Genomic DNA, 55,627 nt, shown 5'->3' with positions numbered 1-55,627 from the left:
GGCGGACGGCGACGGCCTGCGCCGGGCCGTCCCCTCCCCCGCACCCGTGCGCGTCCTCGAACTCCCGGTGGTGCGGACGCTGCTGGCCGCCGGGGACGTGGTGGTCTGCGCGGGTGGCGGCGGCGTCCCGCTACTGCGCGACCCGGCCACGGACCGGCTGCGCGGCGCGGAGGCGGTCGTCGACAAGGACCTGACGGCCGCCCTGCTCGCCGAACTCCTCGACGCGGACGCCCTGCTGATCCTCACCGACGTCACCCACGTCTACCGCCGCTTCGGCAGCGGCGACCCGGGCCCGCTCACCCGCGCCACCCCCGCCGATCTGCGCTCACTCGACCTACCCGAGGGCTCGATGGGTCCCAAGGCCGAGGCTGCCGCACGCTTCGTGGAACGCACCGGCGGCCTCGCGGGCATCGGCCCGCTGGACGACGCGCTCGGCGTCCTGCTCGGCACAGTCGGCACCCTGGTCCGCGCGAACGATCCGGTTCCGGTCATGGACGCTTGAGGAACCTCAGGTAGAACGCCGCGAACACCAGGACGATCCCGACGTTCGCCATCAACCGCTCCCAGAACTGGTGCCGGAAGACCAGGACGTCGACGGCGACCACGACAGCAACCATCACGAGCACGTAGAGCGCGGCGACCGCCTGTCTTCCCATGCTTCCTTTGTACTCCGTGCGGCCGCCCGAGACACGGGCCGCCGCAGGCCGGTCGGTCCCGCTTCGGGGACCGACCGGCCTCTTCGCGCGCCCGCGCACCAGCGACACGCTGGGCGACGTCCCGCTCTCCCAGTGCAACGGCCGGCGCTGGACTGGTCGCTGCGGGGGCCGGGCGCGGACCCCGACGACCCGAACGCCGTGGCGGCCTGCCTTGACGCCACGCAGCGGGCGATGCAGGCCGAGCTGGACCGCCTGCGCGCCGCCTCCCCGCACCCGGTGGCCGAGGGCATCACCCGCCTGCTGCCGGTCCGCGGCCTGACCGCGCGGTTCGGGCCGACCGGCCCTGCGGCGCGGCCCGGTCAGCCCTGCGCGTGAGCCGGAGACGGTGTCAGTCTGGAGATGACACCGTCGGCGGGGCCGCAGCGCCTCCCCGACACCCAGGCTGGAGGCACTGATGAACAGCTCGCCGACCGGGGCCGTGGTGGTGGGCCTCGATACTTCCGAGAACGCCCGGGTGGCCCTGGAATGGGCCGCCGACGAGGCGCAGCTGCGCGGCGCGGTGCTGCGCATCGGCCACGCGTGGAGCATGCAGGCCTATCGCCTGCCCGAGGCCTACAAGGCGGACATGAGGGAGGACGCGCGCAACGCCGCCTGGAGTTTCATGGAGAGCGCGGCCGAGGACATGCGAAAGCGCCACCCCGGCCTCCAGGTGGAACCGGAGCTGATCGACGAGGCCGCGGTCGAGGGCCTCCTGCGGATGGCGGCCAACGGCACCGCCCTGCTGGTGACCGGGCGTCGCGGGCTCAACCCCTTCATGACCTTCCTGCTCGGGTCGATCAGCATGGGTGTCGCGGCGCACACGCCGATCCCCGCCGTGCTGGTCCCCGTCGAGGGCGCACCGGACCCCGGTGGGCCCGTCGTTCTCGCCGTCGCCCCTGGTGAACCCGAACCGGTCGAGTTCGCCTTCGCCGAGGCCGAACGGCGCGGCGTCCCGCTGAAGGTCGTCCGCACCTGGACGTACCCGCAGGCCTTCCCCGGCTACATCTCCGTCCCGCCGCAGGACCAGGCACAGCGCACGGCCGACGAGACGGCCGAGCTGGAGGAGCTGCTGGCCCCGGCCCGCGCCGCCCACCCCGGCGTCCAGGTGACGGTCGAGGTCGAACTGGGGCTCGCCGAGGAGGCCATCGTGAACGCCTCGAAGGACGCGTCGCTGGTGGTCGTCGGCGCGCACCGCAAGCACACCCAGCACTTCGGCCTGCCGATCGGGCGGGTTCCGCACCGGGTGCTGCACCTGGCCCACGCCCCGGTCGCAGTGGTGCCTCACTGAACAACCGAACTGGCGCCGCCATGCAGGCAACGGCCGCGGTCCCCGTCCCAGGACGGGGACCGCGGCCGGTCTGGCGCGCCGAGCCAGGTCAGGCGGCCGACACCGTGTCGACCACGACGTCCACGACCCCGGGCACGCCCCCCACCAGCCGGGTCAGCACGGCGGAGCCAGGTTCGCGCGGGATGCGGCCGGACAGGTGCACGTGGCCTTCGGCCACGGCCACGTCGATCCCGGCCTCCGTCCGCGGGTCGAGGGCGGCCAGCAGTTCGAAGCGGATGTGGCGGGCCACGTCGTCGTCGCCGCGGAGGAAGATCTTCAGCACGTCGGACCGGCTCACGATGCCGCGAAGGCGGTCCTCGGCGTCGACCACCGGCAGCCGCTTGACCTTGCGGGTGAGCATCGTGCGTGCCGCCTCGGCCAGCGGGGCCTCCGGGTGCACGGTCACCGCCGGGGTGCTCATCAGGCGTCCGGCCGTCGCTTCGGGCCCGGGGGCGCCGGCGAGCTCCGCCGCGATGACGTCGGACTCCGAGACGACCCCCACCACCCGGCCGTCGCCGGCCAGGACCGGCACGGCGCTGACGCGGCGGGCGTGCAACGTCTCCACGATCTCCTCGATCCCCGCGTCACGGCCGACTGCCGCGACCACATGGGTCATCACGTCGGCGACGGTGTCGCCGCTCCAGGGAATCTGCCTGGTCATGACGGCTACCTCCTGCAAGGTCGTGATCCGCGTGGCGAGGGTCCCTCCTCGCATGACACCACTGTCGGTCGCCCAAGGCCCGAACGGCCTGAACCGGGCGGGGCCGAGTGTCCGGCCGCTCGGCCCGTGCCGCCGGGCGTGGATCGCGCGATGATGGGACCGTTCGGCCCTATCGAAGGTCCCGGGGCGCGCGGGACGATCCAGTGGATCACCGGCACGCACGGCGAAGACATGGAGCAGAGGGATGACGGGCGACACCTCCGACACGCAGGCCGACACCGGGACGATCAAGGTCTTCCTGCTGGACGACCACGAGGTCGTCCGCCGCGGGGTGCGCGACATGCTCGACGCCGAACCGGGCCTGGAGGTCGTCGGGGAGGCGTCGAACTGCGCGCAGGCGCTCGCACGGGTGCCCGCGCTGCGCCCCGACGTGGCGGTGCTGGACGTGCGCCTGCCCGACGGCGACGGCATCACCGTCTGCCGCGAGCTGCGCGACCAGCTCCCCGAGCTGGCCTGCCTGATGCTCACCTCGTTCGACGACGAGGACGCACTCCTCGACGCGATCATGGCCGGCGCGTCGGGCTACGTGCTCAAGCAGATCAGCGGCACCGACCTGATCTCCGCCGTCCACACGGTCGGCTCCGGCCAGTCGATGCTGGACCCCGGCGCGGCCACCCGCCTGATGGCGCGACTGCGCGGCCAGGGCACGCAGGCTCCGCAGCAGCCCGACGCGCTGGCCGAGCTGACGGACCGCGAGCGCGACATCCTGGCCCTGATCGGCGAGGGGCTGACCAACCGCGAGATCGGGCAGCGCCTCTACCTGGCCGAGAAGACGGTGAAGAACCACATCTCCCGCATGCTGGCGAAGCTCGGCGTGGAGCGCAGGGTCCAGGCCGCGGTGATCGCCTCGCAGGCGGCCGAGCACGCCGCCGCTCACCCGGGCGGCTCCGGCGCCGCAGGCGGCGGCACACGGTTCGCCCGGCGGTGACCGGTCCGCACAGTGGGGCCGGTCGGCGGGGGTGCCCGGGTCGTTGGCCCCTCCCCCCGGCGGACTGGTTTCGGCCACGATCGAAGGCATGACGACCTTGCGAGCAGACGACCTCGACCGCGGCAGCGCGCTGGACCTCCTGGCCGACGCGCGGACCGGCCGCGTCATCTACACGGTCGCCGCGATGCCGGCCGTCTGGCCCGCTCCGTTCCGCGTCGCCCCGGACGGTGGCGTGCTGCTGCGCACCGCCACCGACTCCGGTCTCGCCCAGGCCATCGGCGGCACGCTCGTGGCCTTCGAGGCTGACGAGCTCCACGACGGCGACGGCACCGGCTGGTGCGTCACCCTGCTCGGCCGCGCGGTGGTCGGCGCCGAGGACTCCGTCACGGGCACCACGGAGATCCACATCCTGCCCGAGGCCGTCCACGGCCGCCGCTTCCCGGAGCCCACCGAGCACACCTGACCACGGTCCTGATCATCGGCCCTGCGGCTGTTCCGGCGACCCCGGTCCGCGTCGGCGCGGCGTGACGAGTGTGCTGACGCTCTCGCGCAGTTCCGTCCGGGCGGCTGCTCGTTCGAACCACCGTCCATAGCGGGCGGCGAGGACCGCCGCCGACGCCCCGTGGAGCAGCACGCTGAGCCCGACAGTGATCGCGACCACCCGGCTGATCAGCTCGACACCGTGGACGTGCTCCTCGGCGACCAGGAGCCCGAACACGACAGAGGCGAGGCCGCGCGGGCCGAACCAGCCGACGTAGGCCACCGTCGGCCGCTTGAGCCCGCTCCCGAGCAGGGCCACGGCGACCGGCAGCATTCTCACCACGGTGAGGCTGAGCAGCGCATAGCCGACGATCCGCCAGGTCAGGTGCTGCAGAGCGGGACCGAGCAGCACCGCGCCGAAGAACAGCAGACTCAGCATCGCCAGCAGGCTGCCGAGGTACTCGGCCAGCTCGGTCGTGTGGGCCACGTCGTGCTCCGGGCGCGCGCCGCCGCGCTGGGTGAAGGCGAAGGCGAATCCCGCCACCCACGCCCCGATGAAGCCGCTGCCCTGGGTGACCACGGCCAGTTCGTACGCTGCGGCGGCGACGGCGAGCACGTAGATCTGACGCCAGTCCTCGGTGACCCAGCGGTGGTCGCGGGACCAGCCGAGGAGCTTTCCCCCGATCCCGCCGACGGCGAGGCCGAGTGCGGGGCTGAGTAGCAGGGCACGCCAGAACGTACCACCCTCCCCCTCCTGCGCGTACGACGTGCCCGGGACGGCTGCCAGGAAGAGCACGAAGAACGGCAGCACGAGACCGTCGTTGAGCCCGCTCTCGACGTTGAGTGTCTGCCGGACCAGGCTCGGCACGCGGGAGTCGGAGATCGCGGTCTTGCCGAGGGCCGCGTCGGTGGGTGCCAGGACTGCGGCCACCAGCGCCAGCTCCCAGACGCCCAGGCCCGGCAGGAGCGGCCAGGCGAGCAACCAGCCGGCTCCAAGGGTGAGGACCAGCCCGACCGAGAGCAGCCGCCCGGACAGCGCACCCTCGCTGCGCAGGTCCGCCGGGCGCACGGTCGTCGCGTCGGTGAAGAGCACCAGCGTCAGCGCGGCCTCGACCAGGCTGCGCAACTGTGCGCTGTCCTGTTGCAGGCTCACCAGGTGCAGGCCGACGGGCCCGATCAGGATGCCGAAGCCGACGAACACGATCGGGGCGGTCACCGGCGTCCCACCCAGTCGCCGTGACGCGAGCGCGTACGCGGCCGCGATCCCCGCCACGGCCGCTCCCGTCCAGGCGGTGTCGCTCACCAGGTGGCGCCCCAATCACACGGCAGGGATGTCGTCCTCGGCCAACTCTGGGGCAGCGGCCCGCGCGGTCCCGGGAGCGACACGAGCACAGTCCGCGTGGTCGCCGCTCAGGCGGCCAGGACGTGGTCCTTCGCGCGCTGGTACTCCTCGTCGGTGATGTCGCCGTGCTGGCGCAGCTCCGCAAGCTTGGTCAGCTCACCGGCCGCGCTCGACGGCGCGGAGGTGCCCGCGGTCTCCTGCACGTACGCGCGGAAGCTCGCCTCGGCCTGCTCGGACTGCTTGCGTTCGCGCCTGCCCATGCCCTTGCCGCGCGCGATCAGGTACACGAACACGCCCAGGAACGGCAGGACCAGGACGAAGACGCACCAGCCGGCCTTGCCCCAGCCGCTGACGGAGTCGTCCCGGAACAGGTCCGCGAAGACCCGGAAGAGCAGGAAGAACCACATGACCCACAGGAAGACCCACATGGTGGTGAAGAAGACGTTCAGCAGCGGATAGTTCATGGCTTCCTCCTCGACGTCCGCCCTCCCTCCTCCATTGCCGCACGCCGGGCCGGGCTACGCACGCCCGAACGGGTGACCCACCGCGAGGCGCCCCGCCCCGCGAGGGGGACGAGCCGTCCACCCGCCCGGGTCAGCCCGGTCGCCGTCCCGTCGGATCACGGGCTTTGCTGGGACCTGGTCATCCCCACGGCCAGGACGGAGGCGCGACGTGGAAGCCCCGCCGATCGGACCGTTCGGCCCACGGCAGCCGGCCGAGCGCGTGGTCCGGCCGCGGCGTCGGCTGCGGGCCGGGGTCACCCAGGGCTTCGGCCTGGTCGTCGGCGTGACCCTGGGACTGACCCTGCCCCGGATCGACGGCGGGGCGCGGGTCTCCGCGTCCCGCACGGTCGAGGTGCTGGGCGTCGTCGGCATCGCCGTGCTCGGTGTGACCAGTCTGATCTTCTCCCTGCTCTTCCTGGTGGCGCAGTGGGTCGCAGGCAACTTCAGCCCCCGGCTGAGCCTGTTCCGCAGCGATCCGGTGGTGTGGCGGGTCTTCGCTTTCGTGATCGGCCTCCTGGCCTTCGCCGTCAGCGCAACGCTGACGATCGGCTCGCGGGCCACGGTGCCGCTCGTCGTTCCCCTGCTCACCGGCGTCGGCACGGTCGTCGCCCTGGCACTGGTGCGCACCCTGCAACTGCGCGCCTTCGGCGCGATCCAGCTCGCCCAGGTGCTGGCAGGCACGGCAGCGCGCGGACACGCCGTACTCGACGCGTTCTATCCGCGTTCCGACGCGGACGTGCGCCCGGCGCCCGGCCCGCTGCCCCCGGTGCGGTCCACGGTCGCCTGGCCCGTCGCCACCCGCGTCATCGAACAGGTGGACGTGCGGGCAATGGTCGCCTCGGCACGCGGCGCGGGCGCGACCGTGGTGCTGCGGGTCCCGGTCGGCGGCACCGTGCACCGCGGCGATCCCGTGGCGGACGTTCGCGGCGGCGCCATGACGGACGACCAGGTGCTGCGTAATCTCATCCCCGGACCCGAGCGGAGCTTCCACCAGGATCCGCTCCACGCGTTCCGCCTCCTCGCCGACATCGGCCTGCGCGCGCTGTCACCCGCCGTGAACGATCCCGCCACCGCGGTCCAGGCCCTGGACGGCATCGACAGCCTGCTGCGCCGCCTGGTCGGCGCGCGACTGGACGCCGCGTCCGTCCCGGACGAGAGCGGTGAGGTCCGGGTGGTGCTGCTCCTGCCCGCCTGGAGCGACTTCCTGCGCACGGGGCTCGACGACATGTGCCGTGCGGCCCTGGACAGCCCCATGGTCCTGGCCCACGCCACCCGGGTGTTGCGCGGCCTGTTGACGTCGGCCCCGCCGGAGCGGCGCGAGCCGCTGCGGGAACGCCTGGCCTGGGTCGAGCAGGAGTTGCGGGTCCGGCATCCACCCTTCATGTCCCTCGGTCCAGGCTGAGGGCGGCCGGGCTGCACCGGTCACCCGTTCGGCCCTCCTCGGCCGCGCCCTGCCCGCTCACCGGGAAGCTCAAGCCTAGATTCGGGACATCCGTAGCCGCTCGTCCGAAGGGCAGGGCATGACCACTCGCCCCAACATCCTGCTGATCATCACCGACGAGGAGCGTGTCTCCCTGCCCCGCCCCGACGGGTTCTCCCTGCCTGCGCGGGAGCGGATCGCGGCCCGCGGGACCACGTTCGAGCACTATTACACCGCCTCGGCGATGTGCAGCTCCGCACGGTCGGTGATCTACACCGGACAGCACCTGCCGATCACCGAGATCTACGACAACGACAACATGCCCTACATCCGCCCGCTCGACCCCGCGCTCGGCACGATCGGGACGATGCTGCGGTCGGCCGGCTACTACACCACCTACCAGGGCAAGTGGCACCTCTCCAACGCCTACGTCACCCCTGACAAGCCGGGCCCCACCACGGACGCCCTCGAACCCTACGGGTTCAGCGAGTTCAACGACTGGGGGGACATCGACGGCGGCGCCTGGGCCGGCCTCAAGATCGACCCAGTGATCGCCGGCCAGGCCGTCAAATGGCTGCGCGGCCGGGCACCGGTGGTCAGCGAGGACCAGCCCTGGTTCATGGCCGTCAACTTCGTGAACCCGCACGACATCATGAGCTTCGACTACGGCGGCCGCCCCCAGGTCCAGCTCCCCTTCGGGCTCGCGCACGCGGTCGTGGCCCGCGCGGCGGCGCAGATCCCCCTCTACCAGCGCCGCTGGGACTTCGAGCTGCCCGCCTCGCTGCACGACGACCTCTCCGGCGCGGCCCCGGCCGTGGCGGAGTACGCGCGGATGCTCGACACGGTCTTCGGTCCGGTCGCCGACGACGGGCACTGGTACGACGGTCTGAACTTCTACCTCAACGCCATCCGCGACGTGGACCGCAGCGTCGAGTTCGTGCTCGACGCCCTGGAGGCCTCCGGCCAGGCGGACCGGACCGTCGTCGTCTTCACCTCCGACCACGGCGAGATGGCGGGCTCCCACGGCCTGCGCCAGAAGGGCAACCTCGTCTACGACGAGAACTTCCACGTGCCGTTCATCCTCACCCACCCGGACGTCCAGGGCGGCGCCCGCACCGAGGCGCTCGGCTCCGCCGTCGACCTGGCGCCGACGCTGCTGGAGATCGCCGGCCTGGACGCGAGCGTCACGGCCACCCGCCACCCGGCGCTCAAGGGCCGCTCGCTCGTGCCGACCCTGCACGGCCAGAGCGTGCGCGAGGGCGTCCTGACGGCCGTGGAGTCCATCACGACGCTCGACGCGTCCTTCTGGTTCGAGTTCGCCGACCCCGAGGCGCCGAAGCGCATCGCCTCCGGCGACCTGCGGCCCGACTGGGACAAGCGTGGCTTCCTGCGCGGCTACACCGACGCCCGCTACACCTTCGGCCGATACTTCTCCCCGCTGCGGCCCAACCGCCCCGCCGACACCGGCGCGCTCCTGGCCGACAACGACGTCGTCCTGTACGACCGGGCACAGGACCCGGCCGAGACGCGCAACCTGGCCGCCGACCCCGCCCACCGCGATCTGGTCGAGCGGTACCGGGCGTTGTTGGAGGGCCTCATCGACACCGAGATCGGAGCCGACACCCGCGCCTGGGTGACCGAACGCCCCCGTCTGCTCGGCTGGCCCACCTGGCACGGTGACACCGACCGCCCGGAGGCCATGGCCGGTTCGACGAAGCGTCCCTGACCCCTGGCAGGAGGACCCGGGCCCTCGCCCTCAGCCGACCGGCAGGCCCACGAGGGCGGCGACGACACCGAGGCCACCGGCGGCGAGCAGCGCGGTCACGACGCCGCGCCGCAGGACGACCAGCCAGAGCGCGGCGGCGGCGAGGACGGCGAACTGCCAGCCGTGGCCCAGGGCGAGCGCGAGCGGGACCGCCGATCCCGCGATGGCGCCGGTGACGGCGGGCCCTGCGCCGGTGAGGAACGCCTGGACATGGGCGTTGGACCGGAGCCGGTCGAAGTGGCGGCCTCCGAGCAGCACGAACAGGAACGAGGGCGCGAAGGCGACGGCGGCGGCCAGCAGTCCGCCGCCGACTCCCGCGGCGGCGTAGCCGACCACCGCGACGGTCTGGACGACCGGACCGGGGGTGATCTGGCCCAGAGCGACCGCGTTCAGGAACTGCCCGGCGGTCATCCAGTGGTAGTGGTTCACCGCGTCGGACTGCATCAGCGGAATGATCACGAAACCGCCGCCGTAGGAGAGAGCGCCGACCTTGAACGCGACCCAGGCGAGGGAGAGCAGCCCGCCCGCCGCGGGCGCGACCGCCGCGAGCGGCAGCGGCCATGCTCCGCGGCGTCCGCCCGTGGAGTCGGTCCCGCTCCGGACGGCGACCTCCACCAGTCCAGCAGCAATGAGCAGCAGCAGCAGCCAGGGCCCGACGGTCGCGGCGGCGACGCCGCCGGCCAGGGCGTACGCGATCCAGCGGGCCCGCGCCGCACGCGCCGTCCCGGCGCGCTGCCAACTGCCCGGGACCAGCCCCCAGGCCGCGTGCACCGCGACCGCCGCCACCGCGGCCCCCGCGCCCGCGGCGGCACCGCGCACCCACACCGGGGTTCCGGCCGCCAGGAAGAGCGCGGCCAGCGCGAGGATCAGCAAGAGCCCCGGCACGATGAAGCAGACACCGCCGACCAGGGCCCCGGCGACCCCGCGCAGACGCCAGGCGGTGTAGATGGCCAGCTGGGTGGAGGCGGGGCCGGGCAGCAGGTTGGTGGCGGCGATGCCGTCCTCGAACTCAGCGGCGGAGATCCACCCGCGCCGCTCGACGCACAGCTGCCGCAACAGGGCGATGTGCGCGGGCGGCCCGCCGAAGCCGACGCAGCCGATCCGGCCCCACTCACGCGCGATGACGGCCAACGTGACCTCGGAGCCCGCGCCCGGGCCCGGCCCTTGCTCCGCGTGCGCCTGGTGCTCCGCTCCACCGGTCACGCAGCTGCCCCGCCTCGTGCTCGTTTCTCGTCTCCCGACCGCGCACCACCCTAGTGCTGCAACGGTGATTGCCGTGACGAGGCTTCCCCCCGGGGGCTGGAGGCCTCCTCGTCACCGGGCCCGTGGCGCGTCAGCGCGAGCCGGGGTCGAGTCGCAGGGCGAGGACGGGACAGGCGGCGACGGCGCGGCGGGCGTGGGCCGTCAGGTCCGCCGGGACAGTCGCGCTGTGGACGACGGGGTAACCCCATTCGTCCAGGGTGAGCAGCTCTGGGAGGAGTTCGGCGCAGGCGCCGTGGCCCTCGCAGGCGATGCGGTCGATGCGGAGGGTGAGTTCGCGGGACCGGGGGAACTGGAGGATGCTCATCGCCACTCCTGTGGGCCGGGGACGGTGCTGCGCGGGACGTGGATCACGGTCGGCTGGTGGGCTGCCGCGCAGGGCCCGTAGCGCAGGTGGTGGGCGACGTCGTGGGCGAAGGTGCGCAGCGCGGTGGCCGCGAGGCGTGAGGCGCCGTCGGGGTGACGGCAGGCGCCACGCCCCGCGAGGAGGCCCGCACGCTGTTCGAGCCGGGTCAGGGAGCGCTGGTCGAGGCGGCCGTGGGCCAGGGCGGCGAAGTCCTCGGCGACGGCGGGCAGGCCGAACCGGCACGGTCCGCACTGCTGTGCGCTGTTGTCGGCCAGGTAGCCCAGCACGGCGGCGGTCTCGGCCAGTCCGCAGGCGTGCTCGGGCAGTGCGACGAGGACGCCCGCGCCGGGCCCGGCCCCGACGGCGGCGAGGTCGTCCTTGGTGAACCGGGTCGCCGGCGCCGTGGTGGCCGGGAGCCAGCTGCCAAAGAAGCCACCGACCAGCACGGCGGACAGCGGCTCGCTGGGACCGCCGCCGTGGTCGAGGAGGTGGCCGAGGGTGGAGCCCATCGGGGCCTCGTAGACGCCGGGGTGCTCCACCGCCCCGGTCAGGGTGACCAGGGTGGTGCCGGGCGCGTCGGATGCGCCCGCCTGGCGGTACCAGGCGGGGCCGTAGCGGGCGATCAGTGCGAGGTGGGCCAGGGTCTCGACGTTGTCGATCAGGGTGGGGCGTTTGCCGATGCCCTTCTCGAACGGGCGCGGCGGGGTGGCCATCGGGCGGGCGTCGCCACCGTTGATCCAGTTGACCAGGGCGGTCTCCTCGCTGGAGACGTAGTGGTGCGGCAGCTCGTGCAGGTGGACCGGCACGGGGTCCAGGCGGTGCCGGGCGCGGTCGGCAAGGGCCGCACGCAGGTCGCGGACCTGCTGGGTGCGGGTGCGGGCGACGCACAGATGGGCCTCGCTCGCGCCGACGTAGCGGGCGGCGAGTGCGATGCCGTCCAGGACCAGGTGCGGGGCGAGGTGGAGCAGGGTGGCGTCCTTGCTGCTGGCGGGCTCGCTCTCCATGCCGTTGGCGACCACGACGGCGGGTCCGCGTCCGGACGCGACGCTGTTCAGCTTGATCGCGGTGGGGAACGCGGCACCGCCACGACCGGTCAACCCGGCTTCTTCGACGGCGCGCTGGAACGTGCTGCCGCCGGCCTTCAGGGTGGCGCGCTCCAGCGGTGGGGGGCCGTAGCGGTCCAGGTGGTCGGCGAGGTCGGCGGGCCGGCCGGTGGTGAACCAGCCGGACAGCAGCCTGGAGCCGTGGGGTCCCGGCGCGGAGCCGTCCGCCACGGGCAGCGCACGCGTGGTCTCGGTGGTCATCACGCGGCTCCTTGCGTCGACGTGGTGGGGGCGGGTGCCGTCGCGGACACGGCGACGGGCGCGGGTCCCTGGGCGCGGTGGGACCAGCCGGGGGCGAGCGGGCCGGAGTGCAGGAAGGCGACCAGGACGACCGGGACGGCCAGCGTCGCCGCGCCCGCGGACAGGCGTACGGCGGCGTGGCCGGGGCCCGCACGGAAGAGGCGCCACCACACGGCGACCACGACCGCACCCACGCAGAGGGCGTAGAGGAGGAGTTGCAGTGACGACTTGGTGTCGGTGCCGGTGCCCGCGGCGTGGAAGACCGCCACGGGGAAGGAGGCGTAGGCGAGCCAGTGCACGGCCTTCCACCGCCGCTGGCCCAGCCGCAGCCGGATGCGACTGGTGGCGCTGGTGATCGCGACGGCGAGGAGCAGGTCGAAGGCGACCGTGCCGAGCCCGAGCCACAGGGTGCGGTAACCGGCGGTGAACGGGATCACGGTGATCCACCAGCCGAGGTGGACGAAGGGGTCCAGGATCGCCGTGACGATGTGCAGGACCAGGAAGACCAGGGTCAGCACGGCCAGGTTGCGGTGCAGTGAGGTGACTTCGAAGCGGGCGACGGTGCGCGGCTCGTGGCGTCCGCCCACCGCGATGCCGAACACGGTCGTGGCGGTGAGCAGCACGAGCGCGACGGTGCCGCCGGCGCGGGTGGCGTACCACAAGGGGCTCGGCGCGGATCCGGATGCGGCGAGCAGCACCGAGTGCAGGACCGGGGTCATGCCGCACCCACCCACGGAGCCGGGACGTCGACCGGCCAGCCGCCGATGCGGACGACCTCGCCGCTCTCGTGCGCCAGCCGTGCGGGCAGACCGGCCTGACGCAGCATCCGGGACGCGTCCGGCCCGAGGACGAGCGCCGCCGTGGCGGCGGTGTTCGCCTCCAGGCACGACCGGGCGGCGACGGTGACGGTACGCCAGTACGCCTGCGGGTTGCGGCCGGTGCGCGGGTCGACGATGTGGTGCGCCCGGTGGCCGTCGCGCGTCCAGGTGCGGACGGCGGTGCCGGAGGTGGCCAGTCCACCGCTGTGGACGGCGACGACCGGGGAGTCGGGCTGCGGGGTGCGGTGGTCGTCGGCGACAGCAACCCGCCAGCCACCCTCGGGCGGGGCGCCCGCTGCGGCCAGGTCCCCGCCGAGGTTGACCAGGACGCCGCACCCGGTGGCCTCGGCGATCCGGTGCGCGGCGCGGTCGGCGGCCCAGGCCTTCGCGGTGGCGCCCAGGTCGAGTGCGACCCCGGCGGGCATGCGCAGACGACGGGCGTGCGGGTCCCACTCCACGATCCGCAGACCAGGCGCGGGCGCGGTCACCGGTGTGCCGACCTGTTCGGGGCGCAGCGAGGCAAAGGTGCGGTCGTAGCCGAGGCCGACCACGGCGGCGCCGACGGTGGGGTCGACCAGTCCCCCGCTGTTCTCGGCTGCCTTCCAGGCCGCGTCCAGGGCTTCGGAGAGCAGCGGGCCGACGATGACCGGGGTGCCGGTTCCGGCGGCGGCGTTGGCGCGTGACAGTTCGGACGCCGGACGGAACCGGCTGCAGGCGGCGTCGATCGCGGCGAGGTCGGCCCGCAGCAGTTCGAGCGCCCACCTCAGGGCCTTTGGGTCGGTGACGAGCAGGTGGGCCGTCGTGCCGAAGACAGGGAAGGAGCTGTGAGCGGGTTCCGGGGTGGTGGTCATGATCCCCCCGTGGTCGTGTGCGAGGGCTGCGGTGCGGGTGCCGGTGGCTGGACGGCCGCGGTCGGTGCCGGTGCGGCGGTCGTCGGCGCGGACACACCGGTCCGGTGCCTGGTCGGGGAGCCGGTGTGCGTGCTGGGCTTGCGGGACTGCGTGCCGGCGCTCGTGTGCGTCCTCGACGCGGTGGGGCTGGTCGAGGCGTGCGGTTCGGCGGTGGGGGCGGTCGGCGACGAACCAGTGGCGGGCTCCGCCGTGCCGGTGGCGGACGCCTGGGCGTAACCGGTGGCCAGGGCTATGGATCCGGCGGCGGCAGCGAGGGTCACCCAGCGCGTGGCACCGCCGACCCGGCGGACCGAGCGGTCCCGGCTGCGGGCGCGGGCGCGGGCGGCGGCGTGCTGCTCGGACGAGTCCATCCTGACTCCTTGTCGGAACGCTTGGACAGGCGTGTTCACGGTGCGTGTCCCCAGCCTGCCCGTACTGGCGTCGGGTTCCTGTTCAGGAGTTCCTAAGAAGTGTCAAGCATCGAGGTCATCGCAGGTCAGGGCCTTGGAAGATCAGTCTTTCGGGTGCTCGCGCAGAGGACGCCAAGCAGGACCGCGGGACGGACGGCGGCCTCGTCGTGCCTCGGGCTGCGGTGCGCGACCGGCGGGCAGCCAGAGCCGGACGGACAGGCCGCCCCCCGGCGTGGGTTCCAGTGCGACGCGGCCTCCGCTCGCGGTGACGAGCCGGTGCACGATGGCCAGCCCCAGTCCGGTGCCGCTCTCCCGCCCGGTGTCGAACCGCCGGAACGCCCGCTCCCGCGCCTCCGCGTCCATGCCGGGACCGTTGTCGACGACGGACAGCATCACCTCGCCGGCCTCAGCACAGCGTCCGGCGCGGATCTGCACCCGTCCGCCGGGCGGCACGATGTCCAGGGCGTTGGCGATCAGGTTGTCCAGCACCTGCTCCAGATCCCCCGGCCCGACCCACGCCGCCAGTCCGGCTGGTCCGCCGGGAGACAGAACAACGTCGCGGTCCTGGGCGACCGGCTGCCAGGCGGTGATCCGGTCGGCGACCACCTCGTCCACCTGGACGGACGTCTGCCTCGGCGTCGAGTTCTCCGCCCGGGCGACGGCCAGCAGCCCGTCGACCAGGCGGGACAGCCGGGCGATCTCCTCCTGCGCCCCGGCCAGCTCCTGCGCCGCGTCGTCGTCGCTGTCTCCCGCGAGCAGGTCCAGCCGCAGCCGCAGGGCGGTGAGCGGGGTGCGCAGTTGGTGCGAGACGTCCGCGATGACCGCGCGGTGGCCGTGGATCAGGTTCTCGGTGCGGGCGGCCATCGTGTTGAAGGTGACCGCGAGGCGGCGCACCTCGGGCGGACCCTGCCCGACGACAGCACGCGCCGCGAGATCGCCGTCCCCCAGCCGGGCCGCGGCACCGTCCAGTTCCCGCAGGGGCCGCGCGACCCAGCGGGCGAGCCGGACCGCCACGAGCATGGACGCGCCGAGGGCTCCGAGCGCGCACAGGCCCAGCCAGCCCCACACCGCCAGGAGCTGACGGTCCAGACCGGCCGTGGGACGGGAGTAGACCAGGACGCCGGAGAGCGGGACGCCGTCCCCGATCGGCTCGGCCACGGTCAGCCAGCCACCTGACTGGGCCGTCCTGCCACTGCCGTCCACGAGGACTTCGGTGACAGTCGACGAGGTCAGGCTGGTGTCCCCCGCACAGGGCGTGGCCAGAATTCTCGTCCCGCCCCCGTCGTAGACCTGGGCGCAGTCACCGTGGTCCGCGGCCTCGCCGATCTGCGCACGCGCGTCGGCGTCCGACTGGTGATCGACCAGGTGCTCCTCCGCGGCTGCGGCCACCGATCGCGCGCGGGCGGCAGTCTCCTCCCAGAACGCGTCGTGCTGCCGGTCGGTGATCGAGATGCCGAGTGGCACCACCGCGAGCGCCAGGAGCGCGAGCACCAGCGCGAGGATGCTCAGGGCGATGCGGCGGGTCATCTCAACGGCCCGTCCCCGGTCACCGCGTCCTGCGGGTCGCCGAGGCGGAAGCCGCGTCCGTAGACGGTCTCCACCAGGCCCGGCACGCCCAGCTTGCGGCGCAGCGCGGCGATGTGGACGTCCAGCACCTTGGTGGGCCCGTACCAGTGGGCGTCCCAGGCGCGCTCCAGGATCTCCTGGCGGGTCACCACGCGGCCGGGATCGGTGACCAGTACCCGCAGGATGTCGAACTCCTTCGGCGTCAGCGCGATCTCCTGCCCGCCGACGGTGACCCGCTGCGTGCGCGGGTCCACGGTCAGCGGGCCGTGGACGACCGGCTCGCCGCCGCTGGGCCGGGTGCGGCGCAGCACCGCGCGCAGCCGGGCCAGCAACTCGGCCAGGCCGAACGGCTTGACCAGGTAGTCGTCGGCGCCCTCGTCCAGCGCCGCGACCCGGTCGGCCTCCTCGCCGCGCGCGGTGACCACGATGATCGCCGCGTCGGACTGACGGCGCAGTCGGCGGCAGACCTCCACGCCGTCCAGGTCCGGCAGGCCGAGGTCGAGCAGCACCACGTCCGGAACCGGCCTGACGGCGAGCGCGTCACCACCGGTGGTGACGCGGTGCACCGCGTATCCCGCCCGCGTCAGGCCGCGTTCCAACGACTCGCCGATGCCCTGGTCGTCCTCGACGACCAGCACCGACAACTGCGTACCCGACAACTGCGTACCCGCTGAGGCGGCCTCGCTGACCTGTCCCATCGCCCCAGCCTAGAGCCGGCGCACGGCCCGGAGGCGGCCCTCGCGGCGCGTGCGCTTGATCTTTACGGGAACTGAAGCAGATCCGAACCGCTCCCCGACAAGTCCCGCTCGCACACTGGATTCACCACCCGGAGCCGTGGCCGGCTCCGGCAAGGAGGCAGCCATGACCGCCGCACATCTGCCCCATCCGTCTCGCCCGTCCGGACCGCTGCCCGGCACGGATCGGCTCCGTCGCCGCAGCGCCGGCCTGCGGCACGTCCACGGTGTCACCCGGTGGACCCTCATCGGCTCGGCCGCCTCCACCCTGCTCCTCGGCCTGGGCTACGCCCACGCCCTCCCTGACCTCGCGACCCTGCTGCCCGCCCACCTCACCGGCGATCGGGGCCACGGAACGGGCGGCACCACCGGGACCGGCGGCTTCACCGGCGGAGGTGGCGCGCAGGCCCCTACCTTGCCCGGCACCGGCGGCGGAGGTCAGACCGCCACCGGCGCCTCGTGACCGTCAGGCCACGGGGTGGCGCAGCCGGGGCAGCAGCGACAGCTCGCCGGCGATCTGGTCGGCGTAGGCGTCGATCTGGGCGCGGTCGCGGAAGTCGCCGCCGTGGCCGCCCTCGACCATGGCGTGGGCGAGCCAGCCGCGCGAGTCCGGGGCCAGGCGGCCACCGAAGGTGACGTGGTCGCGGGCGAGGACGCGCCGGGAGGCGCGGTCGGCGCTGTGGGTGATCAGCACCTCGTGCGTCGCGGCGGAGTCGTCGAGCGGACCGGTGCTGAAGGTCCAGACCCAGGCGTGTTCCAGTTCGTGGCGGTGACGGCGGGCGAAGTGCGCGGCGGAGCGCATCCAGCGGCCTTCGTAGAGCGCGGAGCCGAGAATGACGGCGTCGTAGCCGCGGGGATCGAGGTCGTCGGAGACCTCGACGACGGTGACGTCGAAAGCGTCCTCCTCGCCACGCAGCCGCTCGGCCAGCCACTGGGCGATCTCCGCGGTGGCGCCGCTGCGGCTGGCGTAGGCGACCAGGACGCGCCGGGCAGGGTGAGGGGTGTCGGGGGTGGTCATCGCAGGCTCTCCTTCGGAGGTCAGGCTTTCGGGGCGCCGGGGCGCAGCGAGTCGTCGATATCCCAGCGCACGGTCTCGGCGAGGTCGACCACGCCCTCGACGGTGCGGACCCGGCCGACCAGGTGTTCGGCCTGGCTGCGCAGAGAAGTCCTGGCGTCGAGCAGCACCCGGCCGCGTTCGCAGGTGACGTGCAGCGTGGCGGCCTTGACGCCGAACTCGTAGCCGAGCGCCACGACGCGCACCTCGGCCTCGATCTCCGCGTCGGTGCGACGCAGGGCGGCCAGCAGGTCGTTCAGCGTCACCAGGCCCACCAGGCGGTGGTGTTCGTCGACGACGGGCAGGTGGTGGATCCGGTGCCGCAGCGCCAGCAGGGCCGCCTCGGCGGCGGTGTCCTGCGCGGTGACGGTGCAGACCGGCGTGGACATCAGCTCGGAGACGGCGACCGCGCCGGCCCGGCGGCGGATCTCGCGGGTGCGGCGGGTCTCGAAGACGGATGCCTCGGGCAGCGCGGTCGCGGCGAGCTTGGCGAGCAGGTCGGACGCGCAGACGATGCCCATCGGGCGGCCCTGGCGGTCGACGACGGGCAGGTCCTCGTGACCGGTCTCGCGCAGCGCCGCGAGCGCGGCCGCGAAGTCGGCGTCGGGCTCGATCGCGTACACCTGGTGGGTCATCAGCTCGGCGACCCGGCGGTGCCTCGGCACGGACGTCCGGGGCAACGGCGTGCCGTCGCCGACAGGCCGGTTGACGGTCCTGGTCATGGCCTCGTTCCTCCTTCCGGGAGGGTTCCTGTCCTCACTGTGCGCCGGGGCCGGCCGCCGGGTCGTGGGCCGCGAGGGCCGTTCCCGGGGGCCGACCGGCCCCGAAAGGCGCGACGGCCTCAGTTCAGCGGATCAGAACCCGTTCGCCGGAACGTGGCACCACGGCGTTCCAGCCCAGCTCGCCGTGGATCCGGTCGCGCAACCGCTCGGAACCCTCGGGCTCGCCGTGGACCACGTAGACGGCGTGCGGCGGCTGCGGGGCACCGCGCAGCCAGGCGATGACCTCGTCGGAGTCCGCGTGGGCGGAGAAGCCCGGCACGTCCACGACCTCGGCGCGCACCGGTACGTAGGTGCCGAACATCTTGATCGACCGGGCGCCCTCGACCAGGTCACGGGCGCGGGTGCCCTGCGCGGCGAAGCCGACGACCAGGACGGTGTTGCGCGGGTCCGGCAGCATGCGGCGCAGGTGGTGGACGACGCGCCCGCCGGTCGCCATGCCCGAGGCCGAGACGATGACGCTCGGCACGGGGCTGTGCTGGATCGCCGCCGACTCCTGGGGCGTGCGGGCGGCGGTGAACGGCTCGGGGTCGAGCGCACGCTGCGCGTCGTCCAGCAGCTCCGGGCGCAGCTGGGGCGAACGGCGGTTGAAGGCGTCCTGATAGACCTTCAGCGCGCGCAGCGCCATCGGGCTGTCGACGTAGACGGGAACGGCGGCGGGCAGGACCCCCGTGCGCCGCAGTTCGGCGAGTTCGTGCAGGACGACCTCGGTCCGGTCCACGGCGAAGGAGGGGATCAGGACGTTGCCGCCGCGCGCGAGGGTGCGGGTGAGGGCGGCGGCGAACACGTCCCGGGAGATGGCGTCGTCGTGGTGGCGGTTGCCGTAGGTCGACTCGACGAGCAGCACGTCGGCGCCGGAGAACGGCTCGGGCGGCAGCAGCAGCGGGTGCACCTGGCGGCCGAGGTCACCACTGAAGGCGATCGTGCCGCCGTCCTCCAGGGTCAGGTGGGCCCAGCTGGAGCCGAGGATGTGGCCGGCGTGGTGCAGTCGCAGCACGGTACCGGTCGTGATCTCGGTGTCCGCTCCGATCTCGACGGGGCGGATCCGGGCGAGGACCTGCTCCGCGTCCTTCTCGGTGTAGAGGGGCTCGGCGGGGTGGTGCTTGCTCCACCCCTCCCGGTTGGCGTGCAGCGCCTCCTCCTCCATCAGGTGGGCGCTGTCGCGCAGGATCAGCTCGGCGAGGCGCGCGGTGTCGGGCGTGCAGTAGACCGGCCCGCGGAAGCCGTCGCGGACCAGGCGGGGCAGGTAGCCGGTGTGGTCCAGGTGGGCGTGGGTGACCACGACGGCCTCCACGTCGCGTGGGTCCAGCGGCAGCGGACGCCAGTTGCGGCGCCGCAGTTCCGCCTGGCCCTGGAAGAGGCCGCAGTCGACGAGAACCCGGGCGTGGTCGGTCTCGACCATGTACTTGCTGCCGGTGACGGTACCGACGCCGCCGAGGAAGGTGAGCAGCCCCGGCCGCGGCCGGGGGGTGGTGACAGCTGGGGTGTCGGGGAGTTCGCCGCTCATGAGAAACACCTGCTTCCCGGGCCCCTGGGGCCGCGTCGGTTGGTGCTCCCACCCTCCTCGCGCGCGGGCGCCCCGGCTTGGGCCGGGGCGCCCCTCCCACAGGGCCGATCGGCCCCGCTCACGCGCCGCGCCGTGTCCACAGCGGCTCGTAGACCTGCCACTCCGCGTCCCATGCCGTCTCGTCGTGACGGTCCAGGCGGAAGCGGGCGACGCTGCCGGCCGAGAGCACGAGGCCCCAGGCGCCCAGCACGCACAACGTGCCGGTCAGCACCGCGGTGCCGATGACGTCCTGCGAGGAGGCGGGCGCGGGCGCGGGGTTGCCGCTCGAGTCGAGCCAGATGCCGACGTTGTCGCCGACGCCGCTGCTCGCGGGCACGCCCGCGACCCCCTGGTGGGCCTTCCCGTCGGTGCCGGTCCAGTGGATCTCGGCCACCTCACCGCCGACACCGGCGGCGTAGGGCCGGCCGAGGACCTTCGCCTGGACCGGGCGCAGGCGCTGTACCTGCTGGACGGCGTGCGCGTGGCCCTGCTGGTAGGTCGAGAGCCCGATCAGGGCGCAGAGCGCCGCGGCGGCGACAGCCGCCAGCACCTGGAGCTGCACCAGGGCCGTCCGCCACCGGTCGGTGCGACGGCGGAGCAGGCTGCGGTGCCGTGCCCGGGCCAGGGCGAGACGGGACCGTCTCGGGGCGGGGACGGACGGACGGGGTGCGGCTGCGGGCGTTGCCATGGGTCTCGCCTCCTCGGTGGTGCCAGGTGTCCCGGGACGGGCTCGGGCACGGCGGTGGTCGCCGGTGGTGCCAGCTTTCCGCTCCGGCCTTGCGTCGGGGCAGGTCCGGGCGGGCCCCCTTCGGGGCGCCGAACGGCCCCGTGCCGCGGGGACTGTGGGCCGGTCGGCCCTGTCCCACCGGCGCGGGGGCACGCCACGGTGGACGGTGAGAGGGACGACACCGTCGCCCGCACTCCCGGAGGGGGAGCCGACCCATGAGCGCACCGCTGCCCGACGCCGCCGCACTGACCGCTGACCGCTTGACCGAGGGCGAACTGGCCGAGCTGGACGCGCACTGGCGCGCCGCGAACTACCTCGCCGTCGGACAGATCTACCTGATGGACAACCCGCTGCTGCGAGAGCCGCTGCGCCCGGAGCACATCAAGCCCCGGCTGCTCGGCCACTGGGGCACCTCCCCGGGGCTCAACCTCGTGCACACCCACCTGAACCGGGTGATCCGCGACCGCGACCTGGACGCCCTGTGCGTGTGGGGCCCGGGCCACGGCGGGCCGGCCGTGCTGGCCTGCTCCTGGCTGGACGGCAGCTACACCGAGCACTACCCGAGCGTCACCCGCGACGGGGCCGGGATGGCACGGCTGTTCCGTCAGTTCTCCTTCCCCGGCGGCGTCCCGTCCCACGTCGCGCCGGAGACGCCGGGGTCGATCCACGAGGGCGGCGAGCTGGGCTACGCCCTCGCGCACGCCTACGGCGCCGCGTTCGACAACCCGGGTGTGGTCGTCGCGTGCGTCGTCGGTGACGGCGAGGCGGAGACCGGCCCGCTGGCCGCCTCCTGGCACGGCAACAAGTTCCTCGACCCCGTCCACGACGGTGCCGTCCTGCCGATCCTGCACCTGAACGGCTACAAGATCGCCAATCCCACGGTCCTGTCCCGCGTTCCGGAGGCCGAGCTCGACGCGCTGCTGCGCGGCTACGGCCACACCCCCATCCACGTCACCGGCGACGACCCCGCGACCGTGCACCGTGCGATGGCCGCCGCCCTCGACCAGGCTCTGGACGCGATCGCCGCCGCGCAGCGCGCCGCCCGTGTCGAGGGCTCGACCGAGCGGCCCCGCTGGCCGATGATCGTGCTGCGCACGCCCAAGGGATGGACCGGCCCGGCAGTGGTGGACGGGCTACCCGTCGAGGGGACCTGGCGTGCCCACCAGGTGCCGCTGGACCAGGTCCGTGAGAACCCGGAGCACCTGCGGCAGTTGGAGGCGTGGCTGCGCTCCTACCGCCCGGAGGAGCTTTTCGACGCCGAGGGCCGGCCGTCGCCGGCCGTCCTCGCGCGCGTCCCCGCCGGGGAGCGACGTCTGGGGGCCAACCCCCGCGCCAACGGCGGCCTGCTCCGGCGTGACCTGCCGCTGCGGGAGCTGGAGCGGTTCGCCGTCCCGGTCGACAAGCCCGGCGCGAGCATGCACGAGCCGACACGCGTGCTGGGCGAGTACCTCGCCCAGGTGATGGCGGACACCGCCCAGCGCCGCGACTTCCGCCTCGTCGGCCCGGACGAGACCGCGTCCAACCGCCTCCAGGCCGTCTACCAGGCGACCGGCAAGGCCTGGCAGGCGGAGGTCCTGCCGGTGGACGAGCACCTGGCCCGCGACGGCCGGGTGATGGAGGTGCTCTCCGAGCACCTGTGCCAGGGCTGGCTGGAGGGCTATCTTCTGACGGGCCGTCATGGCCTGTTCTCCTGCTACGAGGCGTTCGTCCACATCATCGACTCCATGGTCAACCAGCACATCAAGTGGCTGCGGACGACTCGCGAGATCCCCTGGCGGGCGCCGATCGCGTCGCTCAACTATGTGCTCACCTCACACGTGTGGCGCCAGGACCACAACGGCTTCTCGCACCAGGACCCGGGTTTCGTGGACCACGTCCTGAACAAGAGCCCCGAGGCGGTCCGCGTCTACTTCCCGCCGGACGCCAACACGCTGCTGAGTGTGGCGGAGCACGTCCTGGAGAGCCGTGACTACGTCAACGTGGTGGTGGCGGGCAAGCAGCCCTGCTTCGACTGGCTGGGGCTGGACGAGGCCCGCGCCCACTGCGCACGTGGTCTGGGCATCTGGGAGTGGGCGGGCACCGAGCGTGGCGACCGCGAGCCGGACGTGGTGCTGGGCTGCGCGGGCGATGTCCCGACCCAGGAGGTGCTGGCCGCCGCGCAGCTGCTGCGCCGGGAACTGCCGGAGCTGGCCGTGCGGGTGGTCAACGTCGTCGACCTGGCCCGGCTGATGCCGGCCGAGGAGCACCCGCACGGGCTGACGGACGCCGAGTTCGACGCGGTCTTCACCCGCAACAAGCCGGTGATCTTCGGCTACCACGGCTACCCCTGGCTGATCCACCGGCTGGCCTACCGCCGCGCGGTCCACGCGCAGGTGCACGTACGCGGCTACAAGGAGTCGGGAACGACGACCACCCCGTTCGACATGGTGGTCCGCAACGACCTGGACCGCTACCGGCTCGTCATGGACGTCATCGACCGCGTCCCGGGTCTGGCCGCCCGCGCGGCCGTGGTGCGCCAGCGCATGGCGGATGCCCGTACCCGCCACACCGCCTGGATCCAGGCCCACGGCACGGACCTCCCGGAGGTCGCGGACTGGAGCTGGACCGGCTGAGCTCCGCGCCCCTACGGGGTTGCAACCGCAGGTAGGGCCGTTCGGCGAGCCGTGAGGCGCCGGGCGGCCCTCCACCTCGCGCGCGGGCGGGCTCAGGCTCGGAGGAAAGGCGGAGTCCCCGCCGCCCTCCACCCCGCAGGAGCGCGTCATGACCACGATCGCCGCCCTCGACGCCGCCGTCCTGGAAGAGCTCGTCTCCGCCGCCGTCGCCGCGCCGTCCATGCACAACACCCAGCCCTGGCGCTTCCGACTGAACGCGCCCACCCACACGGTCGAGATCCGCGCCGCGCTCGACCGCGAGCTGCGGGCCGAGGACCCCGAAGGGCGGGGCCTGCACGTGTCCGTCGGCGCCGCCGCGTTCAACCTGCGGCTGGCCGTGGCCCACCGGGGCTGGGAGCCGGTGCTGCGGCTGCTGCCGGACCGGCGCGAGCCGCAGCTGCTGGCCTCCGTGCGGCTGGCCGGACGCTCGCCGACCGCCGGCGACATCCGCGGCGCGGACCTGTACGAGCAGATCTGGCGCCGCCACACCAGCCGCCGGCCGTTCTCACCGCAGTCCATCCCGCGCGCGCTGCGCACCGAGCTGGTGGAAGCCGCCCGCGCCGAGGGCGCGGTGCTGCACCTGCCGGACGCCGGCGAGGCCCGGCGTCTGCTCGTGCTCACGCGTGAGGCGGAGGTCCGCTCCCTGACCGACCAGGCCCGGCGCGACGAGAGCCGCGACTGGATCCGTCCGGGCGCGGCGACCGGCTTCGGCATCCCGCCCGAGGCGCTCGGGCCTCAGGACACGACCGGCCACCTGCCGATGCGGGACTTCTCCGGCCTGCGGCCCCCGACGCACCTGCCCTCACAGCCCTTCGAGCCGCATCCGCAGCTGGCCGTCCTGGCCACCGCGCACGACCGTCCGGCCGACTGGCTGCGCACCGGCCTCGCGCTGCAGCACGTGCTGCTGCTGGCCACCCGCGAGCAGGTGCGGACGTCGATGCTGCACCAGGCCGTCGAGTGGCCCGACCTGCGCTGGATGCTGCGCGACCCGCACAACGGGCCCGAGCACGTCCAGATGATCGTCCGCCTGGGCTACGGCCCGGACGGCGCGCCCACCCCGAGAGCGGCGGCCTCCAGCGCGCTCGACTGAGCCTGATCGGCCCCCGTGAGAGGGCCGAACGGCCCTCCAAGGCAGCGCTCGCCACGGAGCAGAGTGCTGTCGTCCCCGGGCACCGGCCACACCGGACCCCAGCCCCGATCCCAAGGCGGAGCACGATGGTCACATCACCCGAAACCCCGCGCACCGCCGAGGCGTTGCTCGCCGACGGCACCGTCGTCTCGATCCGTCCGCTGGCCCGGGGCGACCACGACGCGGTCGCCGAGCTGCACGCGCGCCGGATGTCGCCGGAGAACCAGCGGCTGCGCTTCTTCGGCATCAGCCGCCGCGCCCCGGAGCTGACCGCCGACCGGCTCTGCGCCGGCCCGCGTCCCGGCTTCGTCGCACTCGGCGCGTTCGAGCCGGACGCCGGACAGCTCATCGGCGTCGTCGAGTGCGAGGCCGAGACCGCGGACCCGAGCCGGGCGGAGCTCGCCGTCGCCGTCGCCGACGACTGGCACCACCGGGGCGTCGCCACCCTGCTCATCGAGCACCTCGTGCACGCCGCCCGCTCCCAGGACGTCCGCGTCCTGGTCGCCGACGCGCTCGCCGACAACCACGCGATGCACAAGGTCTTCACCGACCTGGGCCTGGCCACCAACCGCCACTGGGCGGACGCCCAGGTGCGGATCGAGGCCGTCCTGGACGAGACCGCGACGCCCTACCTCGACGCCGTCGAGGCGCGCGGCAGCCGCGCGGACATCGCGAGCCTGCGTCCCCTGCTGCGGCCCCGCTCCGTCGCCCTCGTCGGCGTCTCGCGCCGACCAGGAACGGTCGGGCACAGCCTGATGCTGAAGATCCGCCAGGGCGGCTTCACCGGCTCGCTCTGGCCGGTCAACCCGCACGCCGGGCAGATCGACGGTCTGCTCTGCTTCCCCACCCTCGACGCCCTGCCCGGCACCCCCGACCTCGCGGTCCTGGCCGTGCCCGCCAACGCGGTCGCCGCCGTGGCCGAGGAGTGCGGGCAACGCGGGGTGCGGTCCCTGGTGGTCCTCACCTCCGGCCTGTCGCGCACCCAGTCCGCGCGCCTGCTGCGCGCCTGCCGCCGCCACAGCATGCGGCTGGTCGGGCCCAACTGCCTCGGGCTGGCGATCACCGACCCGGAGATCAGCCTCGACGCCGAGTTCGGGCGGGCCACGCCCAAGCCCGGCGGCGCGGGCGTGGCCGTCCAGTCCGGCGGCGTCGGCATCGCACTGATGGAACAGCTCGACACGCTGGGCATCGGCGTCTCCGACTTCGTCTCCCTCGGCGACAAGTACGACGTCAGCGGCAACGACCTGCTGCAGTGGTGGGAGCAGGACGGCCGCACCCGGCTGGCGCTGCTGCACCTGGAGTCCTTCGGCAGCCCGCGCGCCTTCTCCCGCACCGCGCGCCGGGTGGCCCGTACGCTGCCGATCCTCACCGTCGACGCGGGCCGCTCCCTCGCGGGCCGGCGCGGTGCCGCCTCGCACACCGCCGCGGCAGCCACCCCGACCGTCACCAGGCAGGCGCTGTTCACCCAGGCCGGGATCACGGCGACGCACTCGATCGCGGAACTCGTGGAGACCGCCGCCCTGCTGGACTGCCAGCCGCTGCCGGGCATCACGGGCAGTGTCGCGGTCATCTCCAACGCGGGCGGCATCGGCGTGCTGGCCGCCGACGCCTGTGTCGACCACGGGCTCACCGTCCCCGAACTCCCGGCGCCACTGGCGCTCCAGCTCAAGGAGCTGCTGCCGGACGGTGCCGCCACGGCCAACCCGGTCGACGCCACCGCCGCCGCGCCCGCACAGACCCTGGTCGCGGCCGTCGACGCGCTCGCCGAGAGCGGCGCTGTCGAGGCGGTCCTGCTGTGCCTGGCACCCACCGCGCTCGGCACCGCGCAGACCGCCGAGGAGGCGCTGGCTCCCCTGCTCGCGCTGCCCGGACGGCGCACCCGCCCCGTCGCGGCCGTACTGCTGGACCAGCGTGAGCCCGTCCGCTTCCTCACCTGCGCGGACGGCAGCCGCATCCCGGCCTACGCCGACGCCCAGTCCGCCGCCCGCGCGCTCTCCCGGGCGCTGTCCCGCTCCCGCTGGCTCGCCCAGCCGCTGTCGACCGAGCGGGAGACACCCGGGTGCCGACCGACCGACGCCGCCGCCCTCGTGGAGCGCCACCTGGCCCACCACCCGGACGGAGGCTGGCTCGAACCCCCGCTCGTGGCCAAGCTGCTGGCCTGCTACGGCCTGCCGCTCGCCGACGCGATCTGGTGCGACGGCGAGGAGTCGGTGACCCAGGCCGCGGCGGTCCTGGCCCGCACCGGCGAGGGCGGCGAGGTGGTGCTCAAGGCCCACTGGCCCGGCCAGATCCACAAGAGCGACCTCGGCGCGGTCCGGATCACCTCGGCCGAGGAGCACCAGGTCCGCACCGCCTACCGCGAGTTCGTCGACCGCTTCGGCGAGCGCATGGACGGCGTGCTGGTCCAGCCCCGCCAGGCGGCCGGAACGGAACTGCTGGCCGGTGTCGTGCAGGACCCGGTCTTCGGGCCCCTGGTCGTCTTCGGCGCGGGCGGCACCGCCGCCGACCTGCTGGACGACCGCACCGCCCGGCTGGCCCCGCTCACCGAGGCCGACACGGGCGCGATGATCACCTCGCTGCGCACCACCCCGCTGCTCTTCGGCTACCGCGGCCGCGCGGCCGTCGACCTGGAGCGCGTGGAGGACGTGCTCGCCCGGCTGGGCCGGATGGCCGCGGACCTCCCCCAGCTGGCCGAGGCCGACCTCAACCCCCTGATCTGCGGGCCGGACGGCGTCGTGTGCGTCGACGCCCGGGTGCGCCTGGAGCCGCGACGCGTGCCGGACCCGTACCTGCGCCGGCTGCGCCGCCTCCCGGACGCCCCGGGCGAGCCGGCCTGAGACCGCACCGCCTCTCCCCCCAACCCCTTCCCCCACAAAATCGAAAGGAAGCAACCGCCATGACCCTCCCCCTGATCGTCGGCTTCGACGGCTCCAAGCCGAGTCTGGCCGCCGCCGAATGGGCCGCGACCGAGGCGACGCTCACCGGCCAGCCGGTGCGGCTCGTGCTCGCCCACTGGCCGCACCGCGAGGGCACGCCTGTCCCGGACGCCTACGTGCGGCTCCAGTCGGAGGCCCTCGAGCTGCTCACCCGCACGGTCGAGGAGCTGCGCACCCGGCACCTGGGCCTCCAGGTCGACTACGAGCTGCTCACGGGCGAGGCCCCCACCCAGCTGCTGCACGCCGCAGAGCGCGGCAACACCCTCGTCCTCGGCTCACGCGGCACCGGCGGGTTCACCGGACTGCTGCTCGGCTCGACCGCCCTGGAGACGGCGGCCCGCGCCGAGAACCCCGTGATCCTGGTCCGCGACCACGCCGATCCCCGCCTGCCGCGCCACGAGGTCGTCCTCGGCCTCGAACTGGGCGAGGGCCGGGCACCGGTGATCGAGTTCGCCCTGGCCGAGGCGGAGCGCCGCAGCACCGCACTGCGGGTCGTGCACGCCTGGCTGCCGTCCATCTGGTGGGCCGTCGGCACGATCCCGCCCGGTGCGGCCGAGCGCTCCGCGCTCCAGGAGGACGCCGAGGAGAAGCTCCGGGAGACGGTCCGGCCGCTCGCGGAGAAGTACCCGCGCGTCGCGGTGCACTACGAGGTCCGCACCGGCAGCGCCGCCCACGTGCTGGTCGACGAGGCCGACCACACCGGCCTGCTCGTGCTGGGCCGACGTCGCCACCGCGCGGTCTCCGCGCTCGGCCCCGCCGCCCACGCGGCGATCCACTACGGCCACAGCGCCGTCGCCGTCGTCCCGCACGCCTGACAGCCGCCCCGGCTCACGAAGAGGTGACCCGATGCTCCCCCTCCCCGCACTCCCCGCGCGGCTGCTGGCCGCGCCCATCGACCTGAACGGCCCCGGGCACTACCTGCACTGGGGTGTGATCCAGATATCGGTGGCCAACCTGGTCGTCATCGGCCTGATGCTGCTGGCGTTCGTCGCGGCGATCCTGCTGCCGTTCCCGCGCTTCCCCCGGAAGCGAGGCCGCAGATGAGCGCCAGCCAGCCCGTGGAGCCGCGCAACTGGACCGGCGCGCTGCGCCGCAGGCTGCTGCGCGAGCTCCCGCCGGAGAAGCTGCTGCCGGACAGCCAGCCCGCCTACATGGCCTCGTGGATCTACCTCTTCGGCGTGCTGACCGTCGCCGCGCTCGCCGTCGTGGTCGGCACCGGCTGCGTGCTCGCCCTCAAGGGCCCCTCCTGGTGGCACCTGTCCTCGCTCGGGCACTACGTCAACAGCATGCACCTGTGGAGTGTCGAGCTGTTCCTCTCCTTCATGGTGATCCACCTGTGGGGCAAGTTCTTCATGGCCGCCTGGCGCGGCAGGCGGGCGATGACCTGGATCACCGGTTGCGTCGCCTTCTTCGCCTCGATCGGCACCGCCTTCACCGGCTACCTGGCTCAGCAGAACCTCGACTCGCAGTGGATCTCCACCCAGGCCAAGGACGGCCTCAACTCGGTCGGCATCGGTGCCTACTTCAACGTCATGGACTTCGGCCAGATGCTGATGTGGCACATCGTGCTGCTGCCCGCCGCCATCGGCGTGCTGACGGTCTGGCACCTGGTCCTGGTGCGCAGGCGCGGCATCGTCCCACCCATCGGAGCCGTCACCCCCGAGTCCGAGACGCCGACCGAGCAGAGGACGGAGAAGCAGCCGTGAACCGCAAGCGTCCCCGTCAGGAGACCCCTGACAGCCACGCCTTCCCGACCCGGCCCTACGACCTGGTCAAGGAAGCCCTGATCGCCCTGCTCGCGGTCACCCTGCTCACCTTCGGCCTCGCCGCGCTCTTCTCCTCCCCCGACGAGAAGCCGGCCACCATCTCCGCCTGGACCCAGGCCGACCCGGCCGACTTCACCGCCACCGCGGTCGGCGAGCTCGGCGGCACCAGTGCCACCGCGCAGTACGGGCCCCCGTACAACACCGCCGCCGACGGACAGAAGCTCGGCCCGCTGTCGCTGCAGAAGTGGGCCGGGGTCAAGCACCCCATCGACACCGCGAACGACTTGGTCCTTCAGCCGCTGCGGCAGACCCCGGAGCCGGCCGCCGTGACCGCCGCCCTGGCGCAGTGGAGCGCCGCCACGACGGACCAGCAGGCGAAGTGGACAAGCGCCTACACCGACGCGCTCGGCAAGGCCCCGAACGGCGATCCCGCCAAGGTCACCTCCGGCGACTACGGCCCCGTCCCGGCGCTCACTGCTCGCCTGCTCCAGCTCGGCCGGTCCGGCACCCTGGACGCCCAACTGCTCGCCGAAGGGCACTACTTCCAGACGGACTACACCCGCGCCCTGCTCTTCCTGGCCGACGGCTCCTACCTCCAGGACCAGGCCCGCGCCCAGCACCTGGGCGGGGACCAGTGGGGCATGATGAACGAGACGGGCAACTACCCGGGACAGGCGTGGCTCTGGCTCTACACCTTCTGGTACCAGGTGCAGCCCTACAAGAGCTCCGCCAACGCCGACGCCCTGGTCTGGGGCACCATGGCGCTGCTCAGCGCACTGCTCCTGCTGCTCCCGTTCATCCCGGGCCTGCGGGACATCCCGCGCCTGACGCGGGTCTACCGCCTGATCTGGCGCGACTGGTACCGCGACCACCCGACACCTCGAGGCGATGCGGCGCGCACCTGACGACAGCCCGACCCGCCAGCAGCACACCGAGGAACAACGCCCCCGTCCCGGCAACGCCTGCGATCGCCCCGAGGACCGCCCGACCGCACGGGTGTGTCACTCCCGTCGCAGCCGGCTCCGCGCCGCGTGGCAGGCCTGGAATGAGCCCGGAACGGGCGAATTCCGCTACTGCCGGTCCTGGCTCTCGACACCGGTGAAATGGGCGTACACAACGACGTTCCCGTCGTATCCGCCCTTCTTCGAGTAGCCGCCACCGCACGTGATCAGTCGCAGTTGCGGCGTGCTGGTCGGGCCGTAGACGGCCTTGGTCGGAAAGCCGGTCTTGCTGACCACGGTGACCTGATCGACAGAGAAGTCCGCGACCGACCCGTCCGCCCGGGCGACGCGCACGACGTCACCCGGCCGCGTCGCACCCAACGCGTAGAAGGCGGCCTGGCCCAGCGGCAGCTTCCACGAATCGACGTGGGCCAGGATGACCGACGGGCCGATCTGACCCGGGGTCGCACTGCCGTCGAACCAGACGGCCTGTTTGGCGTGGTCCTCGTCCGGGACAGCGACGCTGCCGTCCCTGGCAGTCCCGGTCGGACTGACCGGTGCGTCGATGCCGATCCGTGGCACAGAGACCCGGACCGGGAGCGAGCGGCCGAGCGGTGCGGGCGTCGCGGCTCCGCCTCCCGACGGGCGCGGGGTGGCGTGGCTCCAGCTCTGCCCGGTGGGCGGCTGCGGCGGGGGCGCGGGAGCGCTGGCGACGGCCCGGTAGACCGTGGTGCCGCCGAGCAGGAAGCCCGCGGCGGCCAGTCCGAGAAGGACCTGGCCGCCGCGAGTGCGCCCGCGCCGGGGATCAGGCGCGGCCACCGGCCCGACGACGCAGGGCGTACGCGCCGAGGCCCAGGCTGCCGACGGCGAGCGCCGCGCCGCCGGCGACCGAGGAGGTCGGGAACGACTGCGTGGCGCCGTCACCGGTCTTGGCCCCGCCGGTGGCGGAGGTCACGACGGTGAGCGAGCCTGTCGCCTTCTGGCTCGGGTTGTTCACGTCGCAGACCACGGTGACGGTGTAGGTGCCGGCCTTGGCCCCGGAGAAGACCGTCGACGAGCCGGCCACCTCCCCCGCCTGGCCGACTGCGCTCAGCGAGGCGGTCGGGAAGGCGTTGGAGTACGCCCGGGCTATCGCGTTGGGGTTGGCGGTGGCACAGCCGGACGCGCCGATCTTGACGGTCTGGCCGGGGGCCGCGCTGCCGGGGGTCACCACCACCGCCCCGGCCTCGACGGCGGAGGCGAGCGGCGCGGTGACGATCAACGCCGCCCCCGAGATGGCGGTGACGGCAGCGAGACGACGAACACGCATGGGTGTCTCCTTCTTACGGGGCCCTTATGAGCCCGGCACGTGTTCCAGCACATCCCGCACCCCGGGCGGTTCGCATCCGGAGCGTAGGCTAAATGAGGGATGCTCATGTTAATTCCGCAGGTCAGGAAGGTGCGAGAGTCCCGGCGGAATCTGACCCGGGATTAGGCCGCACCCTGTGGGCTTCATGCGGACAGCGCCGAAGGCCCGGGAAGGAACCTGACGGGACGCCATGCGAGAGCGCGCATCTCCTCGGGTGGGCGGCGACCGTGGGCCGCGAAGCACAGCTCCCCCATCGGGGAACGCAGTGTCCGGGGCGTTCCGCTCCGGCCGAGCGCCGCGAACGCCTCGGTGATCGCCGTGCACATCATGCCCCGACGTCTCGGCACGCGACGCCCCACGGCAACCACGGACGCCCTCACCTCCCCACAGGCCCACGACCGTCTCCGCGCGGTCCTCGCCGCGGCGACGCGTCGAGCATGAGGATCCGACGCCGACCGAGCTCAAGCCGGTCGACGTCGGGGGCGGCGTCCACCGCTCCGTAGAGGAGCCGACAAGGGCGCGCATGGGTTGCGTCAAATGCGCGGTTTCTGCGTGCAAGCCGTGGCTTCCACGGCGTAGCGTCCAGCTGTTGGCATGTTTCGGACACGTTAACTGCTTGCCCGCCATTGGGCGTTTGCCTGGGGGTTCATCATGATTCCCGCACCTGTGTGCTCATCACCGTCCGCGTTTGCCGGTCCGCCGGACGAACCGCCGGCCATCGAGGCCGAGGAGCTGGTCCGGCAGCTCGCGTCCGAGGGCCACCTGCCGCCCGGCGACGTGGAGCAGCGCATCCGGGAGATCCGGGGCGCGCTGGCCGCCACGGGCACCTACCGGCAGAGCGCTGCGGAGTTGCTGCTGGGCGCCCGGATCGCGTGGCGGAACAACCCGCAGTGCGTCGGGAAGTTCTACTGGAAGGCGCTGGAGACCCGGGACTGCCGCGAGGTCGGCCTGCGCGGTGGGGACGAAGCCGAACTGTTCGAGGCTCTCGTGGAGCATCTGCGTCTGGCCTGGAACGGCGGCAGGGTCCGGCTGCTGTTGAGCGTCTTCGCCCCCGCCGGCCCCGAGCGGTCCGGACTCCGTGTGTGGAACGGTCAGCTCATCCGCTACGCCGGCTACCGGCAACACGACGGCACCGTGGTGGGAGACCCCGAGACGTGCGAACTGACCGATGCTGTCCAGCAGTTGGGGTGGCGCGGCGAGGGCACCGAGTTCGACGTGCTGCCGCTGGTCGTCCAGCGGCCGGGCCGCGATCCGCGGTGGTTCGACCTGCCTGCGGACGCGGTGCCCGAGGTGCGCATCACCCACCCCGACTACCCCTGGTTCGAACAGCTGGGCCTGCGCTGGCACGCCTTCCCGACGATCTCCAACCAGGTCCTGGAACTCGGCGGCCTGCGCTACACGCTCGCGCCGTTCAGCGCCTGGTACACCTGCACCGAGATCGGCGCCCGCAACCTGTCCGACACCAACCGCTACGACAAACTGCCTCTGGTCGCCCGGGGGATGGGGCTGGACACCGGCCGCGACCGAACCCTGTGGCGCGACCGGGCGCTGCTGGAGCTGACCGCGGCCGTCCTGCACTCCTACGACCAGGCCGGGGTGTCCATCATCGACCACCACTTCGCCACCAAGCAGTTCGTCCGGCACGAGGAGCGCGAGCACAGGAGCGGCCGCACCTGTCCCGCCGACTGGTCCGCGATCGTGCCGGCCACCAGCGGCTCGACCACCGCGGTGTGGCAGCGCCGCTACGAGCCCACCCGGCTGCGCCCCAACTTCACCCCTCAGCCGGCTCCCTGGCCCGAAGGAGGTACCGGGAGGTAGGCGCGCAGACGCCGCTGCGGACACTTCGCGGAGCCGTCCGGCCCAACGCCGTGACCTCAGCGCAGACCTGACCACCACGCTCGCGCTGACGCTGCGGCAGGGTGGAACGGACGATCTCCCACCGGCCCGCGCGCACCCGCCCCACCGACACCTCGCAGTCCAGCAGCGCCACCGCCTGCTCGTGGCAATCACAGCCGCCCACCTGCTCGACGAGAGGGACCAGCGGGAGCGGTGCGGGCCGGTCCCTGGCATAGCAGAACCAGGAACCGGCCCTGGCAACCAGGCCGGTGCGGCCCGACGACCGCTTCGACATCGAGGCCGTCGTCGCACGCCGGAGGCGCTGCGCAAGCTCCACCCCCGCACGACGGTGAAGAACCCGGTGCTGTTCGTGGTCGAGGTCGGCGGTGTGCTGACCACCCTGTCCGCGGTGATGCACCCCAGCGTGTTCGCCTGGGTGATCAGCGGCTGGCTCTGGCTCACCGTGGTCTTCGCCAACCTGGCCGAGGCGGTGGCCGAGGGACGCGGACGCGCACAGGCGGTGAGCCTGCGGCGGGCCCGCACGGACACCACCGCACGCCTGCTCAAACTCTGGCGTCCCTACCAGCAGGACTTCCACCACGAGATCATTCCTGCCTCCGAACTGCGGCCGCTGGACTGCGTGCTGGTCGAGGCCGGGGAGATCATCCCCGGGGACGGCGACGGGATCGGGGGCGTGGCCTCCGTGGACGAGTCGGCGATCACCGGGGAGTCCGCAGCGGTGATCCGGGCGGCGGCGAGCGACCACTCCGGCGTCACGGGCGGGACCAGGGTGCTGTCGGACCGGCTCGTCGTCCGCATCACCTCGCGTCCCGGACAGACCTTCCTGGACCGAATGATCGCCCTCGTCGAGGGGGCGACGCGGCAGAAGACGCCGAACGAGATCGCGCTGAGCATGCTGCTGACCTCGCTGACGATCATTTTCGTCATGGTCGTCGTCGCGATCCAGCCGATGGCCTCCTACGCCGGAGCCGAGCAGAGCACGGTCGTGCTGGTCGCCCTGCTGGTCACGCTGATCCCGACCACGATCGGGGCGCTGCTGTCGGCCATCGGTATCGCGGGTATGGACCGCCTGCAGCGCAACGTGCTGGCCATGTCGGGCCGCGCGGTCGAGGCCGCCGGAGACGTGTCGACGCTGCTTCTCGACAAGACGGGCACGATCACCTTCGGCAACCGCCGTGCGGCCGCGTTCCTGCCGCTGCCGGGCGTCGATCCACTCCAGTTGGCACAGGCGGCGCAGGTCTCCAGCCTCGCGGACGAGACCCCCGAGGGCCGGTCGGTGGTGACGCTGGCCCAGCAGGAGTACGGGCTCGACCTGCCCGGTGAGGGCGCGCTCGGCCAGGCGACGTTCGTGCCGTTCAGCGCCGAGACCCGGATGAGCGGCGTGGACATGCGCTGGCAGGACGGGACCGTCACGCGCGTGCGCAAGGGCGCCGCCGCGTCGGTCACCGGCTGGGTCACCCAGAGCGGCGGCACCGTTCCGGTGGAGGCCGCGCGCACTGCCGACGCCATCGCCGCGGCGGGCGGGACCCCGCTGCCGGTCGCCCTGGAGGACCCCTACGGCATCGCCGTGCTGGGCGTCGTCCACCTCAAGGACGTCGTCAAGCCCGGCATCCGTGAGCGCTTCGCGGACCTGCGCCGGATGGGCATCCGCACCGTCATGGTCACCGGCGACAACCCCCGCACGGCCGCCGCGATCGCGGCGGAGGCGGGAGTCGACGACTTCCTGGCCGAGGCCACTCCGGAGGACAAGCTGGCCCTGATACGCCGTGAGCAGGAGGGCGGCCAGCTCGTCGCCATGACGGGCGACGGCACCAACGACGCGCCCGCACTGGCCCAGGCGGACGTCGGGGTGGCGATGAACACCGGAACGTCGGCCGCCAAGGAGGCCGGGAACATGGTCGACCTGGAGCCGCCTGAAGTGCAGCCGTGGTCACCGCCGGGCACGGCGACGCGCGTACATGGCGAACGCGCCCACGGTCACCCACGATGCCGCCCCGAGGAGGATCAGCACCGACAGCAGCAGTGCGTCGGCGCTGTGCAGCGCGAACGCCGCGGCGAACAGGACCAGGCCCACGGCCACAACGGCTGCAACGATGAGGTGCCGCGTCCCCGCTCGGGCTCGAAGGTTCCGCAGCCGCCGGTCCAGCTCAGGGGCCTCGGCCCGAAGTGCCTGCTCGATGATGGCCAGGTCCCGCTGTTCGCGCTCCGAGAGCATGACCCACCTCCTGGGGTCCTTCTGCTGAGCCTCTACCCGGCCTGTGCTCATGTACCCGTGGCCGCCCGGGATCGCCGTTGTCAGAGCTTTCCCCGCAATACCAGCAGGGACTCCCGCAGCCGTCGCAGCGCGGTGCCCGCGCCGGACAGCGCCGTGGGCGTCGGTCCGCGCAGTTGCGGCGGGTTCCGTTCGTCGAGGCTGCTGACCATGGAGAACAGCTCGGTGGCAATCTGGGACGAGGTCCGGCGAGCTCGCCCTCGGTGGCGACCGCGGCGGAGACGGTCATCCGACGCCGGCCCGGCGCATCGGCAGCCGGGCGGCGGCCCACCGGTCGTCGTCGGCTTCCCTGCGGTCCGCGCTGGCCGAAGCAGCGGCGTCGGCGGCGTTGCGGCGCGCGCGGCGGTGCAGGCCGTCGGATTCGATCGCGGCCAAGGCCTGGACAGCGTGCCGTGCGATCGCCCGCAACACGTTCCAGGTCATGTTTGGCGCGAGCATGAAGCGGTCCTCCAACAGGGCGACGATGCCGTGGAGTTGGCGGCACGTCGCAGGCCTCTGCATCGAGCCGCCGGCAACGCGGCGGCCTGGCGCCCGCCCACGTGGCCACGGGCGGGCGCATCCGACGCTACCCGCCGGTGCGGCAAGCGCCTGTCAACGCGCCCAGGCCGGTCTATTTTCTCGCCCCGAGTGTGCTCGGCCGTCACGGTGTGACAGGCCGGCCGCGGCGCCGCGCAGTGCCAAACCCGGATGCGCCGTCCATCAAAAGAGAGACCCCGCCTGCCCTGAGTCCGGGCGGGCGGGGTCCTGGCGTCTCGAGCCCTACATCGGGGCGGCCTTGATCACGGCGAAGACGGCACCCTGCGGGTCCGTCACGACCGACATCCGGCCGGCGACGAAATCGAACGGCGGGACGAGGACGTTGCCGCCCGCCCTGATCAGCGCGTCCACCGTGCTGTCGGTGTCGTCCACCGAGAAGTAGGTGAGCCAGTGCGGGGGTGCCCCGGGGGGCGCGCTCTCGCCCATGGTGGTCATGCCGCCGACCGAGCGGTCACCCACGTTCATCGAGTGGTAGTCGTCCATGCCCTCCATCGGGACGGAGCTCAGGCCCACGGCCTTCTGGTAGAAGGCCCCGGCGGCGGCCAGGTCCGGGGTGTGCAGCTCGTTCCAGGTGAGCGCGCCGGGTTCGTTGACCACCTGGGCACCCCAGAAGTCGACGGGCTGCCAGACGCCGAAGACGGCGCCGGTCGGGTCGGCCGCCACCAGCATCCGGCCGATGGTGCCCACGTCCATCACCGGGAACATCACGGTGCCTCCGGCGGCGGCAATCGCCTTCTGGGTGGCGTCCGCGTCGGTGCTGGCCAGGTAGGTGGTCCACACCGTGGGCGGCATGGGGTCACCCTCCTGCATCGGCTGGGCCTTCATGATCCCGGCCACCGGCTTGCCGTTCAGGGTGCACACCGCGTACCCACCGAACTCGGGCGAACCGACCTCGCCCTGCCAGCCGAGCAGGTCGCGGTAGAAGTCGAGGGCCGCCTGCTGGTCGGGGGCCATCAGGTCGATCCAGCAGGGAGTTCCGGGTGGGTAGTGCGACGCTGTTACTTCGGGCATCTCGGTCCTTCCGATCACGGTTTGCCCAAACCTCTCGTCTTCGGCCGGCGCCGGCCGTCCGACACGCCACCACGAAGGAGGGAGCCTGACTGCCTGCCAGGTCGTCACCGGTTCCGACCGGGGAGTCGAGACCGAGCCTGGGAATACTGGGAAGGGCTTCGTACGACCGATCTCGGTAAGCAGGTCCGCGAGCGGCATCTGGAAGAGCCGGCGGCGACCAAGGTGGTCAAGGCCCAGCCCTTTCGCCCCGTAGCCTTCGCAGGGTCTACGCGGCCACATTGCGCCGAACACAGGAGGCAACACTTCATGCTGATTGCTCAGCGTCCGTCGTTGACCGAAGAGGTCGTCGACGAGTTCCGGTCCCGGTTCGTGATCGAGCCGCTGGAGCCGGGCTTCGGCTACACCCTCGGCAACTCCCTGCGTCGCACGCTCCTGTCCTCGATCCCCGGCGCTGCTGTCACCAGCATCCGGGTCGACGGTGTCCTGCACGAGTTCACCACCGTGCCGGGCGTCAAGGAGGACGTCACCGACCTGATCCTCAACATCAAGCAGCTGGACCTCTCCTCGGAGCACGACGAGCCGGTCGTGATGTACCTGCGCAAGCAGGGCCCGGGTCTGGTCACCGCCGCCGACATCGCGCCGCCGGCCGGTGTCGAGGTGCACAACCCCGAGCTGGTCCTCGCCACGCTCAACGGCAAGGGCAAGCTGGAGATGGAGCTGACCGTCGAGCGCGGTCGCGGCTACGTCTCCGCCGTGCAGAACAAGCAGGTGGGCCAGGAGATCGGCCGCATCCCGGTCGACTCGATCTACTCGCCGGTGCTCAAGGTCACCTACAAGGTCGAGGCCACGCGTGTCGAGCAGCGCACCGACTTCGACAAGCTGATCGTCGACGTCGAGACCAAGCAGGCCATGCGTCCGCGTGACGCCATGGCGTCGGCCGGTAAGACCCTGGTCGAACTGTTCGGCCTGGCCCGCGAGCTCAACATCGACGCCGAAGGCATCGACATGGGCCCCTCACCCGTCGACGCGGCACTCGCCGCCGACCTGATCCTGCCGATCGAGGAGCTCGACCTCACCGTCCGCTCGTACAACTGCCTCAAGCGCGAGGGAGTCCATACCTTGGGCGAGCTCGTCGGCCGCTCCGAGGCCGACCTGCTCGACATCCGCAACTTCGGTGCAAAGTCGATCGATGAGGTCAAGGCGAAGCTGGCCGGCATGGGCCTGGCCCTCAAGGACAGCCCGCCCGGATTCGACCCCCTCGCCGCTGTCGACACCTTCGCCGCCGACGACGAGACGGACGCCAGGTTCATCGAAACAGAGCAATACTGACTGCGCCGCGCCGGGCCGAGCCACCCAATCCAGTCGCCGCAGGCCAGGGACTCGGCACCATCAACGGCACCATGGGGCAGTCTTGCCAGCGAAGCTAGTGCATGCTCTGAACCGCACCGGCTTGGTCGGAGACTCCAGGTTGCGACTGTGACCTGCGGTTTTGTGGCTGTCAGTTAGTAGTTGGTTTCGTATCCGGCGGCCGGGACATGCCTATTTCACCGTGGAGCCGGCGGTGGTTGTACCAGTCCACCCATTCGGCGGTGGCGAGTTCGGCCTCGGACAGGGTGCGCCAGGGGCGTTGGGGCTTGACCAGTTTGGTCTTATACAGGCCGATGGTCGACTCCATCAGTGCGTTGTCCAGCGCGTCGCCACCCGAGCCGATAGAAGCGGCGAAGCCGGCCCGGTCCAGGTGCCCAGCGAGCGCGAAAGATGTGTATCGCGAACTCGCGTCCGGATGATGCGTCAACTCGCCTGCGGCTGGGCGGGTACCGGTGCGGTGGCGCTGCCACAGGGCCATCTCCAGCGCGGCCAGGACGAGCTCGGTGTGCTTGGTGGTGGCCGCGGACCAGCCGACGATGCGGCGGGAGAAGGTGTCCACGACGAACGCGACATAGACGGTGCCGGCCCAGGCCGCGACGTGGGTGAAGTCCGCGACCCAGGTCCTGTTCGGTGCCGGGGCGACGAAATCGCGTTCGACCAGGTCCGGGGCTCGCGCGGCGGCGGGGTCCGGCATGGTGGTGACGACCTTCCAGCCCCGCACCGCGCCGGTGATGCCCAGTTGCCGCATCAGGCGTTCCACGGTGCAGCGGGCCACCGCTGGGCCCTGCCGGTTCAGTTCACGCCAGACCTTCCGGGCCCCGCAGACACGGTAGACGGTGCGGGCCGTCTTCGGTGCCCGGAAGGGGTTGTCGCTGATTTCGTCGGGTCACATGAGGACCACGACTCCGCGGGACGCCATCCCCCGTCGGCGTAAGTGCTGCCACCACCGTGGGTCTTCGTGATGTGGAATCCCAGCTTTTCGGCCCAGCACCTAATAGCTGGACCTGGCCGTTGGAACACGATCTGCTGTCTCCCGCCGCCCCAGCCGGGGCCACGACGCCCGACGTCAGGAGACAGCAGGCATGCTCAAGCTCCCGAAAAAGCGCCGCGTCGCTGCGAAGGCCGGCATCATCGCCGGTCTGAGCAGTGCCGTGCTCCTCATCGCCCCAAGCGCCGCCATGGCGAACGGCGGCAACTGGGCCGTCCAGCTCGGAGACGGCGGTCCGGCCTGCTACGGCTACACCAACTGGACCAGCAATCACGTCACCGGAAAGATCTACTCCCAGGCTGGCGACAACTGCTTCGTCAGGATCACGCAGTGGTGGCGAAGCAGCGGCGTCCAGACCGGCTCGGACACCGAGTACACCTGGGGAAGCGGAACAACGGCCGTGACCCCGCACAACGGTTACGGCTACTACTACTACTACGGCCCTTCGGGTAACGACTACCTCTGCGTAGAGGTGTACGTGCAGGACAACGACTCCCCGCCGCCGTGGTACGGCTACGTGTACTACGGGACCGGCTGCTGACGGAGGCTCTCGGTCGGGGTGTGAATGCCGATCGCAGCGTTCACAGCCGCCTTCGCCAGATGGGTCACTGACGGCGGGACCGCGCGACTGCCCTGGCCGGACAAGGTGAAGCCCCGGCGCCGCAGTGGGGGCAAGACCGGCGCCGCGTGGTTCAGAACCCGAACGCCCAGGGGTACCGGCTCCGGCAGGCCGAGCGACTGATCGAGGAGGCCAGACTCGCGGGATAGTGCAGGTGGCCCCGCCGACTGATCCTCGGCGAGGCCACCGTTCATGTGCGCTACGGGGCGCCCGTGAGCACCGAGCTTCCGTTGCTACTGCTGTGACCGACAACGTTCGCCGGGTTGGTGGTGGCGGCGCCCGAACCGGTTGCATGTCGGACGGATATCCAACCGGTGCGGGGAGGCGTGGTGGCGGAGCCGGTCAAGGTCCGGAGACTGACCGACCAGGAGGGCCAGCAGTCACAGAAGATCGTGCGCCGGGGCACCGCCCATGTTGAAGAAGACGCGCGTGCTTCCGTCGAGCGCGGCGGCGACGTGGCGGGGGTCGACCAGATCTCCGGCCAGCACCTCGGCGCCGAGGGCCCGCAGTTCCTCCGCGCGTTCGTCCTCCCGACGCACAGTCGCCCGCCCGGTCTCGCCGTGCGCGAGGAGCATCTCGACGACGCGTCGGCTCACTCCCCCGACGCCTCCGCCGCCTGCGGCGGTCACCAGGTAGGCCGGCGTGTGTCGCATGGGGTTCCCTTTCGGCGACGGCGGATTCACAGCCAGGCGCTGAGCAGGTTCTGCCAGGGGTCGCCGCCCTCGCGGGCGAGGTAGAGCGCCTGGGCACTGACCCACAGCACGGTCCGGCCCAAGCGCTCGGGGTAGCGCTCGACCATGGCGTTGAAGAACGCGACGGGGGTCGAATGGGTAGCCAGAGCCGCTGCGGCTGCGTCGAGGTACTGGCGGGTCTCGGTGACCAGGCGGTCGGCGTCGTCGTCGAGCCGCCTGTTCTGATGGCTCGCCACGATGTGGCTCGGGCGCAGCGCCGTGACGGTGTCGATGGCCTTGCGCCATGGGCCGAGGTCGCCGCCCGACTCACCGAGGTAGAGGTGCACGCCGTTGTAGACCACGTCCCCGGCCACGACAAGGCCGAGGTCCGGCACGTGCAGCACACTGCAGTCGTCGCTGTCCGCGTGCCCCACATCGACGAGGGCGAGGTCGTGGCCTTCGAGGCTGATGCCGTTGGCAGGCCAGGTCACGGCCGTCACGGGTGACGATGGGATCTGGCCCGGCCACATCGCATCCCACAGGGCCTCTCGGGCGGAGGCGTTGCCGTGCATCTGCTCGATGGCGCCGGCAGAGGCGACGACCTGCGCGCCGAAGCGGTGGGCGAGGGTGTCCGCGGTGAACCAGTGGTCGCCGTGTCCGTGCGTCGCGACGATGTGCGTCAGGCGCTTGCCGCTCGCCTGGACCCAGTCCCCGACCGCCTGGGCCTGCGCGGTGGTCAGCGGCGGGTCGACCAGGATCGCGTCCCGCCCGCCGTGGACCAGGGTGGTCGCGATCGGCTGGTAGCTGCGCGGCTCCCCATCGGGCAGCGCTCCGGTCCCGCGCATGGGCGTGGGGTCGGAGACGAACACGTCGTAGCCGAGCTGGGGTTCGAAAGTCATGGCACTCCGATCCGGCCCTTGCGGGATGCTCTCGTCGGACTCCCATGGTCGTACCCCACCCACGCGCCGCGCCTCACCTGTTTGTGTGAGACCCGCGCAGGGGCCGGCCCACCCCGGCCGCTCCGGCCTACCGATCGCCGAGGGCGCGGACCAGGTCGATGCCGCGTCCGAGGTTGTCCAGGCGGGCCTGGAGGGTGTCGCCGGCCGGGTAGAGCCGGACCGTGTCCACGCCGGCCTCCTGCCAGACCTTGAGCCGGGCGCGGACCATCTCCTCGGTGCCGATCAGCGTGGTCGCCAGGACCATGTCGTCGGTGACCAGAGCGGTCGCGCCCTCCCGGTCTCCGCTCTGCCAGCGCTCACGAACCTGAGCTGCGACGTCCGCCCAGCCTTGGCGGCTGTAGGCGTTGTTGTAGAAGTTGGTCGAGCCCGAGCCCATGCCGCCGAGGGAGAAGGCCAGCTCCTTCTTCCGGCTGCCCAAGACGTCGGCGAGCCGGTCCTCGTCGGCGACGATGTTGATCTCTGCTCCCTGGCAAACGTCGAGGTCGCCGCGGGTACGCCCGGAGCGGGTCAGACCGGCGTCGAGGTGGGTGAAGTAGGCCTCGGCTCCCTCGGGGACGAAGCTCGTGCCCAGCCATCCGTCGGCGATCTCGCCAGTCAGCTCCAGCATCTTCGGGGACAGGGTGGCCAGGTAGACCGGAACCTCGACCGGTTCCACGCTCAGCCTCATGGGTCGCCCTTCGCCATCGGGCAGCGGGATGGTGAAGTGGCGGCCCTTGAAGGCGATCTTCTCTCCGGTGAACGCGCTGCGGACGATCTGGACAGTCTCGCGCATCCGGGACAGCGGCGCAGCGAACGGGAGTCCGTGCAGGCCCTCGATCACCTGGGGGCCGGACGCCCCGAGACCCAGGAGGAAGCGGCCGCCGGAGAGATGAGCGAGCGTCATGGCCGTCTGCGCGATCGTCACGGGCGAGCGGGTCCCGAGCTGGATGACGCCGGAGCCGAGCAGGATCCGCTCGGTGCGGGCCACCAGAAAGCCGAGCGGACTGGGGGCATCGCTGCCCCAGGCCTCGGCCACCCAGCAGATGTCGAGGCCGAGCCGCTCGGCCTCGACGACGAAGTCGGTCGTCTCGCGCCAGTTCGCGGCCGAGCCCTCGATCGTTGTCGCGGTGCGCATCAGTTTCCCTTCTCCACCAGGTCCTTGATGGCGGCGAGGTTGGCTTTGATGCCGGCCTCCCATTCCCGCAGCCGCACGAAGACGATCTTCTGTTCCTTGTCCGGCATGGCGTCGATGGCGAGACTCAGCCCGGAGCGGGCCGGGCCCATCTGTGCCCACTGACGCAACACGGTGCCTTCTCCCTGCGCTGCCAGGGTGAACCGCCACAGACTGGAGGGGAACAGCGGCTCGCCGACGGCCCAGGTGAACTGCTGCGGCGCCTCGCAGTCGATGACCGTGCTCACCGTCTCCCAGGACCCCAGCGCTTGGTGGGCACTGCGGCCCACGAAGCGGTTGCCCGCCTCCGGGTCGGTCGCGGCTCCGAGCCACTTGACCTCCTAGAGCTCGGCACTGAGCCTCGGCATGAGGTGGATGTCACTCACCCACTCCCACACCCGCTCCGGGGGTGCCTCGATGTAGATGTCCGCGGTCACCATTGGGTGGTCTGCGTAGACCTGTCCCGTCCACTCCACAGCTCTTACCTCCGCAACGCCTGTGACCTCCATAGTTGCGTAAAGAAACTCACTAGGACAAGGGCGGGAGCCGCATCTGCCTGCTGAGTTTCGCCATAGGACCCATAGAATCGGGCCATGAGGCGCACGTCCTTCGCGAACTGGCCCTGCTCGGCCGCCCGGACTCTCGACCTGCTCGGCGACTGGTGGACACCGCTGGTCCTGCGGGAGGCCTACTACGGGATCCGCCGCTTCGACGACTTCCAGCGCGAGCTCGGCATCGCCCGGAACACCCTGGCCGACCGGCTGCGTCGCCTGGTGGAGGGCGGCCTGCTGGAGAAGCACGAGTACGAGACGCAGCCGGTGCGGTACGAGTACCTGCTCACCGATTCGGGCCGCGACTTCTACGGCGTCATCCTGACCATGGTCGCCTGGGGCGACCGCTGGCTCGCCGACGAAGCGGGCCCGCCCGTGACCGTCCACCACGACCACTGCGGCCACGACACCACCGCCGAGGTGGTCTGCGCGCACTGCAAGGAGCCGCTCGACTGGGAGGACACCACCTCCCGGCCCGGCCCCGGCTACCCGGCCAAGCTGCTCAGCCGACCGGACATCCGCAGGCGCTTCCACCTCGACGCCCGGCCGGAAGAGCCCACGCCTCCTTCACACTGAGCGGGCCCCGCAGCCCTCGGCGCCGCCTAGCGTGAGCCATAGGCGGACATGGCGGCCGGCGTCACTCGGAAACCGTCACCAGCTCGCCGCGGTTCATCGCGTTGGCCAGTTGGACGCGCGACTGGATGGCGAGCTTGCCGAACACCATCCGCAGGTGCGTCCCCACCGTGTTGATGGACACCCCGAGTTCGAGGGCCGCGGTGCGGTTGGTGTGTCCGGCCGCGATCAGCAGCGCGACGCGGCGCTCCGCGCCGGTCAGCGCGGCCCAGCCGTTGTCGGGGCGGGTGGTCGTCCGCGCCCACTTGGTGCGCCGGGCACCGGCCTGGCGCATCGCATGCTGGACGTCGTCGCGGTAGACCCGCGCGTCCATCCCCTGGTAGTCGTCCCACGCCTGGTCGAGCAGGGCGAGTCCCTCGTCGCGGTTCCCCTCGGCCAGCAGAGCGCGCCCGTAGCAGTCGGCGCCGACGGCGCGCATGATGGGGCGGGGACTGCGGGCGAGGACCCGCGCGCCCTCGGAGAGCATTGTCAGGTCGCCCTTGTCCCGTCCGCGCAGGTTCAGCGCCACTCCCTCGAAGCTCGCCACCCCCGGGTTGCGTGACGCGGCGAGCTCGGCGATGTCGACAACGGTCCGGATGAAGCCCTCGTCCGCACCAGCAGCGCCGATTCCGAAGAAGATGCCCATCCAGCACGGCCACAGGGGCCAGTAGCTGCACGAGCTGACGGCGCCGGAGACCAGCGGCTCCAGCACGGTGAGCGCCCTGGGCAGGTCGCTCTGGCTCGCCGCGAGCCAGCCGCGCATCACCGTCAGGCCGGGGAGACGGACGTCGTCGTCGGCGTCGACGAGGTGGTCGGCCTGTGCCAGGTGCGTCGCGGCGGTCTCGGTGTCGCCGCGCAACAGGGCCACAGCGATGAGCACGACCAGCGCGTCACGCGCGCAGACACCGTTGCCGAGTTGCCGGCCGAGATCCAGCAGGGTCCGCGCCGCGGACTCGGCATCGTCGCTGCGCCCGAGATTGAAATGCTGCCACATCTGGGCGCTGTGGAGCTCAGGCAGGATCGCGAGGGGGACGTTGCCGTAGTCCGAGGTCGCCTCGTCCAGCAACTGCTGCGCGTGGTCGTACCGGTCGACGAACTGAAGTGAGGTGATCTCCTCGGCGAGCTGGTGCGGACCGGCGAGCGACCTCAGTTCCCGGAAGCTGCGCAGCGCGTCCTGGTGCCGGCCTTCGTTTCGGGCGGCCTCCCCCACGGCCTGCAGGGCGAGGGCCCACGCGTCCCGGTCACCGCTGACCCGTGCCACGTCGAGAGCCCCAGCCGCCTCACGCGCGCCGCTGTCCCCCGCGCCCGACCGCGTGGCGGCGAGGGCGCGGGCCGCCGTGAGACGGGCGCCCACAGCGGGGGTGAGCTCGTCCGTGGCGAGCATCGGGGTGACGCGGGCCAGCAGCTCGCCCGTCCTGCCGCCCAGCCAGAGCGCACGGGCCGCCTCGGTCTCGATCGCACCGGCGAGGTTGGCGTCGTCCACGTGCGCGAGGATGGCGTCGGCGACGCTGACCGCCTCGGCGGCGCGCTGGGTGCGGCGGAGCACGGAGAGGCTGCGTCGGCCCACGTCGAACCATTCGGCCTGTTCCGGTCGCACGGTGCGGAAGGCGAGGGTGGCCAGGTCGCCCGCGTCGGGTGGGCTGGCGTCGGCCAGCTGCTCGGCGGCCGCGATCAGGATGAGGGCGCTGGCGACGTCGCCGCGGGTCGCCGCCGCGCGGGCGTGCGGCGCGGCCAGCAGGGCCTGTCCGGCGTCCAGATGCGCCCGGGCGAAGCGCCCGTGCAGCGCGCGGACCGTCTGCTCGGGCAGGGCCGCGCAGACCGCCTCCCGCACCAGGTCGTGGCGGGGCACGAGGCACTGGTCGTGGACGGAGATCAATCCGGATTCGAGCGCGGCCGCGAGTGCTCCGTCGCGACCGGAGCCGCTCGGTTCCGCGGCCAGTCGCAGTGCCTCCGGGACGCTGAGCGCGCTTCCGCAGACCGCCACCACCCCGACGAGACTGCGCGCCGCCTGGGGCAGACCGGTAAGCCTGCGAGCGATGGCCGCGCCGAACTCCTCGGGCACGGTGTCGGGTTCCCCGCGGGCGGCCGCCCGGGCGAGGTTGTCCAGGACGTCGATGGCCAGCAGCGGATTGCCCGCCGAGGCCTCCAGGAACCTGCGCGTGCGCTCGTCCGGCGCGTGGCCGAGGCGGTCCTGTGCGATGGCCGCCAGCTCGGAGGCCGGCAGCGGCGCGAGCTGGATGTGTTCGAGGCGCGTGGGGACGGGCCCGAGGACGTCGGCGCCGTCGTCGCGCGTCGCAAGCAGCCAGATCAGGGGGAGCCCGAGCAGTCGGCCGAGCAGGGTGCGGATGACGAACGTGCTGACCCGGTCGGCCCATTGCACGTCGTCGACGGCGATGAGGACGGGGCCTTGGGCCGCCGCGCTCTCCAGGGCGGCAGCAATGCGTTCGACCAGCAGCAGCGGCTCGTGCAGGACCTCGAAGATCCCCGCGTACTGCTCCTTGGTGACCAGAGGCTCGGCTCCGGCGCGCAGAGCGGTGATCACGGGCGCGCCGGGGCTGACCTGCTCGATGGGGTCACAGGTGACGAGGGCGGGCCTGACCTGGATCCGGCGGGCCTGGCTGCACACCTCCGCGAGCAGGGCGCTCTTGCCGATGCCCGCCGGTCCGCTGACCAGCACCACCCCTCCGGAGCCGTGTCGCCGCGCGGCGCGGACCACGACGAGGGCCCGCTCCATCGGCTCGCTTCGTCCTCGCAACGGTCGGGGCTGCATCCCATCACTCCTCGCTCCCACGACGGCCGGTCCTACGGGATAAAGCGAAGTCCATCCAGTCGGTCTCCCTTGGCTTCGAATGACAACGATAAAGCGGCCAGAAGGTGTTGAGGCTTCAGTCTGCGGTCCGGCAGAGGTCGTCCACCAAGGCGCGCACATCCACGTCGGGCAGCGTCCAGGGCAGGAAGATCACCCGGTAGATGATGGGGGCGATGACCTTGTCGACGACATCCTCGCCGCGGAACCCGGCGCCGGGGCGGGCGGCGAAGGTCGCCGCCTCCGACCGGCGGGCGCGCAGACAGTCCGATTCGCTCTCGCCGGCCGTGGCCGCACCGCCGCGCAGCAGGGCGGCGTTCACCGGCGAGCGGTAGTGCGCGAGCACGTCCTGCGCCCAGGCCGTCACGTCGGCGGGCAGATCTCCGGTGTCGGGGAGGGGACGATCCGGCAGGCGGTAGGTGGCCAGGTCGTTGATCATGCTGCGGGCATCACCCCACCGCCGGTAGATGCTCGAGTGGTTCACACCCGCCCGCTCGGCGACCATCGGGACGGTCACGGCGTCGCTGCCCTGCTCGGCGACCAGCTCCTCGACCGCCTTCCGGATCGAGGCCAGCACCAGCGCACTGCGCCCGCCAGTCCGGCGTCGCGGGGACGGTTCTGCACTCATGAGCCCATGCTAACGCACAGAGCTTGGCAATAAAGCTCCCGCGGGTCTATGTTCTTCCTAAGGCACAAACCTTGGCCTTTAGGGGAGCTGGTCATGACCGTCACCGAAACACAGTCCGACCGCCGGATCGCAGTCGCAACGCCCGATCACATCGCTCGACCCCGCCGTCGGATTCCCTCCCGCGCGGCCTTCGCCGGCGCCGCAACCGCCTTCGCGGCGCTCTACGTGGCGGCGGGCGCGCCCACGCCGCTCCTGGTCGTGTTCGAGCGACAATGGCACTTCCCCTCCTGGGTCCTGACGGTCGCGTTCGCCGCCTACGCCATCGGCCTGCTGGCCGCACTCCTGGTCGCCGGATCGCTCTCCGACCACATCGGACGACGTCCGGTCCTCATCGCGTCGCTCCTCGTCGAGGTCGGCGCGATGGTCATGTTCGCGGTCGCCCCGAACATCGGCTGGGTCATCGCTGCCCGCACCATCCAGGGCATCGCCACCGGCGCCGCGACCAGCGCCTTCTCGGCCGCGGTCGTCGAGCATGCCCCCGAGCGGCACAAGCGGCTCAGCACGATCATCACCAGCGTCGCTCCCGCCGCCGGACTCGGCCTGGGCGCACTGCTGACCGGCGCGGCCGTCCAGTTCACCAGTAGCGCAGGCCTGATCGTCTTCACGGCACTCGCGCTGGTCATGGCCGCCGGAACCGCGGTCACGCTCTTCTCCCACGAGACCGCCGAGGGCAAGCCCGGTGCGGCCCGCTCGCTGATCCCCCGGATCTCCGTCCCCGCCGCCGCGAGGCGCGAGTACCTGGCGAGCGTTCCCGTGCACATGGCCGCCTGGATGCTGGCCGGGCTGTTCATGGGACTCGCGCCGACGATCATCGAGAACATCCTGCACCTGCACAGCGGTCTGCTGAACGGGGCCACCGCGTTCGTCGAGCCCGCAGCAGCTGCGGCGGCCGGTCTCTTCCTCGGCCGCCTGAGCCCGCGCCGCACCATCGTGGTGGGCGCCACCGGGGTGCTGCTGGGTACCGCGGTGATCGAGGCCGGCGTCGCCGCGCACCTGCTCGCCCTGCTGTGGCTGGGCGGGATCATCGGCGGCGTGGGCTTCGGCGCTTCGTTCTCGGGCTCCATCCGCGCAATCGCCCCGCTGGCGGCGCCCCACGAGCGGGCGGGACTCTTCGCCGCCGTCTACGTCATCGCCTACCTGAGCTTCGGCATCCCGGCGATCATCGCCGGCCTGCTGATCGCCCCGCTGGGTCTGCTCGCCACCGTCCTCGGCTACGGCGTCGCGATCCTGGCGGTGGCAGGGCTCGGACTGCTCGCGCAGCGCCGCGTCGGCGCCCGCGCCTGACCTGACCTGACCTGACCGGACCGGACACGGGCGAAGCCCCTCGTCGGCGACGAGGGGCTTCGCCCTTCGTTCATGCGCCGGACGCGGCTTCCTTCGCGTCCTGCAGGCGGCGCTCGTAGAGCCCGACGCCGACGCAAGCCGCACAACACAGGCCCGCGAGGACGACCGCGTAGCGCCCGGCGAAGGTGCACAGCAGGATCGCCACCGCGGCCGCGGGCAGCACCGCCTGCGCCCAGCCCGTCTTGAAGTGCCGTGCCTGCAACAGCCAGACCAGCACGAAGAACAGCGCAGACGGCACGGTCACCACCGATGCCGCGACCACGGCGGAGACGTGGGCCGCGCCGATGAGCCAGGCGGCGCAGACCTGGATGCCGGCGCCGATACCGGCGGCGGAGGCGAAGACGAAGTAGTGGCCGTAGCCCCACCCCCAGGCCGAGGCCTCCCCGCTCAGCAGGTCGGCGGCATCGTAGGCGAAGTAGATCCACCAGGCCGCGAACACGATCAGCAGCCCGCCGACCGCGAGAGCGATCAGCGTGGCCAGGTGGCCGTGGACCGTCGTCGCCTCCTGGATCGCGACGGTCGCCGCGGCGACCGTCTCACCGAGCACGATGAGCGTGAAGCAGCCGTAGCGCTCGACGATGTGACGCGGATGGAACGGGATGTCCCGGCTGCGCGACGCCCAGAACGGCACCGCCAGCTCCGCCACCACCAGTACCCCGAACGCGATCTGGAACTCGCGGCCGTGGAGCAGCTGTTGGAGCACCCAGGCGAGCTGGACGACGAGCACTCCCCCGCACCAGCGGGCCGTCATCCCACGCATCTCCGGGTTGTCGCGGTAGACGCGGATCAACTGCGTCGCGAAGGCCAGTCGCACGATGACGTACCCGATGACGACGACCGTGATGTCCTGGTGCTCGAACGCTCGGGGCACCCCGGCCGCAATCACCAGCGCGCCGGCGATCTGCGCGAAGGTGGCGAGCCGGAACGGCACGTCGTCCGGATCGAAGCCGGAGGCGAACCACGAGTAGTTCATCCAGGGCCACCAGATCGCGAAGAAGACCGTCGCGAAGGAGGCCAGGCCGTGTCCGATCTGGTCGTGCGCAACCGCCGTCGAGAACTCCCGTCCGGCCTGGGCGATCGCCACCGCGAAACAGAGGTCGAAGAGCAGCTCCAGCGGCGTGGCGACGCGGTGCTCCTCGTCGGAGGGCCGCACGCTCACCGCGCCTCTTGCTCGTGTCAGGCCAGTCATAGCGCCGTAGTGTGGCCTGCTCAGCGGTCCTCGGGGAAGTCGTCGCCGTAGGAGGGCAGTCCGCTCAGCGACTCCGCGCGGGTGGCCTCGGATTCGACGACGTCCCAGTGCTCCGCCAGGAGGCCGTTCTCGATGCGCAGGAAGTTGGCCACGATCCACGGGGGGCCTGGCCGTTGCCGGAGAAGCGTCCGCGCAGCATGACGATGCCGCGCTCCGCCATCGCCAACTCGCACTCGTAGCGCAGGGTGGGCATGCTCCTGGCCCGTTCGAAAATCCCGTCCCGGCCCGGAGCGATGCGCGCGCTGTGCTGGATGTAGTCGGGAGACCACATCCGCTCGGCAGCCGCGTAGTCGCGCTTGTTGAACAAGGTGTCGAACGCCTCCAGGGCGATCGCCTTGTTCACGTCCTCGGCGGAGGTCACGGCCGCATCTCCTTCCCGGGTCGGACGCTTATCGGCGGTGGTCCGCGGCGAGCCTGTCAGCACGACGTGCTCCTGGAGGCGCTCCGATCTGCTCGGAGATCCACGCCGCCGCCAGGCCACTCCACACGGCCGCGTCGCCAGCTCCCTCGGCGAGGCCGAGGCTGTGCGGGCCGTGGGCGAAGACGTGCGCCGTGTGCGGCACCTCGTGCGCGGCGAGGGCCGCGGCGAGGCGGTAGGTGTGCTCCGGGGGGACATAGGGGTCTTCGGCCGTGTGCCACAGGAAGAAGGGCCGCGCGGAGGTCGTCACCAGCCGGTCCAACGACGTGGCGCGCCGCAGCTGCGGGGAGGCGTCGTCGCCCAGCAGGATGTCCTGCGAGGGCCGGTAGGTCTCGGTCTCCATCGAGGTGATCGCGTAGCCGAGGACGGCGAACGAGACCTCCTCCAGCGGCCCGGCGTCGGGCGCGAGCCCCGCATGCCCCGCCAGGTGCCCGCCCGCCGAGAAGCCGATCACGCCGACCCGGTCGGCGCCCTGCCGGCGGATCCGCCGGATCTCGGCCCGAAGGGCCAGCAGCGGGGCAGGGTGGCGCACGTTGAGCGGGTAGCGGAAGACGCTCGCGGACACCCCCAGTCCGGTGAGCCAGTCGGAGACCGGCTCGGCCTCATGCTCGGCGTGCATCGCGTACCCGCCGCCCGGAAGCACGACGACGTGCGTCGCCGCCGACCCCACGTGACCACTCATCGCCGTCCCCTTCCAGCCCGCTCCCGGATCTGTACTCAGGTCATCACGTCGGCGCCTTCCCGGACATCACGCATTCGCGTGAGGGACGGGAGCAGCGGCGGCGTGAACAGTGGAGGGATCCGAAGGCGGCACGCGGTTCGGACCAGCGCAGTCACCCTGGAGAGGATCGGAACGGCCATGGCATCGAGCACCACCTACCTGCACGCGGAGACGTCAACGGCCGAGGGCGCGAACGGCGCCCGCTACGCCTACCGGCGCCTCGGCTCCACCGGCGGGCGTCCGCTGGTCCTGCTGCAGCACTTCCGCGGCAACCTCGACAACTGGGATCACGCCCTCATCGACCCGCTGGCAGAGTCCCGTGACGTCATCACCTTCGACAACGTGGGCGTGGGGGCCACCACCGGCAGGACGCCCAGCACCATCGCCCAGATGGCCGACGACGCCATCGTCTTCATCGAGGCCCTCGGGCTCGACCGTATCGACCTGCTCGGGTTCTCGATCGGCAGCTTCGTCGCCCAGGAGGTCGCCCTCACCCGCGCGGCCTTGGTGACGAAGCTCGTCCTGGCCTCGACCGCGCCGCAGGGCGCGCCCGGCATGCACGGCTGGGCGCCCGACATCATCGCCGCCGTCGGCGAGCCGGAAACCGGCGCCGAGGGCGTCCTGCACGCCTTCTACACCGACTCCGCCGCGAGCCAGGCGGCCGGTCAGCAGTCGCTCAGCCGGATCTTCGGGGGGCGCACCGAGGGCCGCGACACGCCGACCGGTTGGCAAACCCGGAACGCGCAGTACGACTCGGTGCTGAAGTGGGGAACGCCGGACTTCGGGCTTCTGCAGCGGCTCGCGGCGATCGAGCAGCCGGTCTTCGTGGCGAACGGCGACGATGACCGCATGATCCTGCCCTGGTACTCGCACCTCACCGCCAGCCTGATCCCCGACGCGTTCGTCAAGCTGTACCCGGACTCCGCGCATGGGTTCCTCTTCCAGCACGCGCAGGAGTTCGCGGCCGACGTGCACAAGTTCCTGGACGCCTGACCGCCCCGCCCGCGCCGGAGGGCTCACACTGAGGGGACCGCACCCACGCATGCCCAGGCCCTGTCCGACCAGGCGAAAGCAGGCACCAGATGGACGACGTCGCAGGCGATGGCCGTCCGGCGTGGGTTCCGGCAGCCCCGCTCTCGGCCGAGCAGCTTCGGAAGCTGGCGGCGGCGGGCAGCGAGCACGCCGCGCCTGGCGGGGAGGTCCTCTTCGCGGCGGGAGACGCGTCGTACGACTTCTTCGTGGTGCTGGAGGGCTCCGCCGACATCGTGGAACGCCTCGGCGAAGCAGACGAGCGTCTGGTCGCGTCATACGGACCGGCCGAGTTCCTCGGCGAGATCGGCATGCTGACGAGTGAGCGGGCGCGCTTCGACGGCGTCATGCGGACTCCCGGGCGCCTCTTGCGCGTGCCGCTGGCCCAGATCCAGACGCTCGTCGCGCAGGACCCTGATCTCAGCGAGTACATCCTGCGCACGTTCCTCGGACGGCGGGCGAACCTGCTGCGCAGGGGCGCGGGGCTCACCCTGATCGGCTCTCGCTACGACGAACGGTGCCGCGCGCTGCTGCAGTCGTTCTCCCGCAGCAGGGCCGGCCTCACCTGGATGGACCTGGAGGACCAGACCGACGCCGAGGCGCTGCTGCGTGAACTGCGGGTGCCAGTGACCGATCTGCCCATCGTGCTGATCCCGGGCCGGCCGCTGCTGCGCAACCCCCAGCCGGCCGACATCGCTGCCGAGTTCGGGGAGCCGTCCGGCAGGGCCGACGGCGGCTTCGGCGACGACGACATCTGCGACCTGCTCGTCGTGGGCGGCGGACCCGGCGGCTTGGCCGCCGCGGTCTACGGCGCGTCGGAGGGGCTGCAGACCGCGCTGCTCGACGCCGCCGCGTTCGGCGGCCAAGCCGGCACGTCGTCGAGGATCGAGAACTACCTCGGCTTCCCGGCCGGGCTCTCCGGTGCCGAGCTCGCCGCTCGAGGCGCGGTCCAGGCTGCGAAGTTCGGCGTCCGGCTGCATCGCAACGCCCGCGCGACCGGCTTCGCGAGCGAGGGCGACGTGCACGCGGTGACCTGCGACGACGGGAGGACGTTCCGGGCCCGGAGCCTGATCATCGCGACGGGCGCCGAGTACCGGCGCCTGGCGGTGCCGGGCATCGCGGCGTGGGAGGGCAACGGGGTCTTCTACTCCGCGACGGTCCCCGAGGCGCGCCACACCGACGGGCAGCCGGTGGCGGTGATCGGCGGAGCGAACTCCGCCGGGCAGGCGGCCTTGTTCCTGTCCCGGACCTCCGACCCGGTGCACCTCCTGGTTCGGGGCAAGGACCTGGACCACTCGATGTCGCGCTACCTCATCGACGCGGTCGCCTCGAACCCCAGAATCCGGGTCCGGGTCCACACGGAGGCGGTCGGCCTCACGACGGATGCGGCGCTGACCGGACTGACGGTGGTGGACCGGGCCACCGGACGGCACACGTCACTGGACGTCGGCGGGGTCTTCGTGTTCATCGGCGCGACGCCCTGCACGGACTGGCTCGGCGGCCAACTGGCCGCGGACCCCAAGGGCTTCCTGCTCACCGGGCACGACCTCGACACCGTCCCGACCGGTCGCCACACGCCGCGCTTCCCCTTCGAAACAAGCATGCCGGGCGTCTTCTGCGTCGGTGACGCGCGCAGCGGCAGCGTCAAACGTGTCGCCGCGGCGGTGGGCGAGGGGTCAGCGGCAGTGCGGCTGGTCTTCGAACGGCGCAGGGCCGACGGCACGGACCTGCTCGACCCCCGACCATGACCTCACCCGTTCATGTGAGAGCGCGGTTCTGACCGACGGGGACAGACTTCCAGGCAGGCCGATCCCGACCCGCCTGGGCCACTACCCTCCCGGACTGTAGGTGCTGAACTCATGCCCATGATCGACGTCTACGCCGCCGCCGGAACGTTCGGCGACGCCAAGAAGCTCGCCCAGACGCTCGCCGCCACCCTGATGGAGATCGAGCGGGTCCCGGACATCCCCATGTTCCGCAAGAACACGGCCGCCTTCGTGCACGAGCTGGCTGCGGACCACCTCACCAACGTGGACGGCGACAGCAGCTACATCCGCGTCCAGGTACTGACGAACGCACATGCGCTGGACCGGGAGAAGCAGCTGGCGGTCGTCTCCCGCTTCACCGAGCTGGTCGCTGACGCGTCCGGCGACCCGACGGCGACCGAGCGGACCTGGGTCCTGCTCACCGAAGCCCCCGACGGCGGCTGGGGACTGGCCGGCCACGCAAACACCAACGCGGACCTCGTCGCCGCGGCGCGCTCCGAGATCGGCGCGATCGTCGCAGCGAAGCAGGCCAAGCCGTAGCGGTGGCGTTGACGGTCTGATCTGGGGTCTGGCTCAAAACCTGAGCCAGACCCTCCCGGGGTTCTGGTCCAACTTCTGTGGGGTGGTGCCGCTCCGTAAGTTCTGGGACCCGACCCTGCCTACCGCTTCCCCTTTTGGCCCCCTAGCATGGCCGACCCACGAGCAGCACCGGCATGAGGATCAAACCATCATGAGTCGCGAACCCGACCCAGCCGTCCTCTACCCGGAGGTGGCCGCCCACGGCAGCCTCGCCGCAGCCCTCCAAGCCGAAGCCGCGGCCGAAGGCATGTCACTTCCTCTGGCCATCTCCCCGTCCGATCCACTGCGTCATGCCACCATCACCAGCGTCGTCCCGCATCGCCACTCCGGCTACATCTCCGCGTGGCGGCATGAGCGAAAGTGGTCTATCTGGGGATCGTCCAACGACAGGCTCATGGTCTGCGGCAGCACCGAGGACATACGCGACCTTCCCCGAGTGATCCGCGGCTGGGCAGAGGGAGCAAGCCTCGACGAGATCGGACAGGCCGCGACCTTCGACCTTCTGACTGGACGTTTCGAGGTCCCCGACAACCACCCCGCCGACGTCATCGCATCGGAGTGGCAGTCGCTGCTGAAGGACGCGGATCGCGCCGAGTGGCCCCAGTACAAGGCGCTCGTCGAGTTCGCACACGCCGAACCGCAGCTCCAAAGGCTCTACCCCTACACCAGCCACTGGGCACTGGGCTTCGCCGAGCAGCCCGATGGCTTGTACTCCACCCCGTCCTTCGTCTCGATCGACTCACCCCAGGGATCGGGCAACTACGTCATCAGAGAACGGTGGAACGGCCCCGCCCTACACCAGGTCACCACAGCCGCCGACGCAATCGCCATCGCCGTGGGCCAGATCCCTTCAGCCATGCTCCACACGTCACCTGAGCACCCTGCACGAAACTCGTGAGCGCAACTTCGGCGAAGCAGACGGGGTCAAGCCAGGAGAACTCGCTTCCGTAAGAGGCTGGAGCCGGCCCGGCCGCACATCTGACGTTTAAGAGCAATAGTCAATACCT

At 72.2% G+C, this 55,627-nt stretch carries 54 protein-coding genes and 2 pseudogenes (1 of these 56 running past the window's edge); 26 read left to right on the top strand and 30 right to left on the bottom strand.

Going from position 1 to position 55,627, the window contains the following annotated elements; all coding sequences use genetic code 11:
- On the top strand, positions 1-502 hold the 3' portion of the coding sequence (locus ABH931_RS25435; protein WP_370117529.1) for a carbamate kinase. 437 nt of this gene lie to the left of the window's left edge; the window shows 502 of its 939 coding nt (coding positions 438-939); its start codon lies beyond the left edge, outside the window; it ends in the stop codon at positions 500-502.
- Here ABH931_RS25435 and ABH931_RS25430 read toward each other — a convergent pair.
- Complete coding sequence (locus ABH931_RS25430) at positions 489-656, bottom strand: hypothetical protein (RefSeq protein WP_370117526.1); 168 nt, start codon at positions 654-656, stop codon at positions 489-491. The two genes, ABH931_RS25435 and ABH931_RS25430, sit on opposite strands and share 14 nt — an antisense overlap.
- Before the next feature lie 132 nt (positions 657-788).
- Here ABH931_RS25430 and ABH931_RS25425 point away from each other — a divergent pair, with 132 nt between their 5' ends.
- Together ABH931_RS25425 and ABH931_RS25420 are read left to right on the top strand one after the other, a co-directional pair.
- Entirely contained in the window at positions 789-1,031 is a 243-nt protein-coding gene (locus ABH931_RS25425; RefSeq protein ID WP_370117523.1) for a hypothetical protein, read from the top strand.
- Between the two features lie 79 nt (positions 1,032-1,110).
- Positions 1,111-1,983 carry a universal stress protein gene (locus ABH931_RS25420; protein ID WP_370117522.1) on the top strand — a complete coding sequence of 291 codons (873 nt, stop codon included), beginning with the start codon at positions 1,111-1,113 and terminating at the stop codon, positions 1,981-1,983.
- An 88-nt stretch (positions 1,984-2,071) separates the two neighbouring features.
- Here the strand turns inward: ABH931_RS25420 and ABH931_RS25415 are convergent, their stop codons facing one another.
- The gene (locus tag ABH931_RS25415; RefSeq protein WP_370117519.1) at positions 2,072-2,683 is read right to left on the bottom strand and encodes an HPP family protein; all 612 of its coding nucleotides are present in this window, start codon (positions 2,681-2,683) and stop codon (positions 2,072-2,074) included.
- A 244-nt stretch (positions 2,684-2,927) separates the two neighbouring features.
- On the opposite strand from ABH931_RS25415, the gene ABH931_RS25410 reads away from it, so the two are divergent.
- A complete protein-coding gene (locus tag ABH931_RS25410) occupies positions 2,928-3,671 on the top strand; it encodes a response regulator (RefSeq protein ID WP_370117516.1) in 744 nt (247 codons plus the stop codon).
- Positions 3,672-3,759: 88 nt separating this feature from the next.
- Positions 3,760-4,134, top strand: coding sequence for a pyridoxamine 5'-phosphate oxidase family protein (locus ABH931_RS25405; protein ID WP_370117514.1), 375 nt, complete (start codon positions 3,760-3,762; stop codon positions 4,132-4,134).
- Positions 4,135-4,146: 12 nt separating this feature from the next.
- Here ABH931_RS25405 and ABH931_RS25400 read toward each other — a convergent pair whose 3' ends face one another.
- Together ABH931_RS25400 and ABH931_RS25395 are read right to left on the bottom strand one after the other, a co-directional pair.
- Entirely contained in the window at positions 4,147-5,454 is a 1,308-nt protein-coding gene (locus ABH931_RS25400) for a cation:proton antiporter (protein ID WP_370117511.1), read from the bottom strand.
- 107 nt (positions 5,455-5,561) lie between these two features.
- On the bottom strand, positions 5,562-5,957 hold the full coding sequence (locus ABH931_RS25395) for an SHOCT domain-containing protein (protein WP_370117508.1): 396 nt from the start codon (positions 5,955-5,957) through the stop codon (positions 5,562-5,564).
- A gap of 208 nt (positions 5,958-6,165) precedes the next feature.
- On the opposite strand from ABH931_RS25395, the gene ABH931_RS25390 reads away from it, so the two are divergent.
- Positions 6,166-7,398 (top strand): DUF2254 family protein, encoded by a 1,233-nt coding sequence (locus ABH931_RS25390; protein ID WP_370117506.1) that lies wholly within the window; start codon positions 6,166-6,168, stop codon positions 7,396-7,398.
- 118 nt (positions 7,399-7,516) lie between these two features.
- Positions 7,517-9,142: a sulfatase-like hydrolase/transferase gene (locus ABH931_RS25385; protein ID WP_370117503.1), complete on the top strand. Its 1,626-nt coding sequence runs from the start codon at positions 7,517-7,519 to the stop codon at positions 9,140-9,142.
- A gap of 30 nt (positions 9,143-9,172) precedes the next feature.
- Here ABH931_RS25385 and chrA read toward each other — a convergent pair whose 3' ends face one another.
- The 8 genes from chrA to ABH931_RS25345 form a co-directional block, all read right to left on the bottom strand.
- On the bottom strand, positions 9,173-10,384 hold the full coding sequence (gene chrA, locus ABH931_RS25380; RefSeq protein WP_370117501.1) for a chromate efflux transporter: 1,212 nt from the start codon (positions 10,382-10,384) through the stop codon (positions 9,173-9,175).
- Between the two features lie 130 nt (positions 10,385-10,514).
- Positions 10,515-10,748, bottom strand: a complete 234-nt coding sequence (locus ABH931_RS25375) for a ferredoxin (protein ID WP_370117498.1) — start codon at positions 10,746-10,748, stop codon at positions 10,515-10,517.
- Positions 10,745-12,091: an NADH-ubiquinone oxidoreductase-F iron-sulfur binding region domain-containing protein gene (locus ABH931_RS25370; RefSeq protein ID WP_370117495.1), complete on the bottom strand. Its 1,347-nt coding sequence runs from the start codon at positions 12,089-12,091 to the stop codon at positions 10,745-10,747. The genes ABH931_RS25375 and ABH931_RS25370 overlap by 4 nt, the downstream gene beginning before the upstream one ends.
- A complete protein-coding gene (locus ABH931_RS25365) occupies positions 12,091-12,849 on the bottom strand; it encodes a ferric reductase-like transmembrane domain-containing protein (RefSeq protein WP_370117492.1) in 759 nt (252 codons plus the stop codon). Before ABH931_RS25365 ends, ABH931_RS25370 begins: the two co-directional genes overlap by 1 nt.
- Positions 12,846-13,799, bottom strand: coding sequence for an FAD:protein FMN transferase (locus ABH931_RS25360; protein ID WP_370117489.1), 954 nt, complete (start codon positions 13,797-13,799; stop codon positions 12,846-12,848). The genes ABH931_RS25365 and ABH931_RS25360 overlap by 4 nt, the downstream gene beginning before the upstream one ends.
- Positions 13,796-14,209, bottom strand: a complete 414-nt coding sequence (locus tag ABH931_RS25355) for a hypothetical protein (RefSeq protein WP_370117486.1) — start codon at positions 14,207-14,209, stop codon at positions 13,796-13,798. Before ABH931_RS25355 ends, ABH931_RS25360 begins: the two co-directional genes overlap by 4 nt.
- Positions 14,210-14,350: 141 nt before the next feature.
- The gene (locus tag ABH931_RS25350; protein WP_370117484.1) at positions 14,351-15,775 is read right to left on the bottom strand and encodes a sensor histidine kinase; all 1,425 of its coding nucleotides are present in this window, start codon (positions 15,773-15,775) and stop codon (positions 14,351-14,353) included.
- The gene (locus ABH931_RS25345; protein ID WP_370117482.1) at positions 15,772-16,512 is read right to left on the bottom strand and encodes a response regulator transcription factor; all 741 of its coding nucleotides are present in this window, start codon (positions 16,510-16,512) and stop codon (positions 15,772-15,774) included. Before ABH931_RS25345 ends, ABH931_RS25350 begins: the two co-directional genes overlap by 4 nt.
- A 163-nt stretch (positions 16,513-16,675) precedes the next feature.
- On the opposite strand from ABH931_RS25345, the gene ABH931_RS25340 reads away from it, so the two are divergent.
- Positions 16,676-17,011, top strand: coding sequence for a hypothetical protein (locus ABH931_RS25340; protein WP_370117479.1), 336 nt, complete (start codon positions 16,676-16,678; stop codon positions 17,009-17,011).
- Between the two features lie 3 nt (positions 17,012-17,014).
- Here the strand turns inward: ABH931_RS25340 and ABH931_RS25335 are convergent, their stop codons facing one another.
- From ABH931_RS25335 to ABH931_RS25320, 4 genes are all read right to left on the bottom strand, one after another.
- On the bottom strand, positions 17,015-17,566 hold the full coding sequence (locus tag ABH931_RS25335) for a flavodoxin domain-containing protein (RefSeq protein ID WP_370117476.1): 552 nt from the start codon (positions 17,564-17,566) through the stop codon (positions 17,015-17,017).
- 20 nt (positions 17,567-17,586) lie between these two features.
- Entirely contained in the window at positions 17,587-18,324 is a 738-nt protein-coding gene (locus ABH931_RS25330) for a CBS domain-containing protein (RefSeq protein WP_370117473.1), read from the bottom strand.
- Positions 18,325-18,448: 124 nt separating this feature from the next.
- Positions 18,449-19,888: an MBL fold metallo-hydrolase RNA specificity domain-containing protein gene (locus tag ABH931_RS25325; RefSeq protein ID WP_370117470.1), complete on the bottom strand. Its 1,440-nt coding sequence runs from the start codon at positions 19,886-19,888 to the stop codon at positions 18,449-18,451.
- A 118-nt stretch (positions 19,889-20,006) separates the two neighbouring features.
- Entirely contained in the window at positions 20,007-20,615 is a 609-nt protein-coding gene (locus tag ABH931_RS25320) for a hypothetical protein (protein ID WP_370117467.1), read from the bottom strand.
- 254 nt (positions 20,616-20,869) lie between these two features.
- Here ABH931_RS25320 and ABH931_RS25315 point away from each other — a divergent pair, with 254 nt between their 5' ends.
- The 8 genes and pseudogenes from ABH931_RS25315 to ABH931_RS25280 all read left to right on the top strand — a co-directional run bounded on the left by ABH931_RS25315 (position 20,870) and on the right by ABH931_RS25280 (position 30,041).
- A complete protein-coding gene (locus tag ABH931_RS25315) occupies positions 20,870-23,266 on the top strand; it encodes a phosphoketolase (RefSeq protein WP_370117464.1) in 2,397 nt (798 codons plus the stop codon).
- A 148-nt stretch (positions 23,267-23,414) separates the two neighbouring features.
- Positions 23,415-24,395 carry a nitroreductase family protein gene (locus ABH931_RS25310; protein ID WP_370117461.1) on the top strand — a complete coding sequence of 327 codons (981 nt, stop codon included), beginning with the start codon at positions 23,415-23,417 and terminating at the stop codon, positions 24,393-24,395.
- Positions 24,396-24,520: 125 nt separating this feature from the next.
- Positions 24,521-26,221, top strand: a pseudogene (locus ABH931_RS25305) (GNAT family N-acetyltransferase); the annotation flags it as partial.
- A gap of 300 nt (positions 26,222-26,521) precedes the next feature.
- Positions 26,522-27,271 carry an acetate--CoA ligase family protein gene (locus ABH931_RS25300; protein ID WP_370117613.1) on the top strand — a complete coding sequence of 250 codons (750 nt, stop codon included), beginning with the start codon at positions 26,522-26,524 and terminating at the stop codon, positions 27,269-27,271.
- A gap of 59 nt (positions 27,272-27,330) precedes the next feature.
- Positions 27,331-28,185: a universal stress protein gene (locus tag ABH931_RS25295; protein WP_370117458.1), complete on the top strand. Its 855-nt coding sequence runs from the start codon at positions 27,331-27,333 to the stop codon at positions 28,183-28,185.
- A gap of 31 nt (positions 28,186-28,216) precedes the next feature.
- Positions 28,217-28,414: a hypothetical protein gene (locus ABH931_RS25290; RefSeq protein ID WP_370117455.1), complete on the top strand. Its 198-nt coding sequence runs from the start codon at positions 28,217-28,219 to the stop codon at positions 28,412-28,414.
- Positions 28,411-29,076: a cytochrome b N-terminal domain-containing protein gene (locus ABH931_RS25285; protein ID WP_370117452.1), complete on the top strand. Its 666-nt coding sequence runs from the start codon at positions 28,411-28,413 to the stop codon at positions 29,074-29,076. The genes ABH931_RS25290 and ABH931_RS25285 overlap by 4 nt, the downstream gene beginning before the upstream one ends.
- Positions 29,073-30,041 (top strand): hypothetical protein, encoded by a 969-nt coding sequence (locus ABH931_RS25280; protein ID WP_370117449.1) that lies wholly within the window; start codon positions 29,073-29,075, stop codon positions 30,039-30,041. Before ABH931_RS25285 ends, ABH931_RS25280 begins: the two co-directional genes overlap by 4 nt.
- A 165-nt stretch (positions 30,042-30,206) precedes the next feature.
- On the opposite strand, the gene ABH931_RS25275 is transcribed toward ABH931_RS25280, so the two are convergent.
- Both ABH931_RS25275 and ABH931_RS25270 read right to left on the bottom strand, forming a co-directional pair.
- Positions 30,207-30,896 carry a class F sortase gene (locus ABH931_RS25275; RefSeq protein WP_370117447.1) on the bottom strand — a complete coding sequence of 230 codons (690 nt, stop codon included), beginning with the start codon at positions 30,894-30,896 and terminating at the stop codon, positions 30,207-30,209.
- Positions 30,883-31,386, bottom strand: coding sequence for a hypothetical protein (locus ABH931_RS25270; RefSeq protein WP_370117445.1), 504 nt, complete (start codon positions 31,384-31,386; stop codon positions 30,883-30,885). Before ABH931_RS25270 ends, ABH931_RS25275 begins: the two co-directional genes overlap by 14 nt.
- Positions 31,387-32,091: 705 nt before the next feature.
- Between ABH931_RS25270 and ABH931_RS25265 the strand changes: the two genes are divergently transcribed.
- Both ABH931_RS25265 and kdpB read left to right on the top strand, forming a co-directional pair.
- Positions 32,092-33,243 (top strand): nitric oxide synthase oxygenase, encoded by a 1,152-nt coding sequence (locus ABH931_RS25265; RefSeq protein ID WP_370117442.1) that lies wholly within the window; start codon positions 32,092-32,094, stop codon positions 33,241-33,243.
- A 250-nt stretch (positions 33,244-33,493) separates the two neighbouring features.
- Positions 33,494-35,191, top strand: a pseudogene (gene kdpB / locus ABH931_RS25260) (potassium-transporting ATPase subunit KdpB); the annotation flags it as partial.
- Between the two features lie 21 nt (positions 35,192-35,212).
- Here kdpB and ABH931_RS25255 read toward each other — a convergent pair.
- Positions 35,213-35,497, bottom strand: coding sequence for a DUF3040 domain-containing protein (locus ABH931_RS25255; protein WP_370117610.1), 285 nt, complete (start codon positions 35,495-35,497; stop codon positions 35,213-35,215).
- Between the two features lie 816 nt (positions 35,498-36,313).
- Complete coding sequence (locus ABH931_RS25250; protein WP_370117439.1) at positions 36,314-37,102, bottom strand: VOC family protein; 789 nt, start codon at positions 37,100-37,102, stop codon at positions 36,314-36,316.
- A gap of 306 nt (positions 37,103-37,408) precedes the next feature.
- On the opposite strand from ABH931_RS25250, the gene ABH931_RS25245 reads away from it, so the two are divergent.
- A complete protein-coding gene (locus ABH931_RS25245) occupies positions 37,409-38,431 on the top strand; it encodes a DNA-directed RNA polymerase subunit alpha (RefSeq protein WP_370117436.1) in 1,023 nt (340 codons plus the stop codon).
- A 169-nt stretch (positions 38,432-38,600) separates the two neighbouring features.
- On the opposite strand, the gene ABH931_RS25240 is transcribed toward ABH931_RS25245, so the two are convergent.
- Entirely contained in the window at positions 38,601-39,347 is a 747-nt protein-coding gene (locus ABH931_RS25240) for an IS3 family transposase (protein ID WP_370117607.1), read from the bottom strand.
- Positions 39,348-39,552: 205 nt separating this feature from the next.
- Here ABH931_RS25240 and ABH931_RS25235 point away from each other — a divergent pair, with 205 nt between their 5' ends.
- Positions 39,553-39,999 (top strand): hypothetical protein, encoded by a 447-nt coding sequence (locus ABH931_RS25235; RefSeq protein ID WP_370117434.1) that lies wholly within the window; start codon positions 39,553-39,555, stop codon positions 39,997-39,999.
- Positions 40,000-40,457: 458 nt separating this feature from the next.
- Here ABH931_RS25235 and ABH931_RS25230 read toward each other — a convergent pair whose 3' ends face one another.
- From ABH931_RS25230 to ABH931_RS25215, 4 genes are all read right to left on the bottom strand, one after another.
- Positions 40,458-40,730, bottom strand: coding sequence for an NAD(P)H-binding protein (locus tag ABH931_RS25230; RefSeq protein WP_370117431.1), 273 nt, complete (start codon positions 40,728-40,730; stop codon positions 40,458-40,460).
- A gap of 26 nt (positions 40,731-40,756) precedes the next feature.
- Positions 40,757-41,647, bottom strand: a complete 891-nt coding sequence (locus ABH931_RS25225) for an MBL fold metallo-hydrolase (RefSeq protein WP_370117428.1) — start codon at positions 41,645-41,647, stop codon at positions 40,757-40,759.
- Positions 41,648-41,774: 127 nt separating this feature from the next.
- The gene (locus tag ABH931_RS25220; RefSeq protein WP_370117425.1) at positions 41,775-42,821 is read right to left on the bottom strand and encodes an LLM class flavin-dependent oxidoreductase; all 1,047 of its coding nucleotides are present in this window, start codon (positions 42,819-42,821) and stop codon (positions 41,775-41,777) included.
- A complete protein-coding gene (locus ABH931_RS25215) occupies positions 42,821-43,105 on the bottom strand; it encodes a hypothetical protein (RefSeq protein ID WP_370117422.1) in 285 nt (94 codons plus the stop codon). The genes ABH931_RS25220 and ABH931_RS25215 overlap by 1 nt, the downstream gene beginning before the upstream one ends.
- A 345-nt stretch (positions 43,106-43,450) precedes the next feature.
- Between ABH931_RS25215 and ABH931_RS25210 the strand changes: the two genes are divergently transcribed.
- Complete coding sequence (locus ABH931_RS25210) at positions 43,451-43,984, top strand: winged helix-turn-helix transcriptional regulator (protein ID WP_370117419.1); 534 nt, start codon at positions 43,451-43,453, stop codon at positions 43,982-43,984.
- 61 nt (positions 43,985-44,045) lie between these two features.
- Here the strand turns inward: ABH931_RS25210 and ABH931_RS25205 are convergent, their stop codons facing one another.
- Together ABH931_RS25205 and ABH931_RS25200 are read right to left on the bottom strand one after the other, a co-directional pair.
- Positions 44,046-46,790 carry an AAA family ATPase gene (locus tag ABH931_RS25205; protein WP_370117416.1) on the bottom strand — a complete coding sequence of 915 codons (2,745 nt, stop codon included), beginning with the start codon at positions 46,788-46,790 and terminating at the stop codon, positions 44,046-44,048.
- A gap of 115 nt (positions 46,791-46,905) precedes the next feature.
- Positions 46,906-47,454 (bottom strand): TetR/AcrR family transcriptional regulator, encoded by a 549-nt coding sequence (locus tag ABH931_RS25200; protein WP_370117413.1) that lies wholly within the window; start codon positions 47,452-47,454, stop codon positions 46,906-46,908.
- A 93-nt stretch (positions 47,455-47,547) separates the two neighbouring features.
- On the opposite strand from ABH931_RS25200, the gene ABH931_RS25195 reads away from it, so the two are divergent.
- Positions 47,548-48,798 (top strand): MFS transporter, encoded by a 1,251-nt coding sequence (locus ABH931_RS25195; protein WP_370117410.1) that lies wholly within the window; start codon positions 47,548-47,550, stop codon positions 48,796-48,798.
- 70 nt (positions 48,799-48,868) lie between these two features.
- On the opposite strand, the gene ABH931_RS25190 is transcribed toward ABH931_RS25195, so the two are convergent.
- The 3 genes from ABH931_RS25190 to ABH931_RS25180 all read right to left on the bottom strand — a co-directional run bounded on the left by ABH931_RS25190 (position 48,869) and on the right by ABH931_RS25180 (position 51,207).
- Positions 48,869-50,017, bottom strand: coding sequence for a low temperature requirement protein A (locus tag ABH931_RS25190; protein ID WP_370117407.1), 1,149 nt, complete (start codon positions 50,015-50,017; stop codon positions 48,869-48,871).
- A 94-nt stretch (positions 50,018-50,111) separates the two neighbouring features.
- Positions 50,112-50,468, bottom strand: coding sequence for an ester cyclase (locus ABH931_RS25185; RefSeq protein ID WP_370117404.1), 357 nt, complete (start codon positions 50,466-50,468; stop codon positions 50,112-50,114).
- Positions 50,469-50,496: 28 nt separating this feature from the next.
- Positions 50,497-51,207: an alpha/beta hydrolase gene (locus ABH931_RS25180; RefSeq protein WP_370117401.1), complete on the bottom strand. Its 711-nt coding sequence runs from the start codon at positions 51,205-51,207 to the stop codon at positions 50,497-50,499.
- Between the two features lie 177 nt (positions 51,208-51,384).
- On the opposite strand from ABH931_RS25180, the gene ABH931_RS25175 reads away from it, so the two are divergent.
- The 4 genes from ABH931_RS25175 to ABH931_RS25160 all read left to right on the top strand — a co-directional run bounded on the left by ABH931_RS25175 (position 51,385) and on the right by ABH931_RS25160 (position 55,518).
- Positions 51,385-52,239: an alpha/beta fold hydrolase gene (locus ABH931_RS25175; RefSeq protein WP_370117398.1), complete on the top strand. Its 855-nt coding sequence runs from the start codon at positions 51,385-51,387 to the stop codon at positions 52,237-52,239.
- 89 nt (positions 52,240-52,328) lie between these two features.
- Positions 52,329-54,023, top strand: coding sequence for an FAD-dependent oxidoreductase (locus ABH931_RS25170; protein ID WP_370117395.1), 1,695 nt, complete (start codon positions 52,329-52,331; stop codon positions 54,021-54,023).
- Between the two features lie 111 nt (positions 54,024-54,134).
- Complete coding sequence (locus tag ABH931_RS25165) at positions 54,135-54,581, top strand: hypothetical protein (protein WP_370117393.1); 447 nt, start codon at positions 54,135-54,137, stop codon at positions 54,579-54,581.
- Between the two features lie 190 nt (positions 54,582-54,771).
- The gene (locus ABH931_RS25160) at positions 54,772-55,518 is read left to right on the top strand and encodes a DUF6193 family natural product biosynthesis protein (protein ID WP_370117390.1); all 747 of its coding nucleotides are present in this window, start codon (positions 54,772-54,774) and stop codon (positions 55,516-55,518) included.
- Positions 55,519-55,627: the final 109 nt, after the last annotated feature.

Origin of the sequence: Streptacidiphilus sp. MAP12-33, assembly GCF_041261265.1 — a bacterium.
GTDB lineage: Bacteria > Actinomycetota > Actinomycetes > Streptomycetales > Streptomycetaceae > Streptacidiphilus.
This window is presented reverse-complemented; position numbering and strand designations above follow the sequence as displayed.

Bases quoted from the DNA above. Each gene is read 5' to 3' on its own strand.
- ABH931_RS25430 (WP_370117526.1), bottom strand. From the start codon at position 656: ATGGGAAGACAGGCGGTCGCCGCGCTCTACGTGCTCGTGATGGTTGCT.
- ABH931_RS25420 (WP_370117522.1), top strand. From the start codon at position 1,111: ATGAACAGCTCGCCGACCGGGGCCGTGGTGGTGGGCCTCGATACTTCC.
- ABH931_RS25415 (WP_370117519.1), bottom strand. From the start codon at position 2,683: ATGACCAGGCAGATTCCCTGGAGCGGCGACACCGTCGCCGACGTGATG.
- ABH931_RS25410 (WP_370117516.1), top strand. From the start codon at position 2,928: ATGACGGGCGACACCTCCGACACGCAGGCCGACACCGGGACGATCAAG.
- ABH931_RS25405 (WP_370117514.1), top strand. From the start codon at position 3,760: ATGACGACCTTGCGAGCAGACGACCTCGACCGCGGCAGCGCGCTGGAC.
- ABH931_RS25395 (WP_370117508.1), bottom strand. From the start codon at position 5,957: ATGAACTATCCGCTGCTGAACGTCTTCTTCACCACCATGTGGGTCTTC.
- ABH931_RS25385 (WP_370117503.1), top strand. From the start codon at position 7,517: ATGACCACTCGCCCCAACATCCTGCTGATCATCACCGACGAGGAGCGT.
- ABH931_RS25375 (WP_370117498.1), bottom strand. From the start codon at position 10,748: ATGAGCATCCTCCAGTTCCCCCGGTCCCGCGAACTCACCCTCCGCATC.
- ABH931_RS25370 (WP_370117495.1), bottom strand. From the start codon at position 12,091: ATGACCACCGAGACCACGCGTGCGCTGCCCGTGGCGGACGGCTCCGCG.
- ABH931_RS25365 (WP_370117492.1), bottom strand. From the start codon at position 12,849: ATGACCCCGGTCCTGCACTCGGTGCTGCTCGCCGCATCCGGATCCGCG.
- ABH931_RS25360 (WP_370117489.1), bottom strand. From the start codon at position 13,799: ATGACCACCACCCCGGAACCCGCTCACAGCTCCTTCCCTGTCTTCGGC.
- ABH931_RS25355 (WP_370117486.1), bottom strand. From the start codon at position 14,209: ATGGACTCGTCCGAGCAGCACGCCGCCGCCCGCGCCCGCGCCCGCAGC.
- ABH931_RS25350 (WP_370117484.1), bottom strand. From the start codon at position 15,775: ATGACCCGCCGCATCGCCCTGAGCATCCTCGCGCTGGTGCTCGCGCTC.
- ABH931_RS25345 (WP_370117482.1), bottom strand. From the start codon at position 16,512: ATGGGACAGGTCAGCGAGGCCGCCTCAGCGGGTACGCAGTTGTCGGGT.
- ABH931_RS25340 (WP_370117479.1), top strand. From the start codon at position 16,676: ATGACCGCCGCACATCTGCCCCATCCGTCTCGCCCGTCCGGACCGCTG.
- ABH931_RS25335 (WP_370117476.1), bottom strand. From the start codon at position 17,566: ATGACCACCCCCGACACCCCTCACCCTGCCCGGCGCGTCCTGGTCGCC.
- ABH931_RS25330 (WP_370117473.1), bottom strand. From the start codon at position 18,324: ATGACCAGGACCGTCAACCGGCCTGTCGGCGACGGCACGCCGTTGCCC.
- ABH931_RS25325 (WP_370117470.1), bottom strand. From the start codon at position 19,888: ATGAGCGGCGAACTCCCCGACACCCCAGCTGTCACCACCCCCCGGCCG.
- ABH931_RS25320 (WP_370117467.1), bottom strand. From the start codon at position 20,615: ATGGCAACGCCCGCAGCCGCACCCCGTCCGTCCGTCCCCGCCCCGAGA.
- ABH931_RS25315 (WP_370117464.1), top strand. From the start codon at position 20,870: ATGAGCGCACCGCTGCCCGACGCCGCCGCACTGACCGCTGACCGCTTG.
- ABH931_RS25310 (WP_370117461.1), top strand. From the start codon at position 23,415: ATGACCACGATCGCCGCCCTCGACGCCGCCGTCCTGGAAGAGCTCGTC.
- ABH931_RS25295 (WP_370117458.1), top strand. From the start codon at position 27,331: ATGACCCTCCCCCTGATCGTCGGCTTCGACGGCTCCAAGCCGAGTCTG.
- ABH931_RS25290 (WP_370117455.1), top strand. From the start codon at position 28,217: ATGCTCCCCCTCCCCGCACTCCCCGCGCGGCTGCTGGCCGCGCCCATC.
- ABH931_RS25285 (WP_370117452.1), top strand. From the start codon at position 28,411: ATGAGCGCCAGCCAGCCCGTGGAGCCGCGCAACTGGACCGGCGCGCTG.
- ABH931_RS25270 (WP_370117445.1), bottom strand. From the start codon at position 31,386: ATGCGTGTTCGTCGTCTCGCTGCCGTCACCGCCATCTCGGGGGCGGCG.
- ABH931_RS25255 (WP_370117610.1), bottom strand. From the start codon at position 35,497: ATGCTCTCGGAGCGCGAACAGCGGGACCTGGCCATCATCGAGCAGGCA.
- ABH931_RS25250 (WP_370117439.1), bottom strand. From the start codon at position 37,102: ATGCCCGAAGTAACAGCGTCGCACTACCCACCCGGAACTCCCTGCTGG.
- ABH931_RS25245 (WP_370117436.1), top strand. From the start codon at position 37,409: ATGCTGATTGCTCAGCGTCCGTCGTTGACCGAAGAGGTCGTCGACGAG.
- ABH931_RS25235 (WP_370117434.1), top strand. From the start codon at position 39,553: ATGCTCAAGCTCCCGAAAAAGCGCCGCGTCGCTGCGAAGGCCGGCATC.
- ABH931_RS25230 (WP_370117431.1), bottom strand. From the start codon at position 40,730: ATGCGACACACGCCGGCCTACCTGGTGACCGCCGCAGGCGGCGGAGGC.
- ABH931_RS25225 (WP_370117428.1), bottom strand. From the start codon at position 41,647: ATGACTTTCGAACCCCAGCTCGGCTACGACGTGTTCGTCTCCGACCCC.
- ABH931_RS25220 (WP_370117425.1), bottom strand. From the start codon at position 42,821: ATGCGCACCGCGACAACGATCGAGGGCTCGGCCGCGAACTGGCGCGAG.
- ABH931_RS25210 (WP_370117419.1), top strand. From the start codon at position 43,451: ATGAGGCGCACGTCCTTCGCGAACTGGCCCTGCTCGGCCGCCCGGACT.
- ABH931_RS25205 (WP_370117416.1), bottom strand. From the start codon at position 46,790: ATGCAGCCCCGACCGTTGCGAGGACGAAGCGAGCCGATGGAGCGGGCC.
- ABH931_RS25200 (WP_370117413.1), bottom strand. From the start codon at position 47,454: ATGAGTGCAGAACCGTCCCCGCGACGCCGGACTGGCGGGCGCAGTGCG.
- ABH931_RS25195 (WP_370117410.1), top strand. From the start codon at position 47,548: ATGACCGTCACCGAAACACAGTCCGACCGCCGGATCGCAGTCGCAACG.
- ABH931_RS25180 (WP_370117401.1), bottom strand. From the start codon at position 51,207: ATGAGTGGTCACGTGGGGTCGGCGGCGACGCACGTCGTCGTGCTTCCG.
- ABH931_RS25175 (WP_370117398.1), top strand. From the start codon at position 51,385: ATGGCATCGAGCACCACCTACCTGCACGCGGAGACGTCAACGGCCGAG.
- ABH931_RS25170 (WP_370117395.1), top strand. From the start codon at position 52,329: ATGGACGACGTCGCAGGCGATGGCCGTCCGGCGTGGGTTCCGGCAGCC.
- ABH931_RS25165 (WP_370117393.1), top strand. From the start codon at position 54,135: ATGCCCATGATCGACGTCTACGCCGCCGCCGGAACGTTCGGCGACGCC.
- ABH931_RS25160 (WP_370117390.1), top strand. From the start codon at position 54,772: ATGAGTCGCGAACCCGACCCAGCCGTCCTCTACCCGGAGGTGGCCGCC.